Genomic DNA, 54,990 nt, shown 5'->3' on the forward strand with positions numbered 1-54,990 from the left:
TCTGCGGATCGGGCCGAAAAGCCGACCTCGAGCAGGGTCACGGTGGTGATGTGCACGAGCCCGCGGTTGATGCGGTTCGCCCACTCCTCCCGATCGGGAGCAGTGCTCAGGCGCACCAAGGCCGACTTGTCGATCAGCCAGCGCCGGGAGTCGACGGCCGGCGTCATGACCAGGCCTGGTCCATGATGTCAGGGTCGTCCAGATCGCGGGCCAGGTTCGAGAATCGCTCCAGATCGGCAACGGTCACGGCAACCTCCGAGCGCCCGGCCTCCTGGCTGAGCAGTCGGCGCAGATACTCGCTCCTGGACAGCCCCAGGTCGGCGGCTCGGTGGTCGACAACCGCCAGCACTTCGTCGGGGACATCGCGAATGAGAACGTCACTCATGGCGTTACCTCCTACCTGATATCCGATGATATCAGCGCCGGAACTCGGCGGCGTGTTCTTCGGACCACTGGGCGAAGGTTAGGGCGGGGCGGCCGGTGAGTTGGGGGACTGTGGGGGTTACGGGCTCGGGGTTGTTGATGAGGGAGGCCCAGTAGGTGAGGGCGGAGTCCGCGAGGGTTGGGTCGGCGCCTTGGGCGAGCATGGCCTGGCGGGCGTCCGCGGCTGAGAGCTCCTCGACTCGCATTTCCTTGCCGATGGTGCGCGCGATGGTCTGCACCTGCTCGGCCTGGGTGAGGACCTCGGGGCCGGTCACTTCGTAGGTCTGCCCGATGTGGTGGTCGCTCAGCAGACTGAGTACGGCGACCGCGGCGATGTCACGCTCGTGGATCAGGGAACGCCCGGCCTGCGGCGACGGCAGCCGTACGACGTCGCCACTCCGGAACTGGTCCGCCCACGTCTGCGCGTTCACCGCGAACCCGCCCGGCCGGACGCACGTCCAGTCCTTGCCCGCCTTCCGCAACAGCTCCTCGACATCGCCCCACATGCCACCGGACGCCGCGTTCAACGACGACAGGAATGCCACGCGTTGCGGGAGCTCTGCGACGATCGGCTCCGCTCCCTCGGAGCTGTACGACGGCCACAGGAGGAAGGCGGCGTCCGCGCCGGCCGCGGCACGCCGTACTGCTGACGGGTCGTAGATGTCGCCCTGGACGAGTTCGACGTCCGGCGGGAGATTGGCGGCTTCCGGCGTACGGACCAGGGCCCGGACGTGGACTCCGGCGGCTTGCAGCCCGGCGACGACATGACGGCCGACGCGGCCGGTGGCTCCGGTGACGAGAATGTTGGTCATGTCCACAGCCTTTGACCTCAACGTTGGTTGAGGTCAAGCCGAACTCGGTAGGGTGCCGTCATGGTCGAGTTCGTGGTGCGGGTGGTCGGCGTCATCGTCGCCTTCCTGGTGGCGCCCTTGCTGGTCGGTCAGGCCGAGCACAAGGTGATGGCGCACATGCAGTCGCGGCTCGGCCCGATGTACGCCGGCGCCTTCCACGGCTGGGCGCAGCTGGTCGCGGACGGCGTGAAGTTCGTCCAGAAGGAGAGCGTGGTCCCGGCCGCCGCGGACCGGCGGGTGTTCGAGTGGGCCCCGATCGTCGCGATCCTGCCGTACCTGGCTGCGATCGCCGCTATCCCGCTGGCGCCCGGCATCGTCGGCGCGGACCTCGACTCCGGGCTGTTCTTCGTGCTCGCCGTGATGAGCATCGGCGTTCTCGGCTCGCTGATGGCGGGCTGGGGCAGCGGCAACAAGTACAGCCTGCTCGGCGGGCTGCGCGTCGCCGCCCAGCTGATGAGCTACGAGCTGCCGTTCGTGTTGTCCGCGGCGAGCGTCGCGGTCGCGGCGGGTTCGCTGAGCCTGACCGGGATCGCGGAGGCGTGGAACCCGTGGTGGCTGCTCTGGCAGCTGCCCGGCCTGGTCGTGTTCTTCATCGCCGGCCTGGCCGAGCTCCAGCGGCCGCCGTTCGACATGCCGGTCGCCGACTCCGAGGTGATCTTCGGCCCGTACACCGAGTACACCGGCCTGCGGTTCGCGATGTTCCTGCTCGCCGAGTACGCCGGGATCGTCATCCTGGCCGGCCTCACCACGGTGCTGTTCCTCGGCGGCTGGAGCGGGCCGGGCCCGGACTCGATCGGCTGGATCTGGTCGATCCTGAAGATCGCGTTCGTGTCGGTGGTGGTGATCTGGGTGCGGGTCTCGTTCCCGCGGCTGCGCGCCGACCAGCTCCAGAAGCTGGCATGGCAGGGCCTCGTGCCGGTGGCGCTGCTCCAGCTCGCGCTCACCGGCATCGGGGTCACCATCTTCTAAGGGGTTGCCAGCGCCTCGGTCGGCGAGAGGCGGGAAGCGCGGATCGCCGGGTAGAGGCCGGCCAGGCCGCCGATCACCAGCGTTGCCGCGACACCGCCGGCCAGCGCCCACAGTGGGATCACCGTGAGCCAGTTCTGGTACGACGCATAGCCCGCACTGACTGCAGATCCGAGCAGCGCTCCGCCGACGCCGCCGAGTGCGGACAGCAGCAGCGACTCGGTCAGGAACTGGGTCCGGATCTGACTGCGGGTCGCGCCGAGCGACCGCCGCAAGCCGATCTCCGCCCGGCGTTCCAGCACCGAGATCACCATGATGTTCGCGACTCCGACCCCGCCGACGAGCAACGCGACCGCGCCGAGGCCGAGCAGCAGCCCGGTGAACGCCTCACCCGCGGCCTGCTTGGCGGCCAGCGCGTCCGAAGGCCGCGACACCTCGACCTCGTTCGGCGCCTCCGGGTTGGCCGTTGCCCCGAGCACCGACCGGACCGACTCCACCTGCGCGTCGTCCGACCGGGTGTAAATCGTCGTCGGATGCCCGTCGAAGGCGAGCGTGGTGTCCGCGGCCGGCCAGCCCATCAGCGCGGCACTGTCCAGCTCGGGCGCCAGCGCGGCCGGCTCGAGGATGCCGAGCACCGTGAACCACTTGTTGCCGATCAGCACCTGGGTGTCCGGGCTCGCCCTGGTGATGCCGAGCCGCTCGGCGGCGCTCGCCCCGAGCACGGTCGCCGGATAGCGGCCGGTCGCCGCGTCGAGCCACTTGCCACTCCGCACAGTCGCGCCGATCGTGTCGAGCAGGTTGGTGCGGGCGGCGTACGCGATGATCCCGTTGGTCTCGACGTCCGGGATCTTGTCGCTGCGGTACACCGGCACGTCGTCGACCCGGCCGACCGCCGACTGCGCCCGGACCGGGCGGATCCGGCCGACCATCGCCTCCGCGGTCAGCGGCAGCTGCGCCTGTTCGCCGGTCAGTCGGGTGCCCGGTGCGACCGTGAGCAGGTTGGTGCCGAGGGCATCGAGTTGGTTGTCCAGCTCGGCCCGCGACGAGGACGAGATGCCGACCACCGCGACCATCGCGGCGATCCCGATCGCGATGCCCAGCGCGGACAGGAAGACCCGCATCGGCCGGGTGCGCAACCCGACCGCCCCGACCCGGACGACGTCCCGCGGCCAGAGCTTCGCCGGTTTCAGCTCGCTCATGCGTGCACCTCCTCGATGATCCGGCCGTCCCGCATCCGGACCTGGCGGGGGAGTGACGCAGCGATGTCCCGGTCGTGCGTGATGATGACGACCGTCGTACCGCTCGCGTGCAGGTCGCGCAGCAACTGCATCACTCCGGCGCCGGACGCCGAGTCCAGCGCCCCGGTCGGCTCGTCGGCCAGCAGTACCGCGGGTTCGCCGGCGACGGCCCGGGCCACGGCGACCCGTTGCCGTTCGCCACCGGAGAGCTCGTGCGGTTCGTGGTCCATCCGGTGGCCGAGGCCGACCCGCTCCAGAGCTGCCGCTGCGCGCTTCCGCCGTACCGACGGTCGGAGTCCGGAGTAGAGGAGTCCGTCGGCGACGTTGTCGAGGGCGCGTACGCCGGAGGCCAGGTGGAACTGCTGGAAGACAAAGCCGATCCGGGTCGCCCGCAGCGCGGACAGACCCGAGTCGGACAGCCGCGCCACGTCGTACTTGTCGATCCGGACGGTGCCGGAGGTCGGCCGGTCCAGCGTGCCGAGGACGTTGAGCATCGTCGACTTGCCCGAGCCGGACGGCCCGACGATCGCGACCAGCTCGCCGCGGGCAATCCGCAGACTGACCCCGCCGAGGGCAGCGACCCCGCCTGAGTACACCTTGGTCACCTCGGTCAGCTCGATCACTTCGGGATCCCCACCACGGTGCCGGCCTTGATCCCGGCGCCGCTGACCTCGACCTGGCCGTTCGCGAACAGGCCCGTCTTGACCGGCACGTAGCTGGACGCCGTGCCGTCGGTGACCTCGAGCCCGAAGCCGCCTTCGCGCAGCGCGACCAGGGCGGCGACCGGGACGGTCAGCACGTTCTTGCGTTCGGAGGCGGTGAACGTGACGTCGACCGACGCCAGCGCCCAGGCGGCAACCGCCTTCTGGTCGTCGACGGCAACGATGACCTCGACCTTGGTCTCCGGGTCCTTGTCCTGGCTCTCGGCCGGGATGATCACCGTCGAGACCTTCTCTACCCGGCCCGGCACGACCTTGCCGTCGGGCAGGGTGATGTCGACCTTCGACTTCGGCTTCGCCAGCCGCTGGTCCGCGGCGTCGAGCTGAACCGTAACGGCCTTCGTCGTGCCGGTGTAGGTGAGGACGTTCTGGTTCGGGCCGAGCGGCGAGCCCTCCTGGGCCGCGACACTGTCCACCCGGATGTGGCCCGGTGCGAACAGCACACTGCCGAGCTCGACGATCCCGGTCTCGTCCAGCCCGAGGTCTTCCTGCCACTCCTCCACAGCCTCGGCTGTGGCGTCGGTGTACTCGTCGTCGACGGTGAAGCCGGTGTAGCCCATCGCATTGAGATTCTGCTCGAGCTGCAAGACGTCCTGGCCCTCACTGCCGTCCAGCAGTCGCCTGTAGGCCGGCAGAGCGCCGTACAGGAGCGTCGTGGGCTTGTTGTCCACGCTGTAGACGGTCTCGCCGCGCTTCAGCTCCTGCCCACTGTCCGGTACGGCGGTGATCGTGCCGGCGGCGCGGTTGACCGCGGCGGACGTCGTACCGAAGCCGAGCTCGCCGTCGGCTGTCTCGGTGTCCTTCAGCGTCTGCTGGGTGACCTTGGTGGTGTTGACGGGGAGTGCGACGGCGGCCTGGTCTGCTGCCTGGCTGGTGTCGCCCCGGTTCACCAGAAAGGCGCTTGCTGCCCCTCCGGCGGCCAGGACGACCACAGCGGTCAGTGCTCGGCGCATCACTTACCCGCCAGGATGCTCTGGCAGGCGTCCTGCGCCTTCTGGAAGTCGGGGTCGTCGGCCACGCCCGGGCCGATCATGATGCCGCGCTGGCCCGGCTTCGGGTCCGGGAACTTCTCCACGCCGTTCTCCCGCATGCAAACGGCGTACTTGCGGCCGTTCTCCTCCTGCTGCGGGTTCGATCCGGCCTGGCCCTGCGGGTTGAGCTCCTTGCACGCCTCCATCGCCTGCTGGACCTTCTCCTGCGTCACGCCGGAGTTCCGGTCGAACTTCAGCATCGGGCCCTTGCCCGGCTCGGGGTCCGGCACGTTCAGGCCCTGCTCGCGCAGGCACTGGGTGAACTTGATCGCCATCTCGTCCCGGCTCAGGCTCGGCGTGTTGCTCGGCGCGGTCGCCTGCGCCTGGGCCCCGGTGCCGGACGCCACCTGGTTGTCGGGCTCCTCCGAGCCGCAGCCGGTCAGCAGTACGACGGCCGCCAGCGCTGCCGCGGCCAGAGTGGTCTTGCGCATCACACATCTCCTCGGTGTCGGTTCTGGCCGCCCAGCCTTCGCCGCGAGCCGTTTCCCTGCCGTTTCCGAGCCCGATAACACGGAGGAAACACGCGCGTCGGGGATCATGGGAGGCGTGCGTGTGCTGGTGGTCGAGGACGAACCGTTGCTGGCGGCAGCGATCGCGGAGTGGTTGCGCGACGACTCTCATGCCGTCGACGTGGCCGGCGACGGCGGCTCCGCGCTGGAACGGCTGACCGTGAACGAGTACGACGTACTCGTGCTGGACCGCGACATCCCGGTCGTCCACGGCGACGAGGTGTGCCGGCGGCTGGTGGAGTCCGGGTCGGCCACGCGGGTGCTGATGCTGACGGCCGCGGCTGCTGTCACGGACCGGGTCTTCGGGCTCGGGCTGGGTGCGGACGACTACCTGACGAAGCCGTTCGCGTTTGCCGAGCTGGCGGCCCGGGTGCTCGCGTTGGGGCGCCGGAGTCGGCCGGCTGATCCGCCCGTCCTGCGTCGTGCCGGGGTGACGCTGGACCCGGCTCGGCACGAGGTGTTCCGGGACGGTCGGTACGTACCACTGTCGAAGAAGGAGTTCGCCGTACTGGCGGAACTGCTGCGAGCCGACGGCGCGACCGTCTCGGCCGAACAACTGCTGGAGAAGGCATGGGACGAGCACGTGGATCCGTTCACCGGGGCGGTCCGGCTGACCATCCTGAAGCTACGGCGGAAGCTGGGGGAGCCGGGGCTGGTGGAGACAGTCACTGGCGTCGGCTACCGCATCCCATGAAGCGGCTGACGCTGCGGGGACGGCTGACCCTGATCTACGGCGGTCTGTTCCTGGTCGCTGGGGTGCTGCTGCTCGGGGTGACGTATGTGCTCTTCAGCAACAACCTCACCGGCGGCTACCGCGTGCTGGTGCAGGGGACGTACGTCAGCACTCCCGGAGCCACGCCGAAGTCGCCGAACCAGTTGTTCGTGCTGAACAAGAACGGCGACTCGCTGGCGGGTGACGCCGCGGAGAAGGTCATCCAGGAGCAGCGGGAACAGGTCCGGCAGGCGGCGATCAAGTCCTTGCTCACCCAGGGCAGCATCGCGCTGGTCGTGGTCGGCGGACTGGCCGCCGGCTTTGGCTGGCTGGTCGCGGGACGCGTGCTGGCGCCCCTGCACCGAGTCACCGACACCGCACGCCGCATCGCCGCGTCACCAGCGGCCCTGCACGAGCGGATCGCGCTACGCGGGCCTGACGACGAGGTGAAGAACCTGGCCGACGCCTTCGACACCATGGTCGAGCGGCTGGACCACTCCTTCGACGGCCAGCGCCGATTCGTCGCCAACGCCTCCCACGAGCTGCGTACGCCGCTCACCCTCGGGCGGGCCCTGGTCGAGGTGGCGATGCACCGCCGTACCGCGTCCGCGGACGTGCAGGAACTCGGCGAGAGCCTGCTCACGATCAACGCCCGGCACGAGCAACTCATCGACGGCCTGCTGATCCTGGCCGACTCCGAGAAACAACTCACCACCGTCTACCCGGTCAACCTCGGCGACATCGTCACCCACGTCGCCGGCCAACTCTCCGCCGAGGCATCATCCGCCGGCGTCGAGCTGATCCGCGGCCCCGGCGACGCCCCTACCCGCGGCGACGCCCTCCTCCTCGAACGCCTCGTCCACAACCTCGTGGAGAACGGCATCCGCCACAACGCGGACCGCCCTGCCTCAGCGGACCGCCAGGCCTCAGCGGACCGCCCGGCCTCAGCGGACCGGCACGCGACAGCGGACCGCTGGGCCTCAGGGGACCGCCAGGCCACCACAACCGAGCCGCGACCGGACGACCAGGCGGGCGGCGGCGGGACATCATCGAATGTGATGGCGTGGCGGTCCGAGCCGGCGGCCGACCGCTGGGTCCGCGTCGTCAGCAAGACGGTCGGCGACCATGCCGTGATCACTGTCACCAACACTGGCCCCGACATCCCGCCGTACGAAGTCGAATCCCTCTTCAAACCCTTCTACCGCCTGGGCGCCGAACGCCTGGTAGGCGGCAAAGGCGCCGGCCTGGGCCTCTCGATCGTCCGCTCAGTAGCCGAAGCCCACCACGGAACCGTCACCGCCACCCCCCGCCCAGGCGGCGGCCTGGAAATCACCGTGCGCCTACCTGCCGACCCGGCCTAACCACGACACCGCTCCCGTCCGCCTGACACGAGCAAGGACACCGCTACGCGGCGGCTGCCCTTCGGCCGCCTGCGGCGGCGCCGCGAACTGTGATCCCGGCTGCTGTGCTCGGCGAACAACTGTCGACGGTGGGTGCGTCGGTACGCGGGATCTGCCGCGGTGCCTCCTCCAGGATCAAGCGGGGCCGACGCCGCGTAGAGGACATCGGTACGCGGCGGCTGTTGTCGGTGCCATACGCGGGTGCTGCGAAGTGTCGTACCGACCGCTGTAGTCGGCGAACAAGCTGGCGAGGAGGCGCTCGTCAGGCCGACTCGAGCACGGGGCAGCTTGACCGGCGTCAGCTCGGCCGGATCGCGAGCCGGTGGCGGAGTTGATCCCGGCTGGGGATGCGCGGGCTGCTGTCGGGTGGGGGTGGTTGGAAATAGTGTGTTGTTGCCTGTCGATGGGAGGTGTGGGTGTTCGTGTAGGGGGTGGAAGGACTCTCGTCGGAGGTGGGTATGAATCAGTATTTGCTCAGCATTTATCAGCCGGATGGGCCGGCGCCGGAGCCGGAGTTTCTGGAGCCGGTGATGCGGGAGTTGGGGGCGTTGAACGAGGAGATGCGGGCGGCGGGCGTGTGGGTGTTCGCGGCCGGGTTGCATCCGCCGGAGACTGCGACCGTGCTGAAGGCGTCGGGGGACGAGGTGCTGGTGACCGACGGGCCGTTCACCGAGGGGAAGGAGCATCTGGGCGGGTTCACCGTGATCGAGGTGGAGGACCTGGATGCGGCGCTGAGCTGGGGACGGCGGCTGGCGCAGGTGCTGAAGAGCCTGTCCATCGAGGTTCGGCCGTTCGTGACGTGACCGTCGACGTCGCGGGGGTGTTCCGGGCCGAGCACGGGCGGGCGGTCGCCGTACTGACGCGCGTGTTCGGCGACCTGGAGATCGCGGAGGACGCGGTCCAGGACGCGTTCGCGGCGGCGGTGGAGAAGTGGCCGGCGAACGGCGTACCGCCGAGTCCGGCCGGGTGGATCATCACCACCGCCCGCAACCGTGCCATCGACCGGCTGCGGCGTGAGTCGGTGCGGGAGGACAAGCACGCCCAGGCTGCGCTGCTGCATGCCGAGGCCGAACTCGTGGAGGAGGGCGCCGTGCACGACGACCGCCTCCGGCTGATCTTCACCTGCTGCCACCCGGCGCTCGCCCTCAACGTCCGGGTCGCGCTCACCCTGCGGATGCTCGGCGGCCTGACCACGGCCGAGATCGCCCACGCGTTCCTGGTCCCGGAGCCGACGATGGCGCAGCGCCTCGTCCGCGCCAAGGCGAAGATCCGCGCGGCCGGCATCCCGTACCGCGTCCCGTACGAAGCCGACCTCCCCGAACGCGTCCGCGGCGTCCTCGCCGTCGTCTACCTGATCTTCAACGAGGGGTACGCCGCCTCGTCCGGCGAGACCCTCGTCCGCGACGACCTGTGCGCCGAGGCGATCCGCCTTGGCCGACTCCTCGTCGAGCTCATGCCCGACGAGCCGGAGGCCGTCGGCCTCCTCGCCCTGATGCTCCTCCAAGCCTCCCGCCGTCCCGCCCGAGTCGCTGCGGACGGCTCCCTCGTCCGCCTGTCGGACCAGGACCGCCTGCTGTGGGACCGGTCTTTGATCGCTGAAGGCCACGAGTTGGTACGGCGCTGCCTCCGCCGCAACCAGCCCGGTCCGTACCAGCTCCAGGCGGCGATCAACGCCGTACACACCGACGCCCCGACCGCCGCGGCCACCGACTGGCCCCAGATCCTCCAGCTCTACGACCACCTGCTCACCCTCGATCCCACTCCCGTCGTAGCCCTCAACCGAGCCGTGGCCGTCGCCGAAGTCCACGGCCCCGCCGAAGCCCTCACGTTGATCGAAGACCTCGACCTAGGCGCCTACTACCTGTTCCACGCCATCCGAGCCGACCTCCTCGCCCGCCTCAACCGCCCAGCCGAGGCCCGCACCGCGTACGAGACAGCCCTCTCCCTAACCACAAACCAAGCCGAACAGACCTTCCTACGAGCCCGCCTCACCGAGCTGTAGGAACTGCGGCTGACTGTCCAGTGGTTGGTGGCACACCCGTTCACGAAGGAGCACCTGATCGGGTCGGGTCGTGGGTCTGCGGGTGCCCTCTGGCTCAGTCGTTCTTGTGTTGGTTGGAGCGGCGGCGGGCGAGGTGGGCGATGATGGCGCCGAGGTAGGCGCCGATGATGGCTGCGAAGGGGCTCATGAAGACGGCTGGATCGGTCCACTCGTAGTGGCTCGGTGCGGTGGCGAACCAGGCGAAGGCGACGTTGGCGACGACCAGCACCAGGGCGCCGATGCCGGCGCCGATCAGCGGCCAGTACCTACCCATCGTCTGACCGTAGGCGGGCGGACGGTTTGTGGGAACCCGCCGGCCCGGCGATGTTCGGTGCGGGGGCCTCGCGCGCCTACTGGTCGGCTTTGAACAGGAAATAGCCGGTTCTCGCCCACCAGTTCCTGTCCAAGGCCACGGTTCGGAGCCGATCTTGTGGGGCCTGCAGTTGTAGTTCCGGGCCGGTGGAGCGAGGACCTCCTGCTCCTACGGGACGCCGCCGACCACCGAGTAGTCGAGGGCGCGCGTGGGGGAGGCACCCGGCACGCGTGGGTGAGACACCCCGGGGTGTGGGGAAGGGGTTGAGTAGGGTCGGGTGGTGTTTGAGTTGGTTTGTGAGGTGGAGCCGCCGACGCGGCCGGATCTGAAGAAGGTGCGGCATCAGATCGGGGTGATGAGTCCGATCGCGGATGCGTTTCTGATTCCGGACAACCACATCGGGCGGGCGACCGTGTCGAGTGTCGCGGTGGCCAACGAGGTGCAGGCGATGGGGTCGCGGGGGATTGCGTGCCTCAACTCGCGGGACCGGAACCTGCTCGGGTTCCGGCGCGATCTGCTGACGGCGGCGGCGTACGGCGTGGAGCAGTTCCTGTTCGTGCACGGGGACGACCCGGCCGAGGGGGCCCGGACCAGCCAGCTGACCGTCCGGACGATGATCGAGCAGGCGCGGGGGACGTCGTACCCGGGCTGCAACCCGTTCCAGGTCGGCGCGGCGACGCGGCTGCGGCCGGTGCCGCGGTGGAAGGCGGAGGCGGACTTCCTCTACGTGCAGGTCAGCTACGACCTGGACGAGCTGCTGCGCTGGCGGGACAGCGTCGACCTGAACATGCCCGTGTACGCCGGGGTCATGGTGCTCGCGAGCGCCAAGATGGCCCACAACCTGGCGGCGCTGCCGCAGCTCAGCATCCCGGACGCCCTGATCGAGGCGGTCGAGCGGGACCCGGACGCCGGCGTCGACCATGCCTGCGAGCTGATCCTGAAGATCCGTGACTCCGGTGCCTTCAGCGGCGTTCACCTGATACCGGTGAGCCGCTACCGCCAGGTCGCCGCCCGTCTCGAGCGCGAACTCTGACGCGGGTCGCACCGGATCGGGCCGGAACCGACTAGTGTCCTGCTAACAGGGTCCTACTGACGGGAGGAGGAGGCGTGGGTGTACCTGGCAAGGGGTTGATCGAAGGGCTGAAGGTCACTGCCAAGACACTGGCCCGCCGTTCCGTCACCGAGCAGTACCCGGATGTGCAGCCGGAGCTGCCGCCGCGGACCCGGGGTGTGATCGCGCTGCTGGAGGAGAACTGCACCTCCTGCATGCTGTGCGCCCGGGAGTGCCCGAGTTGGTGCATCTACATCGACTCGCACACCGAGACCGCGCCGTCGGTCGGTGAGCAGGCGCGCGAGCGCAGCCGGAACGTGCTGGACCGGTTCGCGATCGACTTCAGCCTGTGCATGTACTGCGGGATCTGCATCGAGGCCTGCCCGTTCGACGCGCTGTTCTGGTCGCCCGAGTTCGAGTACGCCGAGACCGACATCCGGAACCTCACGCACGAGAAGGACCGGCTCCGCGACTGGATGTGGACCGTCCCGGCGCCGCAGCCGATCGATCCCGGCCCGACCGTCACGCCCGCCCCGGAGGGTGAGGCGTGACGACAGCTCTCTTCTGTGTTGCCGGAGCAGTCGCGCTCATCGCCTCCGTCTTCGTCGTCACCTCCCGCCGGATCGTGCACGCCGCGCTCTGGCTGGTCGTTGCCCTCGGCGCGGTCGCCGGCTGCTTCGGAGCGCTGCACGCCGAGTTCGTCGCGCTGGTGCAGATCCTGGTGTACGTCGGCGCGATCGTCGTACTCGTCCTGTTCGCGCTGATGCTCACGAAGGCGCCGACGAACCCGCTGCCCGGCCTGACCACCGGCCGCAGCCCGTTCGCCGCGGTCGTCGCCGGCGTGCTGGCGCTGCTCCTCGGCAGCGGCGTGGTGATTGCCTTTGGCAACGAGAAGATCGACCCGGTGCCGGACGGCTCCGCGGAGGCCGTCGGTACGGCGGTGTTCAAGACCTGGGTGCTTCCGTTCGAGGTGCTGTCGGTCCTGCTGCTGGCCGCGTTGATCGGCGCGATCGCCCTGTCCCAGCGCAAGAAGGAGGACTGACGTGCCGTTGGTTCTCCCGCTGCTGCTGGCGGTCCTGCTGTTCTGCATCGGTGTGTACGGCGTCCTCGCCCGACGGAACGCGATCACCCTGCTGATGTCGTTCGAGCTGATGCTGAACGCGGTGAACCTCAACCTGGTCGCCTTCGACGCGTGGCGGCTCGACGGTCTCGCGACCGGCCAGACGCTGGCGGTCTTCGTGATCACGCTGGCCGCGGCCGAGATCGGGCTCGGCCTGGCGATCGTGCTGCTGCTGTTCCGCGGTCACGGCCACGTCGACGCCGACGCCGCCCGCGACCTGGTCGAGCAAGACGGCCTCGCCGAGCAGGACGACCGCACCGAGCAGGAGGACCTGGTCGAGCAGGAGAAGGGCGCGACCTCATGATCGCGACCGTTTGGCGCGTGGTCGGCGTCGGATTCTCGCTGCTCGTCGTTCTGATGGCCGCCCTGCTGTACGGCGCCGCCCCCGACCAGACCAGCTTCCTGAACTCGTCGATCGGCGATCTCACCATCGGCTTCGCCGTACGCACCGACGACCTGACGGTGCTGCTGCTCGCAGTCGTCGGAGTGATCGCGTCCTGCGTCCAGGTGTACTCGCTCGGCTACCTGCACGAGCGGCCGGCGTCGTACCACGCTCTCGTCACCCTGTTCACCGCGGCGATGGTGACGGTTGTCGTCGCCGACAGCCTGTTCCTGCTGCTGATCGGGTGGGAGGTGATGGGCGCCTGCTCGTACCTGCTGATCGGTCACTACTGGGAGCGCCGCGACGCCCGCTCCGGCGCGGTCAAGGCGTTCCTGATGACCCGGCTCGGCGACGTCGGGTTCCTGTTCGGCATCTTCGTCCTCGGCGTCGGTGCCGGCACGTTCCGGATCTCCGAGCTGGATCCGGCGCAGATCTCGCCGGGTGTGCTGACGACCGGGACGCTGCTGCTCCTGGTCGGCGTGGTCGGCAAGTCGGCCCAGGTCCCGTTGCAGACCTGGCTCCCGGACGCGATGCCCGGCCCGAGCCCGGTCAGCGCGCTGATCCACGCCGCGACGATGGTTGCCGCCGGCGTCTTCGTGATCGCCCGGCTGTACGACCTGTTCTCGGCCTCCGAGACCACGATGACCGTGCTGGCGATCGTCGCCTGCGTGACGATGCTGTTCGCCGCGTTGTGCGCGATGGCCGCGGTCGAGGTGAAGCGGGTCCTCGCCTGGTCGACCGTGAGCCAGCTCGCGATCATGTTCTCCGGACTCTCGCTCGGTACGGCGGACGGCCGGCACGCAGCGCTTTTCCACCTGGTCACGCACGCCGCGTTCAAAGGCCTGCTGTTCCTCTGCGCCGGCGTCCTGCTCCACCAGGTCGGCAGCGCGGCATTCGTCGTACTGCGTCGTTACACGCGGAAGGGGCGGTTGCGGAAGGCGCTGCCGGTCACGTTCGCCACGATGACGGTCGGACTCGCCGCGCTGGCCGCCGTACCCGGGACCGCCGGGTTCTTCTCGAAGGACGCGGTGGTCGAGGCGGCCTGGGAGCACGCGCGGGACGGTTCGGCCGTCGGGTGGGTCGTGCTGGCCTCGGTGTGCCTGACCTCGGCGCTGACCGCGTTCTACTGCGTGCGGTTGTGGCTGTGGGTGTTCTTCCGGACGCCCGCGCTCGCCGGTGCGCTCGGCGCGTTCGAGGACGACGACTCGATGGCCGACCTCGAGGAGCCCGACACCTCCAAGCTCCGCGACGCGCCCTGGATCATGCTCGCGCCACTCGTGCTGCTCGCGGTCGCCTCGGTCGTCCTCGGGTACGTCGACGGCGTCCACCTCAACTGGGTCGTCGGGCTGGTGACGACCGCACTCGTGGTGATCGGTGCGATTCCGGCGTACTCACTGTGGACGCGGGGTGCTGATCCGCGGCCCGTGGTACTGGAGCGTGAGTTCGGCGTCGACCCGTTGTACCACCGGCTGTTCGCCGTGCCGGCGCGCTGGCTGGCGCGGCTGACGGTGGCTGGGGATCGGGACGTGATCGGGGCGTACGTGCGGGCGACCGGACGCACCGGGACGCTGGCTTCGCAAGGATTCCGGCTGCTGCAGACCGGGAACGTGCAGACCTACCTGACGGCCGCAGTCGTCGGTGTCGTCGCGCTGGCTGTGCTTGCCGGGGTGATCGGCTCGTGAACGCGATCTTGCTGGGGATCCTGGCGCTGCCGTTGCTCGCAGCCCTTGCGTTGTGGGCGGTTCCGGCCACGCTCGGCGACCGGTTGGCCGCGCTTTACGGATCGGTGATCTCCGGACTCGTGCTCGTCGGCTCGCTGCTGCTCTGGCCGCGGACCGAAGGGTGGTTCGCGTACACGCCATTGCAGAACGAGATGCTCGGCGACGACGGCAGACCGTTGCATGCGGTCACCAACGTGCCGTGGATTCCGTCGCTCGGGGTACGTTTCCACGTCGGGGTGGACTCGATCTCGATGCCGCTGATCGTGCTGACCGCGCTGCTGACCTTCCTGTGCTGCCTCTACTCGTTGCGGATCACGCCACGGATCGGCCGGACCCGGTCGCTGGTCGCGCTGCTGCTGGTGATCGAGGCCGGTGTGATCGGCACCTTCTCCGCGATGGACCTGGTGCTGTTCTTCGTCTGCTTCGAGATCGTGCTGATCCCGATGTGGCTTGTCATCGACATCTGGGGTGACGAGCACGACCGGGCCGGGCGCAAGCGGGCCGCGACGACGTTCGTGCTGATGACCGTGCTCGGCTCCGCGCTGATGCTGGTCGGCTTCCTGCTCGTCTACCGGCAGGCCGGGACCTTCGACATCGTCCGGCTGACCAACTCGCCGGTGCTCGGCGGCCATGGCGTCCCGCTGGCCGCGGCCGTGCTGATCGCGGTCGGCCTGGCCGTGAAGGTGCCGCTGTGGCCGCTGCACATCTGGCTGCCGGACGCGCACGCGAAGGCGCCGACGGTCGGATCGGTCCTGCTCGCCGGGGTCTTGCTGAAGCTCGGCACGTACGGCCTGATCCGGATCCTGGTCCCGGTGCTACCGGATGCGACCGTCGCGATCGCGCCGTACCTGGCCGGGTTCTCGACCGTGGCGATCGTCGCGGGATCGCTGGCGTGCCTGGCGCAGACCGACGTGAAGCGGCTGATCGCATACTCGAGCGTCGGCCACATGGGTTTCATCGGGCTGGGGATCGCGACGCTGTCGCCGGCCGGCCTGCGCGGGGCGCTGTTCGCGAACATCGCGCACGGCATCATCACCGGCTTGCTGTTCTTCCTGGCCGGCGCGATCAAGGACCGGCACGACACCAGCGACCTGCGGGCGATCGGGCGGGCGCTGTACGCCCGGCTGCCGCGGATCGGTGCGCTGCTGACGTTCGCCTCCCTGGCCTCGCTCGGGCTGCCCGGGCTGGCCGGATTCTGGGGCGAGATGCTGGTCCTGCTCGGCGCCTACGAACCGGCCGACGTGTTGCCGCGGGCAACCTACCTGGTGTTCATGGTGATCGCCGGGCTCGGGACCGTGCTGACCGCGGCGTACTTCCTCCGGTTGGTCCGCAACCTCTGCCAGGGTGATCCCGCCGAGCACCCGGCCACCGCGTTCGCGGTCGACCTGAGCCGGATCGAGCTGGTCACCTGGGCGCCGCTGATCGTCCTGACCGTCCTGCTCGGCGTCTGGCCCGGTCTACTCCTGCACCAATGGAGCAGCCTGTGACTGTGTTGAATGCCGCGCCTCCGGCGCGGGGGCCATGGGGCTTTGACTCCCGTCCTTCCCTCGTCACTCCAGTCGCTTCGCTCCCTCCGCTCCTCAGTCCAGGACGGGAGGCCCCATGACCCTGACCTGGACTGACTGGCAGGCGGTCGCCGTACCGCTGGCGCTGGCGATCGGTGCGGTTGCGGTGCTGCTGATCGACGGGTTCTGGCGGTCTGCGTCGGCGCAGTTGCGGCACACTCTCGTCACGCTGCTCACCAGCGCGGTCATCCTGTTCGGGCTGGTCTTCGTGTGGGCGCAGCGCGACGACTTCAAGCCGGCGTTCTGCCGGTCGGCGGTCGAGGGCGCGGCCGAGTGCAGCCTGGTGTTCGAGCCGATGACCGCGGGGTTGTGGGCGGTGCTGCTGATCGGCGGACTCGGAGTCGTCGGGCTGTCGACGTACCGGCTGCTGGCGGCCGACATCCCGATCGGGGAGTACCACTTCCTGCTGCTCAGCGCGCTCTCCGGCGCCACCGTCCTCGCCGGGGCGCGTGATCTCGCGACCGTCGTGATCGGCCTGGAGGTCGTGTCGCTGCCGAGCTTCGCGATGGTCGCGCTGCGCCGGGACCGGCGCGGGTCCGAGGGCGCGCTGAAGGCGTTCCTGGTGTCGGTGCTGTCGACCGCGGTGATGCTGTTCGGCGTCTCCTACCTGTACGGCGTGACCGGCTCGCTCTACCTGGCCACGATCGCGAACCGGCTGAACGGGCTCGACCCGGACCTGCAGCGGGTCGCGTTCGCGGCCGGGCTGTTCGTGATCGTCGGGTTCGCGTTCAAGATCGCCGCGGTGCCGTTCCACGCCTGGCTTCCGGACACGTACGTCGGTGCGCCGGTCGAGGTGACCGCGTTTCTTGCAGTTGTGTCGAAGTCGGCCGGTGTCGCTGGTCTGCTGGTGCTGGTGACGTCCGGGATCGCGCCGGACGGATCGGATCTGCGGACTGTGGTCGCCGTACTGGCCGCCGTGACGATGACGGTCGGCAACCTGGCCGCGCTGCGCCAGGTCGAGGCGGTGCGGCTGCTGGCGTGGTCGTCGATCGGTCAGGTCGGCTTCCTGCTTGCGCCGCTCGCAGTCGGCGACGCCCAGGCCGTCGTCGGGTACTTGGCGGCGTACGTCGTGGTGACGCTCGGCGCCTTCGGATCGGTCGCCGTGGTCCAGCGGCACCGGCCGGGCGGGCTGTTGTCCGACTACCGCGGCATGGTGCGCTCCGAGCCGGGGCTTGCGGTCGCGCTGATCTTCTTCCTGGTCGTGCTGGCCGGACTGCCGCCGGGCCTGGCCGGGTTGTTCACCAAGTTCGCCGCGTTCCAGGCCGTCATCGACGCGCACCTCGGCTGGCTCGCGATCGTGATGGCGATCAACGTGATGATCGGCCTGGCCGTCTACCTGCGCTGGGTCGCCGAGCTGTTCCGGCTGCCCGCCGAGGACCCGTTCTCGGTCGACATCGAGTCGCCGGCCGTCGCGATGATCTCGCTGTGCGCCGCGACCGCCGCCGTTCTCTCAGTCCTCCCCAGCACCCTGTTCGCCCTGGCCACCTGACTGCTGCGGCTGCTGCTGCGCGGCGAGGAAGTCCTGGTACTGCGCCCAGACCCGACGCCAGAGCTGGTCGCGGCGGCCCGCGTCGTAGTGCGGCAGCGGCAGATAGAACACGTCGGCCAGTACGGCGAAGTAGTCGGCCGGGCTCTCGATGATCGTCGAGTCCACCCGGTCGGCGAACGTCTCGGTCAGGCCGACCGACCGCATCGCGACGGCACTGGTCGGTTTCCGGCGGAACGCAGAAGCCAGCCGGACGAACGGGGAGTCGGGCGCGGCCGACAGCTTGGCGTGCTGAGCAGCGAACGCGTCCAGCCCGACCGTGGCCGACTCGAAGTCCATCCCGATCAGGCCGCTGCGCGGGTCGTGATCCAGCCGCCAGCCGTCGACCTTCTCCGAGGCACGCAACCGCAGCGGGAACGGCTCCTGGTAGGCGCTGCTGCCGACCTCGAGCGGCATCGGTGTCACAAGCCCGGCACCGAGCCCGACGTCGGCCAGCCACGTCCGCTCCGGGTCCTCGGCCAGCCCGGTGACGGTGAGCGCCATGTGACTCGCATCGACGTCACCTGGCCGGTTCGGTGTCTCCGCGCCACCGCGGTGCATCCCCACCCGGTAGCCGAGCTCGGTCAGCAACAACGCAAACGTGCCGTTCAGCTGAAAGCAATAGCCACCCGCCTCACGCGCGATGATCCGCTTCGCGGCGTCCTCCGGCTCCAGCGGTCCGCCCTCGCCGAACTGGTACTGCACTGTTTCGTACGGAACGGTGTCCACGAAGGCCTGGTGCAGCCGCGACAACCCATCCAGCGTGGGTGGTCCGTCGTACTGGCTGATCCCGATCCGTCGTAAGAGCGCCTCCGTGTCCATCCGCCTAGGCTAGGCGGATGGAGGTACTCGACGCAGAGCAGTCATTGCAGGCCGCGCCCGAGCTAGCCGCGGTCTACCTGTCCGCCTTCGGAGCACCCGGGTACGACGAGGAGCCTGCGCGGGCCGAGCAGTTTGCGAGCGAGCAGCTGCCGACGCATGCCGCGCGTGACGGCTTCAAGCTGGTCACGGCGAAGGCGGACGGCCGGATCGTCGGGTTCGCGTACGGGTACACCGGGCAGCGTGGGCAGTGGTGGTCGGACCGGCTGGTGGAGACGGCACCGACGGAGATCGTTGACGAGTGGGTGGGCGGGCACTTCGAGTTCGTCGAGCTGGCGGTCGCGGTCGAGGCCCAGGGACAAGGGGTCGGCTCGGCGCTGCACGACGTACTGATGGCTGATCTGCCGCACGAGAAGGGGCTGCTGTCGACGTACGTCGATGATCGGCCGGCGCCTCGGCTGTACCGGCGGAAGGGGTGGCAGCTGCTGATGCCGGACCTCGGGTGGGGGTCGGCGCTCTACGGCCTCAGGCTGCGCTGAGGTTTTGGACACCGCGGTGCCGCTGGTACCGCGACCTGGCAGGGTAGGGGCCATGACCTCAGAGCGGATCTATGTCGGGAGCTACACGAGTCAGCCAGGCGGCGGCGAGGGTATCGGGCTCGGCCCGCTGGACGGGATCGGGCTGGTGGCGACGACCGCCGATCCGTCCTTCCTGGTCAGGTCCGCGGACGGGCGGTTCCTCTACGTCACGAACGAGACCGAGGACGGCCGGGTCAGCGCGTTCGCGATCCAGCCGGACGGCGCGCTGGAGCTGGTGAACGACCAACCGACCGGCGGCGACCACCCGTGCCACCTGGACATCGACCCGTCCGGCGGGTACCTGCTGTCGGCGAACTACACCTCCGGCTCGGTCGCGATCCACCCGATCGCGGCGGACGGATCGCTCGGCGAGGCCACCCAGGTGCTGCAGCGCGAGGGCACCGGGCCGAACAAGGAGCGCCAGGAGGGACCGCACGCGCACCAGATCGCGTTCGACCCGTCCGGGGCCTACACGTTCGACGTCGACCTCGGGTCGGACACCGTCTACACCTCCACGCTGACCGAGGACGGGCGGCTGGAGGAGGTCGACCGGCTGCACATCCACCCGGGCGCGGGTCCGCGGCACCTCGTGTTCCATCCGACCGCGGGGGCGGCGTACGTGATCAACGAGCTCGACTCGACGCTGACTGTCTGCAGCTACACGGACGGCAAGCTGCAGATCGTCCAGACCGCATCGACCCGGCCGGCCGACTCACCGGGGGAGAACTTCCCGGCCGAGCTGCTGATCTCCGCCGACGGCCGCAATCTCTACGGCTCCAACCGCGGCGACAACACCGTCGCGGTCTTCGCCATCGCCGCCGACGGCCTGTCCGTCGACCTCGTCCAGACCATCGGCTCCGGCGGCAACTGGCCCCGCCACCTTGCCTTCAGCAACGACGGGACCCGTCTGTACGCAGCCAACGAACGCTCCGACACCATCGCCACCTTCGTCATCGACGCCAACGACGGCACCCTGATCGACGACGGCGCCCCGGTCACCTGGCCCAAGCCGGTCTGCATCCTGCCGGCCTGATCCGGTCGGCGCATACTGCTGGTGTGCGGTGCTCGATCAACATCCCCAACTTCGGGGACTTCGCCGATCCGCGGAAGGTCGCCGAGGCAGCACGCCTGGCCGAGGAGGCCGGCTGGGACGGGGCGTTCGTCTGGGACCAGCTGATCGGCTACAACCGCGACCTCATCGGCGAGTTTGCCGCCACCAACCTCCTGCTCGCCGCCGCGGCCCTCACGACCAGCCGCATCCGGCTCGGCACCGCCGTCACCCCGGTGCCGCGCCGCCGGCCCCAGCAGCTCGCCCGCGAGATCGCCACGCTCGACCGGCTGTCCGGCGGACGGATCATCCTCGGCGTCGGTCTGGGCGACCCGATCCCCCACGAGTACGGGCGGTTCGGTGAACCCACCGACCCCAGACTGCTGGCGGCCCTGCTGGACGAAGGGCTGGAGGCGATCACCCGGCTGTGGACGGGGGAGCCGGTCACCTATCAGGGCCGCTACGTCACGATCGACGACGTCGTGATGGTGCCGACGCCGGTGCAGCAGCCGCGGGTCCCGATCTGGATCGGCGGCCACTGGCCGAACAAGCCGCCGGCCCGGCGGGCCGCCCGCTGGGACGGCGCCATCCTCACCGTCGGCGCGTGGGAGGAGCCGCCGCAGCCGGCCGTGGTGGCCGACATGCTCGCCTACATCCGCTCGCACCGTGAACGGGACGAGCCGTTCGACCTGGTGGTCGGAGGCTCGAGCCCGGTCGACCCGGCCAGAGCTCGCGACCTGCTCGCCCCACTCGCCGGGGCCGGCGCGACGTGGTGGGACGAGCGGTTCCCGTTCGAGAAACTCGGTCAGTACGACGCTCTCCGCCGGCGCATCGAGCTAGGACCGCCGGCGTGAGCTGAGCTACGCCTTCGCGGCCAGGTACAACCGCAGGATGGTGTCGTAGTCGATGATCTCGGCGGCCGCGTCGGCGAGCTCGGCGGCGGTGACGGGCTGGTGGGTGCCGGTGATCAGCAGTTTGCGGGGTTCGTCGACCTCGACGCCGTACTTCGTGTGGACGAAGGTGCGGTTCTCCGGGGTCTTGAAGTAGTCGGCGTACTTCGCGAGCTGGGCCGCGCTCTCGCCGACCGTGGCCGAGCGGCGGTGCTTCTTGCCGGGCTCGCGGAGCGGGAGGCCGAGGTCGCCGACGATGTGCGTCCCGTCCGAGCGCTCCAGGATGAAGTCCGGGGTGACGACGCCGTCCGGCCCCTCGAGCGACGGCCGGGGGATCAGGCGGGTCGCGTCGAAGGCGGCAAGCAGGATGTTCTCGTGCTCGGCCAGGAACTCCTCCGCGGTCGCGTTCGGCAGGCCGTGCGCGAGGTAGGTGCTGGTGAACGCCTCGCTCTTCAGGCCCTCGTCGCCCTTCGGCGCGCTCACGGTGCCGACCGGGTCGAGGTGCGCGGCGGCGCCGGCGAAGTTGCGCAGGAAGTCCAGGTACTTGCCGGCCGGCTCGGAGCGGTGGATCGCCAGCGCGAAGAAGGTCCAGTGGGTGCGGGTCGCCGTACCGGCCGAGTGCACGAACAGGACCCGGTCGAAGGTGGAGTAGTTGCCCGGCGCGAACTTCAGCAGCTGGTCGCCGGGGCCGACGTACTCGGTGCCGAGGATCTTCTCCACGCCCGGGAACCAGTCCACCAGCTCGCGGCGGCCGGTCTCGGTGGCGACGGTCGCGTCCTTGACGATGTTCTCGCCGGGGAGGGTGAGGACCGGGGTGCCGTCGGCGACGCCGAAATACTCCTCGACGCTGTTCGCCTTCTGCCGCCGTACCTCCAGGGAGCGGTACTCGCGGCTCACGCCGACCAGCTCGAGGATGTTCCAGTCCGGCGTCTCGGTGAGCAGCATGATGCGCGGGTAGAGCAGCTGGCCCGGCAGCTCGGCGCCGTGGCTGGCCGGGAGGTGGTCACTCACACTCTTGAGGTGTTCCCCCCAGAACTGAGTGTTCACCTTCACGAACTCGGTCGGTTTCAACGCACCTGCTCCTCTCGGCCTACTCGGTCATCAGAGCAAACCACAGCCCGGCCCGCCGGTATTCCGCGGCGGGCCGGGGTTTTGGTCCGTCAGTTGGTGACCAGGGCGTCGAACATGCCGGCCTGGTACGAGCCGCCCGGGTTCTTCACGATGACCTGCATCCGGTTGGCCGCGTTGATCAGGCCGACCAGCGTGACTAGGGCCGCGAGTTGGTCGTCGTCGTAGTGCTTGCGGACCTCGTCCCAGGTCTCGTCGGACACGCCCGGCGCCGCGTCCGCCATCCGGGTGCCCTCCTCGGCCAGCGCCAGCGCCGCCCGCTCGGCGTCGGTGAACACCGTGGACTCGCGCCAGGTGGCGACCAGATTCAGCCGTACGGCGGTCTCGCCCGCGGCCGCCGCGTCCTTGGTGTGCATGTCGGCGCAGAACCCGCAGCCGTTGATCTGGCTGGCCCGCAGGCTGACCAGCTCCTGCGTGGACTTCGGCAGCGTCGACTGCTCGAGCAGCACGCTGAGGCCCGCGAGCCGCTTGCCGAGCTTCATCGCGAACGCGTTCTCCATCATGTTGAATCGCATGGGCGTCGTCCTCGTGGTTGTTGGTTTTGACCACGAGATGCCGCTGGTGTGCACGCTGTGACTGTGACGTGAGCCACCGAAACCCGATGTCACAAACCGGCCCCGGCCGGCGTCTCGTGCGTGACAGAGAGGATGGACTTATGAGCGAGCGGATGGACTCCGCCACGGAGGCCTTCGTCACCCACCGCAACCTGCTGTTCACGGTCGCCTACGAACTGCTCGGCTCGGCCGCCGACGCGGAGGACGTGCTGCAGGAGACCTGGCTGCGCTGGGTGGACGTCGACCTGGACACCGTGCGGAACCAGCGCGCGTACCTGGTCCGGATCACCACCCGCCAGGCGCTGACCCGGCTGCGGACACTCGGCCGCCGCAAGGAGTCGTACGTCGGCCCGTGGCTGCCCGAGCCTCTCCTGACTGCTCCCGACGTGGCCGAGGACGTCGAGCTGGCCGACAGCGTCTCGATGGCGATGCTCCTGGTCCTGGAGACCCTCACCCCGACCGAGCGCGCCGTCTTCGTGCTGCGAGAGGTTTTCGCCCTCGAGTACGACGAGATCGCCGAGGCGGTCGACAAGTCGCAGGACGCCGTACGCCAGATCGCCCACCGGGCCCGCTCGCACGTCGCGGCGCGCCGCCCGCGCGGCTCGGTCACGCAGGCGCAGTCCCGCGACGCCCTCCAAGCGTTCCAGCGGGCGATCGAGACCGGCGACCTCCAGAGCCTCCTCGATCTGCTGGCGCCGGACGTCGTACTCCTGGGTGACGGCGGCGGCGTGAAGCAGGCCGTCCCACGCCCGATCGTCGGCGCCGACAAGGTCGCCCGCCTGCTCTCCGCCGGCCTCCCCAACCTCCCCGCCGACGTGGCCGTCGAGCCCGTCCAGATCAACGGCTACCCCGGCCTCATCGTCCGCATCGACGGCGAGATCGACGACGTAGTGGCCCTCCGCATCGACGAAGGCCTCATCACCGGCCTCTACGTCATCCGAAACCCGGAAAAACTCTCCCGCGTCGAGCAAGAGACCGCTGTCACTCGCTGACCAACGAACAGCCCCTGACCGCTGTGGGTCAGGGGCTGTTCTGTGTGCTCAGGCGGTGAAGGACTCGGGGCCGAAGCGGCCCCAGGCTACGAAGGCGGCGAGGGCCAGGTAGACCAGGTCGGCCGCGACGTACTTGAACTCGCGGCGGCGGAACCGGGTGATCGCAGCACCCGTCATGAGCACCACCAGACCGACCGCGGCGACCGGGACCAGCACAGGCGCAATGTCCAGTACGGCGGGCAGGATCAGCCCGACCGCCGCGAGTATCTCCAGGGCTCCGATCGTCTTAACTCCACCGGCGCTGAAGTCCTCGACCCAGTGGGCGCTCGGCCCGAACGCGAAGATCTTCTCCTTCGGCATGACCACCTTGCCGCCGCCTCCGAACAGGTAGGCGACCGCCAGCAGGCCGGCAACAATCCACAACGCGACATCCATCAATCTTCTCCGTGACATCCACAGGTTCTTGTCGCCCACGAGACGCCGAAGCCGCGCTCCCTGTGACATCGATCGAAGTTGGCTGCCCTGTGGACTTCGACGGCAGGCCGACCGTCGACCTCACGCTCTCCGAGCGACTGGCGGAGGACGAGGTGCCACACGACCAGCGTGGCAGCCGACAAGCGAGCGACGAGCCGAGTGCCTGGACCAAGCCTCGCCAGTCCACGGGCTGGCTGGGGTGCAGGCGCCTTCATCGGTCCGGTCGGGAGTATCGTGTCGGCATGCCGTCACTGCCGTGCTGGCGAGGGTCCGACTCATCCATGCCGGCCACGGATCCGCCACGGATCGACCACGGATCCTGACCGGTGCCATGACCCAGCCCGGGTTCCTCAGTAACGCCGGCGTCTCCGAGCGTGAAGCCGAGGTGCTCGCCCTGGTAAGTCAGCGTCTCAGCAACGCCGAGATCGCCAACCGCCTGTTCATCTCGACCCGGACCGTGGAGAGCCACGTCTCGTCGCTGCTGAGAAAGCTTGGCATGTCCGACCGCCGAGCCCTCGCCGGCGCGGCCGCCACGCTCGCGGAAGCGGACAATCGCCTTGCCACCCGGGCGGCGAGCCCGTCGCTGCCGTCGCCGTTGACGTCGTTCGTGGGAAGGACCGACGAACGGACTGCCGTTGCAGACGCTTTGGCCCGGCACCGGATGGTGACGGCGGTCGGCCCTGCTGGGGTGGGAAAGACACGGCTCGCGCTGGCAGTGGCGGGCGACATCAGCGGCCGCTATCCGGACTGCGCGTGGTACGTCGACCTTGTCCCGGTCACCGACACCACAATGGTCGGCGCCGCGGTGGCGAGCGCTTTCGGGTTCGGGGAACAGCCCGGGCGGACACCGGCCGACACCGTGGTGGCCAAGCTGGCCGATGCCGAGGCGCTTGTGGTGCTGGACAACTGCGAGCACCTCGTGGACGGCGTGACGACCTTCGTCGAGCGGCTGCTGTCGACCTGCCTGAAGGTGACGGTGCTGGCGACGAGCCGGGTCCGGTTGCAGGTGCCGTTCGAATCGGTCTTCCCGGTGCCGGGGCTGTCCCTCGACGAAGCCGGTGGGCGGGGCGACGCGGTGGCATTGTTTGTCGAGCGGGCCGCGATGGCCGGCTGGTCCTCGCCGTACGCCGACGACCGCCGCCGGCTCGCGGCAATCTGCGCCGAGCTGGACGGGATCGCCCTGGCGATCGAGCTGGCGGCCGCGCGGCTGACCACGTTCGGGCTCGACGGCCTGGAGGCGGGTCTGGCCGACCGGCTGGGCCTGCTGGCGGGCGGACCCCGGCTGGACGACCGGCACCGGTCGGTGCGCTCCGCCCTGGACTGGAGTTTCGGTCTGCTCGACGAGAGAGACCAGATCGTCCTGCGCCGAGTGTCGGTGTTCGCGGCAGCGTTCACCTCCACGGCGGCTGCCACGGTGGCCGGGCAAGCTCCGCTGATGCCCGGAGAGGTGGCGGGGGCGCTGGCGCGCCTCGCCGACCACAACCTGCTGGTGGTGGTGCCGGCCCCCGGCGGAACCCGCTACCGGATGTTGGAGACGATCCGGCAGTACGGCGCGGAGCGGATGGCCGAGGTCGGTGAGCGGGCCGAGGTCGGAGGCCGTCATGTGCGCTGGTGCCTGACGACAGCCGCCCGGCTGGAAGCGGCCGAGGGCGACATCAGTGCCGACTTCGACGAGGTCGCCGACGACCTGCGGGCTGCGCTCGGCTGGGCGATCGGCCAACCGCTGCGGCGGGCCGACGCCCATGAGCTGGCCGGGCGGCTGGCCGAGCTCACGTTCGCCCGGGGGATGCCGAGCGAGGCGCAGCGGCGCTTCGAGGAGGCGGCGGCACTCGCGGCCGATCCCGCCGAAGCGGCCCGGGATCTGCATCTCGGCGCGGCCGTGGCCTGGGGCCGGGGGGCGGGCAACGAGGCGGTGCGGCTGTACCGAGCCGCCGCCGACGAGGCTCGCCGGGCTGGTGACCGGCGGCGTGCTGCCGTCGAGCTCGCTACCGCCGCCGAACTCGTCCTCCACGCACCGGGCGTCATGTCCGAGCTGGCCTCGCCCGGCGAACGACAGGCCCTGTTGGACGAGGCATGGACGCTGGCGTTCGGTGATCCCTACGTCGAGGCGGCCATCCTCAACGTCGTCGGTTTTCAAGACGAGCGCGACCCGCAGTCGAGCGAGCTCATCGAACGCGCCGTCGAGCTGGCCCGGCGAGTGGACGACGCCCGTCTGGAGAGCTCCACCCTCGACTCGCTGACCGGCTTACAGCTCGCGCGCGGCGAGTACGAGGGCGCCGCCGCCACCGTCCGACGTCGCCTCGAGCTGCTCACACCCCGGGCCCACGAGGTCGAGATGGCGTGGGAGTACACCGACGCGCTGCACATGGCGTGCGTGGTGTACGTGGCCGCGGGGAACCTCGAGGCCGCTCGCCACTACGCCCAGCAGCGGCGCGAGCTGCCCTTCTTCCGCGAGACGGATCACCTGGCCGTCGCCTGGCTGCTCACGACGGCAGCCGACGCCGGCGAGTTCGACGAGGTGGTCGACCTCGCCCTCCAATTCCGGCGCGGATGGATCGAGGCCGGCCGTCCGCCGATGTCCGGCTTCGCCTTCGCCGCCGCGGCGGCGGCCATGGTGTACGGCATCCGCGGCGACGACGAGGCGCGCCGCGAGTGGCTCGCCATCCTCACCGAGATGCTGCGGGCGGCGGTGCCGGCGGTGTCCGGAACGCCGGCGTACATGCACGTCTTCGGCGGGCTGGTGGCGCTGCACCGGGGTGAGCTCGACGACGCGCTGGCCCTGCTGACGGACGCACCCGAGTCGTTCAATCACTGGCAGTGGCACGACGGCGTCTGGCGGCAGTGGTACACCGCCCTCTGGGCCGAGGTCGCGGTGCTGGCCGAACGGGCCGACCGCCACGAACGCATCGAACGGGCCAGGTTCATCGTCGCCCACAATCCGATCGCGTCGGCGATCGTCGACCGGGCCGAGGCCATCGACGCGCACGACGGTGAAGGGCTCCTGGCAGCCGCCGCCGCTCTCGACGCCGCCGGGTGCCGCTATCAATGCGCCCGCACCCTCGTCCTCACCGGCGGCGAATCGCGGGCCGAAGGCGAGGCGATCATGACTGCGATCGGCGCGACGCCGATGACCACCTGATCGCGCGTCGTTCAGACGAATCGGGCAACCCTCCCTCATCCACATGCGCGAGCACCTCGGCCTCGCGCTCAGAGACACGTGCGCCGCTGAGTGTTCGGGGCATCACCATCGGTCCGCCCCTGATCCGTGGAATCAGTGGCCTATCCGTAGCCGGCACGGATGCGCCTGGCCCGCCGCACGACGACGGTGGCCTTACAAACACATCGCACAGAAGGAGATCCGCGACATGAACACAACCGCCACAGAGTCGCCTATGCACAACGGCGTAGACACGGCCACCCTGTTCGCCACCCTGGACGCCGTCGCAGCTGCCCCGGACCTCGCAAAGTTCCAGTTCCGCGCGACCAACCGCTGGGTCAACGGGACTCACAACCGCTCGACCATCCACGGGTTCTACGGCGCCGGACAGGAGCTCACCCACCGGGAAACCGCGACCATCGACGCCGACCACCCAGAGGTGCTCGTGGGGGCGGACCACGCACCCACCCCGGTCGAGTACCTGCTACACGCCCTGGCCGCCTGCCTCACCTCCGGGCTGGCCAACATCGCAGCTGTGCGCGGCGTCAATCTGACCTCGGTCGAGTCCACCGTCGAAGGCGACATCAACCTGCTCGGCATCCTGGGCCTGTCGGACGGCGTCCGCAACGGCTACCAGGAGATCCGGGTCAGCTTCCGTCTCGAGGGTGACGATCCTGACAAGCTCCGTCAGGTTGTCGAGCAGTCACGGCTGCGCTCGGCTGTCTACGACATCATCACCAACAGCGTGCCGGTGAGCATCGAGGTACGCACGTGACCCGGCGCCCGTACGACGTCGTCGTCGTCGGGGCGCGTCCCGCGGGCGCCGCTACGGCCTTGATCCTGGCCCGTGCCGGACTCGAGGTGCTGGTGGTCGACCGCAGCCGCTACGGAGCCGACACCCTTTCCACCCATGCCCTGTTGCGCGGGGGTGTCCTGCAACTGGCCCGGTTGGGGCTGTTGGACAAGATCGCCGCCGGCACGCCACCCGTGCGGGGCTGCGTGTTCCAGTACGGCGAGGAACGAATCCAGGTGCCGATCAAGCCCCATGCCGGCGTCGAAGCCCTGTACGCCCCGCGCCGGACCGTCCTCGACCCCATCCTGGTCGACGCGGCCCGGGACGCGGGCGCCGAGATCCGCTTTGGCGTAGCCATCACCGAGCTACGTCTGAACCGTGCCGGACGGGTGACGGGGGTTGTTGGTCGAGACAGCACGGGTGCCTCGTTCACCGCCGATGCCGGGATCACCGTCGGTGCGGACGGTGTGGGCTCCACGATCGCTCGCCTGACAGGCGCAACGGTCGAACGGGCCGCCACCGGTGCTGCTGCGTTCATCTACGGCTACTGGGACGGGATGCGTGTCAACGACTACGAGCTGTTCTATCGATCGGGAACCGCCGCGGGCTACTTCCCCACCAACCGTGGCCAGGTGTGCGTCTTCGCCGCGACCTCGCGGCGACGATTCCGATCCGAGTCCAGGACAGGCAAAGCTCGCGTCTACGACCGGCTCCTCGGCGAGGCGGCCCCGGGCGGGGCTCACCGCGCTGCCGGTGCACGACCACCGCAGCAGCTGCACGTGTTCACAGCCAGACCCGGTTTCATCCGGCGCGCCCACGGACCCGGGTGGGCGCTGGTAGGCGATGCCGGCTACTTCAAGGACCCGATCACGTCCCACGGCATCACTGACGCACTCCGCGACGCCGAGCTCCTCGCCCGAGCGATCGTTACAGCGTCAAGTGGAGAAGCTACCGAAGAGGCCGCCCTCGCGACGTACCAGGCCACCAGAGATCGCCTCTCGGAGCGCCTGTTCGACGTCACCGACCAGATCGCATCGTTTGCCTGGAACCTCGACCAGATTCCGACCCTGCTCCTCCATTTGAGCAACGCGATGAACGACGAGGTGAGCTGGCTGCACCAACTGGACGCTCTCGGCGCTGAGCCGACGTCCTGACTCATCTGAGACCGCGAATGGTCATCGACACCGGTGACGACCTCCGCCTCCCGCAGCTCCCCGGCGCCGGGCTGACCAGCTGGCCCGCCCACGACATCGCCTCCACAACTGCATCGAACCCGGCCGCTCGAAGCGGACAGAGGAGTCCCGCGGCCGCTTCCGCGGCCGCGCCTTCACCAGGCCACGGCGTCGCAAGCTCGACAGTTGCTCGCGCCATTCACCGGTCACTGGAGGCCTACTACGGATGTACGTCCAACGCCGCTCCTAGGCCCGCAGAAGCGACCTGCACCGACGGACAGCAGAAAGCGGCCAAGCAACAGAGCGAAGCGAAGGCCCCCCGACAGCGAGCCCCCAGCCCCAGCGGCCGAGCGAAGCGAAGGCGCCCCCCGACAGCGCGCCCGGCCACAGCGGCCGAGCGAAGCGAAGGCCCAGGGGGTGCGGGTGGCGGAGCCCCCGCTCGCGGCAAGCGAAGCGCAGCCGCACAACACGACGAAGGCGACCCGCTCCGCGCTTTCCGCGGACACAGGTCGCCTATCGACTTCGTGGCGAGTGCAGGGTTCGAACCTGCGTAGGCATACGCCGACAGATTACAGCCCAGACCGCAACCTAGGCTCTGACCAGGCGAAACGCCGTTCCCAGACGACGCCAGGGCACAAACAGGGCACGAGGACGCGGAATCACCCCAGACCGGTACCGCAAGGTCCCGGCACCCAGTCTGCGATCTCCGGAGTATGAGTAGCCCGAATGACGGATCCGCGACCGATTTCGCGCTGGCCATGTGGCTCCGTCGCGGTAGGGTCGAGGCAGGACCAGATCGACCGTATCTGGAGCACTGGTGAGGTTTGCCGCCGTCTCCGCGCTCGGCCACGACGGGTTGCTCCGTGACCACAACGAGGACAGTCTCGTCGTCGGCCCGTGGACTCTTTGCGCGTCCATGTCGCAGGTCCCGGAGACGTTCATGTTCCCGATCGGGCGGCCACTGGTGGTCGCCGTCGCCGACGGGCTCGGCGCCCATCCGGCCGGAGCGCTGGCCAGCACTTTGGTTGTCCAGCAACTGGCACGGGTTGGGCCGCATCTGGCCGACGAGCGGTCCGTGCGTTCGGCGATCGACGAATGCAACAAGCGGGTCTACGAGGCGGCCGACCGCGATCCGCGCTGCATCACCATGGGAACGACCGTAGCCGGTGTCGTTCTGACCGCGGACTCGGTGTTTGTCTTCAACGTGGGTGACAGCCGGGTGTACGCCTGCAACGGGTTCGAACTCTCGCGCCTGAGTATCGACGACAGTCCGCCGTTGCAGGCCGGACAGACACATACGACGATCGTCACGCAGACGCTGGGCGGATATCCGTCGTACGAGGAAATCGACACGCATGTCCGCATCCGCCCGCTGAACGACGCGGAACGCTATCTGGTCTGCTCCGACGGCTTGAGCGACGTTGTCGACGACGAGCTGATCAGACGGCTGCTGAGCGATCACCGCGGTGGCAGGGCAGTCTTCGAGTTGTGGAAGGCGGCGATCGCCGGCGGTGGCCCGGACAACATCACGCTGGCCCTGGTCGAGGTCGAACGCTAGCCGGTACGACGCCTGAGGCGATCCACCTACCCGCCGTCAGCTGGTGAGACCGCGATGCGCTCAGACTTCGAGGGTGCCGCTGTAGGTGCTGCTGAGGTGCGCGCCTGCGAGGTGGCGGGTCAGGCCACCAACGCCGGTCATCCCTGCGAACTGACCGGTCGCGTCTTGCACTTCCCAGCTGCCGGTAGCGCGGCGTGGGTTTCCGTAGCCTTTGCCTTTGAAGAAGGTCTTGCCGGCGCCGCACCCCACTCCGGCCTCAGCCAGGGTAAGCGTGCTGCCATCAGCGAGCGTGAATCTGGCCGTCGCCGTGTACTCCCTGCACGGCTCGCCCGTTTGCTGGATCGATGAAGAAGCGGTACTGCGCCGCACCGAACTCCTCGATGATCGCGTCGCCGCACAATTGGGCACCGTCCGGACACCCGAAGGGCAGCTGCTGAGTGCCCTTGATCTCGGCGCTGAAGTCGGTGGTCTGGGCTGCGGCCGGGTGAGCCAGGAGCAAGCTGACGGCCGATGAAACAAGGAGTGCGAAGCAGATCGCGCCGCGGCGGGAAATGATGGGAACTCGGCACCACATACTGCCCCTCCATGGTCCATTCCTGGAACCTGCGCCGTCAGCGCAACTGTAAGAGAGCATCCAGATCGCTGCGTTGTCGCTGCGTTGTCGCCGCGTTCGGCGGTGGCGATTCGATGAACCGCAGCGATCAGTCGCCGATGGCAACCAGTCTGTCAACGAAGGCGAGTGAATGCTGCCGACGAAGACTGGAGTCGCACTCCACGGACCGCCGGCAAAGTCGAGCACGCCTTGCTGTTCATGGAGGCGTTGCCGCGGGATCTCGGTCAGCAGTGCGAGCTGGGCATCGTGAGCCGAGCCCGATGTGGGTCGATCCCCACCACCGGATGGCCCTGCTGGTGCACGGTCCGCACGGCCCGAGCACCCGACGCGGTGGGCGCCGACCGGATGAACGAGGCCACGCCGCCGGCTACCAACCCCCGAATTAGTCACCCCGAAACGCCTCCCGCCGACACAAAGGCGCAGGTCAGCAGCCTGCCCACCCTCCGGAGCCGCATGGGTGGCACGAGTCAGGCCTGAGCATCGCTCAATCCGTCTGATGCTCCCGCCGATCCCGACCCGTCTGCAAAGTCCGTCCTGGGTACGGGTCTGGGTACAGGTGTACGGGGGCGGTCCGCTCCGGTTGTACGAGCGAGTGACGGGGTCATATCGCCGTACTGCGTCCGTGTCGACGGCAACTAAAGCTGCCCAGTGGCCGGCGGGTTAACAGTCCGACTTCGCAAGGGCCAGGATCTGGCGTTTTCAACGCGTCGTTGCCATGGTGACTTTGACGAACTGTTGGGAACGCGGTGCTCACCGGGCGCCGGGTGCGCTCATCTCTGGGAGGGAACGGCCGTGGACGCGATGACGAATGACTTCGGGGAAGTCCTCCTGTGGAGCTTCTGGTTCTTCATCTGGATCGCCGCGCTGATGGTGTGGTTCCGTTGCCTGTGGGACCTGTTCACCGACCGGTCGCTCAGCGGGTGGGCAAAGGCCGGCTGGGCGATCCTGCTCATCTTCGTGCCGTGGCTGGGGGCACTGATCTACCTCATTGTCCGTGGCCGGAGCATGAACGATCGGCAGCAGAAGGCGTTTGCGGACCAGCAGGCCGCGCAGGAGAAGTACATCCAGGAGGTTGCACGCACTTCCAAGAGCCCGGCCGACGAGATTGCAAGCGCCAAAGAATTGCTCGATTCCGGAACGATCACGCAGGCCGAGTACGAATCCCTCAAGGCCAAGGCGCTTGCCTGACCACACCGAACTCACGTGAAGATATTGCTTTGCGAACGGGACAGCGACCGTGGGGGTACGCGATGCCAGCGCTGCACAGAGGGTTGTCAGGGGGTAGGTGTGGGCATTCCTATTCGCCCACGCATTCAGCGTATTGAAGGTCAGAGGCGCGACGATCACAGCGTCGGCCTTCGGAGTCCTCTTGGACTCCAATGTAGAGGGTGCGATCGGTCACGCGAGTACTCCTGCGCGGGCTGGACGGATCTCCGAACTCGGCCGCGACCGACGCCCGGTGGATTAGGACGTTGGTCGGACCGAAGGCGGTCCACCCATGGTTGCCGTCATGTGCCAGGAGGTCCGCGAGCCGGGTGGCGGTAGACAGACGCCGCCATGCGCCCGGCAGAGGCGCGGCACCTGAACAAGGACCGGGCCGAGAACACCACGAGACGAGTACCCGCACCACCGGCTCTCGTGCGGGCGCTGCGCAGCCACGGAGAGCGCTTCGGCCCCGGTCCTGACGGCCACCTCTTCGTCAGCCGCGCGGGCCAATTCGGGCGCCCGTTGCCAGCGGCCTATTGCAAGCCCGTCCACCCGAACACCGTCACCCGCACCTGTGCCAAGGCCGCGCGAAGGTGCTGACCGCGGACCAGCTCGCGAAGCGCCACGCCGCTCGACCGTACGACCTTCGCCGCGTGGCGGATCGCCTCCAACTGCACGCCGGCGTCCCCGCCACTCAGGTAGCCGAGTGGCTGGCAACTCGGTAAAGATGGCCATGGAGGTCTACGCCGGGTGCATCGACGGCCGGACCAGCACAGCCCTGAAGCGGCTGATGGTCGCGACGGACGCGGACGAGGCCGGACCAGCCCCGAAGAGCCAGGGTAGGAATAGGGCAAACAAGACCGTTGCTCGCCGGTCCTGACCGGACACCGCCGGACACCGAACCCCAGATACGACAGTGGCCCCTGACCTGCGTTTCCGCAGGTCAGCGGCCACTTTTGCACCTTCTGCCTTGCTCGTGGCGGGTGCAGGGTTCGACCTGCGTAGGCATACGCCGACAGATTTACAGACCAGCTCGCGGGACCGAGTTACCTGCGCAAACGGGTACCACTGCATCGCCTTCGACATACCGCCGACAAACCGACCGTGAGCGACGAGCTGGACGGTCCATGAACACTTCGCTCGGATGGTCGGCTATCGAGATTTGAACTTGCGACTCCGGGTTCGTGGGCGCACGGTACTGACTCTTTCGTCCGCACGAGGCGTAGCCTGTCTATAGCCTTGGAGGGGGCGGCTTATTGGGGGTCTGGCCGATGGGCACAGGGTTCGCGCGCGCAGGGTGGTTGCGGCGACGGGGTCATTCGGCCTCATGGCCGAGAAGCTTGGAGCTGATCTGATGACTGCGCGCATGCGAAACGACCAAACCTGACCTGTGGGCTAGAGCATGCCGATTCAGCGTGTAGGCCACCTCCGGCGGTTGTTCGACCCTCGATCGTCCCGAAGGTCGCCGACGAACGAACCCCAGGCCCACAACGCTCGGTTAGCGAGCGGGGATGACTCCTGATGAGCTCGGTCCTCATCGAGAGCAAGCTCTGCTCTCCGAGACTTCGATCGGCGATTGTGCCGCGCCCGCGACTGGTCGAGGGTCTGTCCTCCGCGGAAGAGCCGATCATCGCCGTGGTCGCGCCGCCGGGGTTCGGCAAGACCACCCTGCTTGCGCGGTGGCAGTCGGTAGACGAGCGCCCGTTCGCATGGTTGTCCCTCGACGAGGATGACAACGACCCGCTCGCGTTCTGGTCACACCTTGTCGCATCGGTCGCTCGGGTCGTTCCGAACTTCGCAGACTCGGTGTTGCCTGCACTGAGCTCGCTGGGCGGGTTGGCTATCGACACGACGGTGGGGCGGATCCTCAACGAGCTGTACGCCGTGGACGTCGAGATCGTCATCGTCCTGGATGACTACCACCGGATCACGAACCGTCCGTGCCACGAAACCCTGGCGTTGTTCCTTGAACGGCTACCGCCGACCGTACGGCTGGTCATCTCGACGCGGTCGGACCCCCTGCTGCCGATGGCGCGATGGCGGGCGAATGGGCGGCTGTTGGATGTGCGAGCGGCTGAGCTCGCCTTCAACGACACCGAGGCTGCGGATGCGCTCAACCGAGTCTGGGGACTCGATCTGAGCCCCGAGTCGATCTTGGTCCTCAACGAACGCACTGAGGGTTGGCCGGTCGGACTCTACCTAGCCTTCCTCTCGCTCCGCGCCGCCCCTGATCCCGCCGCGCTCCTGTCCGACTTCGATGGGACAACCCGCCTGGTCATCGACTATCTGATGGAGGTCGTGCTCGAGCAGCAGAGCGATCAGCTTGCCGAGTTCCTCCTCGACACCTCAGTCCTCGATGGCATGTGCGGGTCACTGTGTGACGCGGTCACCGGGCGGGACGACTCGGTGAGTCTCCTCGCGCAGCTCGAGCGTGAGAATCTCTTCCTCGTCGCGCTGGACGACCACCGGAACTGGTTCCGCTACCATCACCTGTTCTCCCAGGCGCTGTATGAGGAGCTCGGCCGGAGGGACAGCGACCGGCGGACCATGCTCCACCGGCGGGCAAGGGCCTGGTTCGAGGCGAGGGGTGAGGTGAGCGCGGCGATCCGTCACGCCTTCGCCGGCGGCGATCTCGATGCGGCCGCCACGCTGGTGGCAACACATGGGACCGCATATCTCAATCTCGGGCGGCTGGCGACAGTGCGCGGCTGGCTGGAGACACTTCCGCCACCGGTCGTCGAGACCGATGCGAGGCTCCTCCTGGTCGAGGCATGGGTCTCGGGTCTCCAAGGTGATGCCGACGGCGGCATGGAGGCGCTCGCGACAGCGTCGCGCCTCGGCTACGAAGGGGAGCTCCCCGACGGATCCGGCACGGTCGAGGATGGCGCCTCGCTCGTCCGCGCGACCTTCCCGTGGTCAGACGTGGGCGCGATGCTGGCCGCCGCACGCTTCGCTCACAGCAGTCAGCGCAGGCGGGAGTCCGATTGGCAAGCCCTGGCCGCGCTCGACCTCGGCTGGGCCCTCATTCTCGCAGGCGAGCCAGAGCAGGCGCGTGAGCCGCTCCTGGAGGCCGTCGCACTGGCCTCCCGAAGCGAGCAGTGGATCGCCGGTGGCGATGCCCGGAGCCTTCTGGCCGAGGTCTCCCTCGCATCAGGAGAGCTCGAGCCGGCCGAGGCGTGGATTCGCGATGCCCTTGAGATGGCCACCGTGTTCGGCTTCGCGGACCTGCCCCATGTCGGCTCCTACCACGTGTTGGACGGCACGATCCGCAGCCGGAGGGGCGACCACCAGGAGGCGGACAGCATCATCGGCATCGGTATCGAGCAGATGCGCGGTTCGTGGGAACCCGTTCACGTCGCAGAGGCGCTGCTCGCGCGTGCGTCAGTCCAGCAAGCCCTCGGAGCACGCAGCGAGGCGCGCTCGCTGATCAGCGAGGCACGAGCCCTGATCGACGCCTGCCGCGACCCAGGCATCCTCAGTGAGCGGCTCAGGCAAGCCGCACGTGCCCTGGTGCCCGCGTACCGTCGCGGCGATCAGAACACGAGGCTCACCGAGCGTGAGCTGGACGTGCTCAGGGTGCTCGCGACCGGCGCAACCGAGCGAGAGGCTGCATCGGAGCTCTTCGTCTCGACCAGCACCATCCACTCGCACACCAAGGCGATCTACGCCAAGCTGACATGCTCGTCCCGAGACGAGGCAATCGCTCGCGCACGCGAACTCGGCCTCATCACCGACTCCGGCACACCAACCGGTTCCGCCTAGTCCGCCCGGCGCAGACTCACGAGTTCGGCGCCGTGCTCGTAGAGCCAACCGAGGACGCCTTGAAGCTTGGCCGGGTCGGCATTTTCGACTCGCAGAATCGACTCGTCACCGGCCTGCTCGACGACGACGCCTTCCAGCACCTCGGCGAACCGCTCAGTGATCTCGCCTCGCACCACGATGCGGTAGCAGACCGGGAGGCTGGAGTGGGCAGCGGAGCCTGAGTTCACCTGGAAAGCATCCACCTGGCCGCCGACGGAGTCATCATCCGTGACCTGATCTCCCCTAGGGGAACTCACGCAACGGGTGATGACTGCAGCCAAGGCGAAATCTAACGTCAACGCCGTATGAAAGGCACACACGTCGACAGCGGAAAGCAACACACCAGCGTCGTCCAACCCTCACGCATCGACTCCGCAAGGAGCGCTGCGCGGGAGCGGCGGCCACGTCGGCCGCGTCACCCGATGCGAAAAGGAGGCCAAGCAATGGCCACCCCTACAGGTCAGCCCACAGGCACTGCGGCTGACAGCTATTCCCACGTCGAGCGGATCGGCTTCGCCGTCTTCATGATCGTCGGTTCGCTCGCTGTCCTCGGCGCCACGATCATCCATCCCCCGCATGGCATCCGGGCTACGGACGGCGCGTCGTACTACCACGCCGCGTACGACCACACCACCCGGTTCTTCGTCGCGCACACGCTCTTCTTCTTGTCAGGGGTCACCCTGATTGTCGCAGTGATCGGGCTGACGCGGCTGATCCGACCCACCCACCCCAAGGCAGCCTTCTGGGGGCTGGTGCTCTCGGCCATGGGCTTCGTGGGCTGGGGCGCGTTCGACGGAATGGACTTCATGACCTACGTCGCCGGCGCGAGCAAGAGCCTGGACACGAACACGATGCAGACCTACATCGACGACGCGTTGGCGAACCAAGCGGTCGCGATCCCGACAGGCATCGTCTTCGGGATCCTCGTCGTCGGACTCATCGTGGTCTGCATCGGCGAGCACCGCGCGGGCATCCAGAACATGTTCCTCGCGCTGTTGCTGCCCATCGGCATCGTCGGCGTGCTCAGCTTCCTCCCGTATCCGCCGCTCGAGATCGCCTCCGGCCTGTGCGTGTGCGCCAGCGTCGGAACTGTCGGTGTGCGTCAACTGCGGGCGCCGGACGCGACGCGGCCGAAGCAGCGGGCGTCGGTGTCATGAGGGGCCCGCAGACCGCCTTGCCCGCCAGGGAACCGCCCACGATGGTCGACAGCGTGCCCAAGGACGCGCGGCGAGACTCGGTCGACGCCCGGGGCCTGAGCTTGCCCGGCGGGGTCGTGGTGATCCGATGGTGGGCGGGATTCGCGTCACTCGGCGCCGGGCTCATTCACCTGACTGTCGTCTCGGAGCACGTCGCCGAGTGGTGGCCGTACGGCGCCTTCTTCGTCGTTCTCGCGGTCGCGCAGATCGCCTGGGCCGTGCAGCTCCTGGCAGACGACCTGCACCACCCGCGCCTCGTCGCGGCAGTGAACGCCGCAGTCATCGGCCTCTGGCTCGTCACCCGCACCACCGGGCTGCCCGTGGGACCCGAGCCGTGGGAGGCCGAGGCCCTGGGCACAGCCGACCTGGTCTGCAGCGGCCTAGAGGCAGTCGTCGTGGTGTTACTCATGCTCACGGCGCGGCGACCTAACGTCCAGGAGTCGACGGCTCTCACCAAGGTGCAGCTCCGCATGATCGCCGTCGGCGCGCTCGCGACGGCCGCCGTCACCGTTGCTGCCCTGGCAGCGAACCCGCCCGCCGCCGGACATGCCCCCCACTCACACAGCGCTGACTCTGTGCTGAGGTAGCCGGTCACCCGACTGCACCTCTTGGAGCTAGTGCGGGTGGGCACCGTCAACTCGTACCGGCAGCGGGGCCGTTCGCGAAGATCGGCCGCTGAAGCACCGCACTCAACGAGGAGCACGCGGATCGTGCCGGTCTGCCCCGAGCTGGTCGCACTGCTCAAGCGCCACTTGAAGGAATTCGGCACTGGACCGCGTGGGCGTCTCTTCGTTACTCGAACTGGCCCGTTCGGGCGGGTGTCACTGAAGGCCTACTGCAACCCCGTCCACCCGAACACGTCGACACGGTTCTGGGACGAGGCGCGCGAGAGGGCGCTCAGCGAAGAGCAGTACGCTTCGCCGCTCGGCCGGCATCCGTACGACCTCCGACATGCCTGCGTGAGTCCGGTGACGGCCGCACACTGTCGGACAGCATGAGACAGGCCCTGAGCTGCGTTTCCGCAGGTCAGGGCCTGTTTTCGTGCTGGTGGCGGGTGCAGGGTTCGAACCTGCGTAGGCATACGCCGACAGATTTACAGTCTGCTCCCTTTGGCCGCTCGGGCAACCCGCCAGGGTGCTGCCGGTTCGTGAACCGGCGTGGGAGACGATACAACAGACAGTGCCCCTGACAGCAAATCGGAAAGGAACTGCCCATGGCATCGGAGTCCTCCTTCGACATCGTGAACAAGGTCGACCGTCAGGAGGTGGACAACGCCGTGAACCAGGCGGCGAAGGAGATCAGCCAGCGGTTCGACTTCAAGAACGTGGACGCCGGGATCAAGTGGTCCGGTGAGGCGATCGACATGCAGGCGAACACCGAGGAGCGGGTGAACGCCGTACTGGACGTGTTCAAGGACAAGCTGGTCAAGCGGCAGATCTCGCTCAAGGGCCTGGAGGCGGACGACCCGAAGTTGTCCGGCAAGATCTACAAGATCAACGCCTCGATCAGCGCCGGCATCACCCAGGAGAACGCGAAGAAACTGTCGAAGCTGATCCGCGACGAGGGTCCGAAGGGCGTCAAGGCCCAGATCCAGGGCGAGGAGCTCCGCGTCTCGAGCAAGAGCCGCGACGACCTGCAGGCCGTCCAGGCCCTGATCAAGTCCCAGGACCTCGACTTCGCGGTCCAGTTCGTCAACTACCGCTGACCGCGGCCCGACGCCAGCCGACGCCGGGCGCCGGGGGAGCGGCGGGCCACGCCGGACGCCCAGGCCATCACAATCGCCCGTTCGCGGCGAATCCGCGCCTGCCGAGCCGGCCAGCCCCACATTGTGGTGGCCTGGCGATCCGCAGGCCCGAGTCAGCGCGCGTTGAGGTCGTGCAGCCCGAAGTGGAGTTGCAGGTCGTCGGACTGGTCCGTCCACAGGGCGGTGGCGTCGAGGACGGCGGCTGACACCACGCGGGCTTCCTTTACGAGGTCCGGCTGGTGGTTGAAGGAGGGCCAGGGGAGTACGGGGTAGTTGTGGTGCTCGCCGTATCTGGCGGATCAGGGCGGTGTCGCCGACAGCGGCCGGTGGAAGAGTGTCGTTGGCCCACGACCAGAGCCACGTGGACTCGGTGAGGCTGACCGTTCCGAGCAGGGTGAGCCGGGCGGTGCAGAAGACCTCGCCCTGGCGGGACCACGCGATGGTCGCCTGTTCCAGATCCCAGTGGTACTGCGCGTCCGCGCCGAGGCGGTCGATCAGGTGTTGCTGGCCCGCCGCGGCGCGCGCAGTTGCTTCTCGTACGACGTGTTCCCAGTCGCTGTGATCGTGGTCCACCGGCGGATCGTGTCAGGTCCCGGGGCCAAATCCGTGGTCGGATCGGACTGGAGCGGGCATGCTGGCGGGCGTGCGGGTGACGTTGATGCGGCGGTGGTTGCTCGAGGACTTCGGGCTGGGCGTGATGGAGATCGCACCGGTGGCTCACGGAGCCGATGTCGCGGCTCAGGTGTGGAAGGTGCAGACGGTCGCCAACACGTATGCGGTGAAGTGGAGCGCGGCCGGGACCAACACCGGGCATCAGGTAGCCGCTTTCCTGGCGGACAGTGGGATCGAAGGCGTGCCGGAGCTGGTCCGGACGGTCGACAGCGGGCTCTGGAGCTTCCACGGCAAGAAGCGGCTGACCGTCACGCCGTGGATCGACGGAGCGCGTGCCGCGGAGACCGGGCTCACCGCAGAGCAGTGGACCCAGTACGGCGTACTCCTCAGACGGGTCCACGCCGCAGAGCCGCCCGAACGCCTCCGCAACGCGCTGCCCACGCGCAGCCCGGTAGACGCCCGCATCCCGCAGTTGGCCGAGCAGATCGACACCCGGCTGACCACAGAGCCGCCGGAAGACGAGCTGGAAGAGGAGCTCGCGGCCGTCTGGAAGCAGCACGAGGACACCATCACCAGACTGCTCACCACCCGCCCGCCGGAGCCCACCGGCCGACGAGTCGTGTGCCACGCCGACCCGCACCTGGGCAACGTCCTCGTCAACGACAGCGTCCACCTGATCGACTGGGACGACGTCGTACTCGCACCACCCGAGCAAGACCTCATGTTCATGCTCGGCGGCATGGGCTCCCTCGGGCCCACCACCCCCGAGCACCTGTCAGCCTTCTTCAAGGGGTACGGCGACCTCGAGCCCGACCCGGACGCGGTCACCTACTACCGCCACGCCAGAGCCGTGGAAGACGTCGTGCTGTGGGCCGAGCAGGCCATCACCGGTCCAGACCGCGAGGACTCCCTGAGCATCCTCAGAGGAGTCCTCGGGCCTGGTGGTCTCGCCCACCTCGCGGCTAGCGGAGGCGGTGGCTGACCCAGTTGGCGACGTCGGTCCCCAACGCGTTGCCGTCCTCCATGGCGTGCCGGAAGTGCAGGCCGGACAGGATCCGGGCCTCTGTCACCTCGGCACGGACCGCGGAGAGCCGGCTGTAAGTCCGAGTAGTCCCAGTGACCTGGCTCTCGACCGTCAGCGAGACCTTGTCGGTGTGGAAGTAGGCCTGCAGCGCCCGTGTGGCCGATGCGGTGAAGCAGGCGTGGCCAGACGGGTAGTCCGGGTGGTTGGCGCCGAGCAGCGGCTGCCAGGTCGGGTCGGCCGTCGTACGTGGGTTGCCGTCGGTGTCCGCGCGCTGGATGGCGTGGACCGGCCGCCAGAAGCGGTAGTAGAACTTCGCCTCCCAGCAGGCCGTCAGCGCGTCACCACTGCTGACGTGGACCAGCGCCAGCATCCGGGCTGCCTCGGGCAGCGACAGGTGCCGATCACTCGCCAGCCGCAGGAGCGCGCGGCTCCACTGCTGGGCAGCCTGCTCCGACCAGAACATCGCCGTCTCGGTCCCCCAGGCGCTACGCGTCGTACTGTCCTTGCGGCCGATCGAAGCGACCTCAGCCACGTCCCGCGCGTACCGCTTGCTGGTCAGCGCATCCGGACCGTCCGGCCGGAACTGCGAACGCGACCGCAGCGTCAGCGGCCTGACCTTCGTCAGCACCAGGTCAACCGGTGGCGTCGCCGCAGTCGGTTCCCACACGCCAGGACCCGGCTTGCGCTGCACGTACGGCACCTGGTTGTCCAGACCGTCCCCCGCCCGCCAAGCGAGTACGGCGTCCGCCACCGCACGCCCGAGCGCGATCCCACGCGTCTTGGCCTTCCCGTCCGGCACACCGGCCAGGTAGTCGGCGTACGTCGTCTCCAGCGACACAGCCGGCACCCGAGCCTTCAGTACGTCGTACGTCGCCGTGGCAACCGCGGCCGCGGCCGACGCGTGCCGGTCCGGACGTACGGCGGCCACATACGGCCGGCCGTGTCCCAGTCCGGCGACGGTGTCGGCGATCGCGATGTGCACGATCCCCATCAGCATCTCGGAGCTGGCCGGCGGCCGCCCGGTGACGATCGCCTGCGTCGCCACCCGGCTCCAGTCGAGCACCGGGGCGGCAGACGGCGCCTTGGCGGTGGCAGTGGGCGACAGCCCGACTGCGCTGAGCGCGAAGGTGGCCAGCAACGCCGGCCACCTCCACCTGTGTCGTGCCCTCACCGGGACCCCACGGCCGCGATGCGCGGCACTCGGCGTCCGGCGATCGCCGTGACGACAGTCGCCGCGATGGCTGCGAGCAGCATCAGGCCGACTACCTGCAGCAGCGACAGGCCGGTCTCGACGACGACGGTCGGCTGTGCGGCGACGCCACCGTCGTACGACGGCGGGATCGCCGTGTCCGGGTCCTCCGGTGGCAGCTTCGCGTACGCCGTACCGGACAGTGCGACGATGGTGACAAGCAGCGTGGTCGCCAGTGCGGCCAGGCGAGACAGCGGTTTCATGAGTTTCCTCCCCATTCGTGGAAGTCCCGTCGGCGGAACTTCCTGTCACCAACCGTCGCCGCGACGGGCCGGTCGCAGCCATACGCAGTTCGACGTATTCGCCCACCGCCGTTCCGGGCTTAGCCTGGCTGCAGGGAGGGGTACGTCATGGTGGAGCAGCTGACCGTCACCGAACGCGACCTGCGCAGGATGTTCGACGTGATCGACCGGGGGCGGGAGGCCGGGCCGGACGAGGTGTACCCGCGGGAGTTGATGCGGGCGCTCGGCGAGCTGATCCCGGCCGACGACGTCACGTTCCAGGTGAGTCGTCCACTGGAGCGCGAGTTCGTCGCGCTCGAGGAGGTGACCGAGGAGGATGTCGTCATCGAGGACGGCTGGGAGGAGCTGTTCTGGCAGTCCTACTGGTACGCCGACGTGTGCAGCCGGCCGCAACGCACCGGTGACTACGAGAGCGTCTGGAAGGTCTCCGACTACCTGTCCGCGGCCCAGTTGGGGAGGTCGCCGGTCGGGGAGTGGTTCCGGCTGAACGGCGTCCACAGCGAGATCGCCGTGCCGTTCCCCGCGACCGGCGCCGAGGATCGCCGGCTGCTGCTGTTCCGAGGCACCGGCCCCGACTTCACCGAGCGCGAGCGGCTGCTGCTGCGGATGCTCCGCCCGCACTTCATCGAGGTCCACCGCGCGCTGGAACGCCGGCGGGCCGGCATCCCGGACCTGACCAACCGCCAGCTGGAACTGCTCCGGCTGGTCGCCGCCGGTCACAGCAACACCCAGATCGCCCGTCGGCTCTTCGTTGCCGAAGGCACCGTCCGCAAGCACCTCGAGAACATCTACGAACGCCTCGGAGTCACCAGCCGCACCGCCGCCGTGGCCACCGCGTTCCCGCTGTCGGCCTGATTTAGGCGTGCCGCATCCAGATGTTCGGTTCGCGGTACACGCCGGTGTCAGCCTCCCGGTCGATCTCGAGCAGCGTGAGTCCGTCGGGGATGACGTAGGAGCCGGAGGCCGGGAGAGCCAGGCCGGTCCACTTCTCCCAGTCGGCGACGCTCCCCGTCATGTTCTGTGAGTACGGCGCGGCCGCGAGGATCGTCGCCCCGAGGCGGACATGCGTGCGCACCCACGGGTCGAGCGGCAGGCCGTCCTCGCGCGTCCACGTCATGAAGGTCTCGATCGGCGTCAGCGGGTAGCTGGACTTGAGCGTCGGCCGGACCGGCGCGATCACCTTCGGCAGCCCACCGGCCGCCGCCCGCTCCCGCACCGCCGTGATCACCCGGCCGGCATGCCCGCGCCCCTGCTCGTCGGACCGTACGGCGGCCGCCATCAGCACGAACGTGTCCGGTACGACGCCTTCCTCGTACGACGTCACCGCCCGCACCATCGCGTCCGTGAACCCACCCGGCAGGTCGTCGACCGTCCCGTCCCACGCGATCGGCACACCCCAGCAGCCCGCAACGAGCCGCCGGTCCTCTGTGACCAGGTAGAACTCCCAGCCCTGGAAGTACTCCCGCCGCCGGTCGGCGTACTTCCGCACCTCCAGGTCGTGGAAGATGAACTCCGGCCACTCCTCCGCGAACCGCTCGCTGGCCTCGGCATCCAGTTCGGGCGCATCCGCGACCGGTATCAGCTCGTACATGAGCCGAACGCTAGACCGCCCCCACCGCCCCGGCTACTGCGTTTCGCACTGCGCGCGGCGACCCCCCGAGCTCGCGACGGCAGGTCTTGTTGAAGGCCTGCAGGTCCGGGATGCCGACCGAGGCGGCGACCGCCGGGATCGAGAGCGTCGACGAAACCAGCAGGTGCCGGGCGCGGGCCATCCGGCGGCGGCGGATGTAAGCGATCACGGTCAGGCCGGTCTCCGCGTGGAAGAGCCGGGTCAGGTGGTTGTGCGAGACGCCGGCCATCCGGGCCAGCGCCGGGATCGTGAGCGGCTGGGCGAGGTTCGCCTCGATGTGGGCGATCGCCGCCGACACCGCCGGGTGGGTCGCATCCTGTGCGCTGGCCGACGACCCGAGCTCCGCGATCCGCCACAACGCCGTCCACACCTCGGCCGTCACCCTCGCGGACCCCGACGGCAAGGCCTCCAGGGCCGAGCGCAGCAGCTCGGCCAGCACCGGCGCGGCCGAGCCCGCGTCCTGGACGACAGGCAGGTACGACGGTTCGCCGGCCAACGTCGGCCGGAAGTGCGCGTAGAGGTGCTCGGACCGGCCGCGGTAGTCGAACTGCACCAGCGTCCCGGCCGGCGTGAGGCTGACGTACCCCGGTGCCACCGCGTACGCCGTACCGTCGACGGTCAGCTCGGCGGAGTAGCTGTAGAGGTGCAGCTGCCACAGGTCCGGCAGCCGGAACACGTCGCGCAGGCTGCGGACGCCGTGAATCCCGGCGCCGACGCTGACCACCTCCGGCGGCGCGGCCAAGTGCAACGCGATCATGGGGAGAAATTACCACTAGTGGTGATCACGTCCCACGCGCGACAACGCTGTCTCGCCATAGCCTGGTGGAGTAGTTACCACTACCCCCGAGAGGGAGACTCATGCCCCATCCGCATCGCAAGAACCTGCTCACCTCGGTTCAGATGGCGCATTTCGTGGCCACCGGGTCGCTCCGGATGGACGCCGTCGTTCCGGACGACATGAACCAGCAGGCGATCGAGGTCCTGAAGGCCGGCATCCCCGGCGTCCCGTACGGCACCCCGCTGTCCGAGGCGTTCGAGGACAGCGAGTTCGTGCAGCGACTGGTGCAGCTGCCCGAGGTCGCCGGCGCCATCCACAGCCTGGTCGGGCCGGAGCCGACCGTCGACCACCACGCCGTGCACATCCGCAAGGCGAACGAGGGTGAGGCGCAGAACCTGCACGGGGACGCGATCATCGACGTCCGCCCGGACGCGTTCGACGTCCAGCTCATGTACTACCCGCAGGACGTGACGCTCGAGATGGGCGGCACCCTGAGCGTGCCCGGCAGCCACCTGCGCCGGACCAACGAGTCCGACACCGGCCGGTACCAGAACCTGCTCGGCCAGACCCGGCTGACCTGCCCGGCCGGCACCGTGCAGTTCCTGCACCACGGCATCTGGCACGGCGGCCGCAAGAACGACAGCGCCATCGACCGCTACATGTTCAAGATCCGGTTCAACCCGACCGTCCGCCAGGTCCGGCTGTGGAACACCGAGGACCTGTACGACGACGAGGTCGCGCGCGAGCTCAAGCAGACCTTCCCGTGGTACGAGAACGCCACCGGCCGGCTGGAGATCTACAACCGGGTCAAGTTGTGGCAGGCCATCACCGGTGACGACACCATCGACCCGGACTACTGGGTCACCCGGGTCTCGAACCGCCCACAGCGGGTCGTCGCCCAGCGCAGTCTCAACCCGCACGCGAAGAGGGAGATGGTATGACCGCCACCGCTAGCGAAGCAGCCCAGCAGACCACCGTCCGCCAGCAGGTGCTGGTGCTGTACCTGGCCTCCTCGGCGCTGGACGCCCGGGTCGTCGGATGGTCGACGTACGACGGCACCGGCGCGACGTCGCCGACGACAGGGGACAGCGACGTCCCGCCGTACGCGACCGGTCTGGACGCGCTGAAGGACGGCTGGCGGCTGTTCCAGGCTGCGCAGCTGCTGCCGCCGTTCCCGGGGCACGAGTACGACGTGTCGTTCCTGAAGCACGAGTTCTTCTTCGAGAAGCTCGTCACTGCGTAGTCACTGTGTAAACAGCCCGTGCTGCATCGCGTACAGCGCAGCAGCGGCTCTGGTCGACACACCGATCTTGCCGTAGATGTGCTGGACGTGATGCTCCGCAGTACGGCGTGACACCACCAGCTCGTGCGCTATGCCTGCGTTGGACGTGCCGCGAGCGAGCAAACGCAGTACCTCGATCTCCCGCTCGGTGAGACCGGCGGGACGGCTCATCCGGCGGCCGGGCACCTGTTGCCCGGCCGCCGCGAGCACAGCCTTCACACAACGGTCGTCGAGCCGCCCGGCCGCGACCTGCGCCAGGATGATCTCCGCAGCACCCTCAGCCGAGTGCGCTGCCCGGTGCGGCCGGTCCTGCCTCAGCGCCTGGTAGCAGTCCGCCGCGGCAAGGATCCGTGCGGCTGTCGACAGCTCACCACCCTTGGCCTGGCGCGGATAGCCACTCCCGTCGAGCCGCTCGTGATGGAGAGCCGCCAGTACGCCGACGGGCTCCAGCACTCGCGACCGGGCCAGGATCCGCTCCGACTGGTACGGGTGCAAGCGCACCTTCTCCCAGTCCGCCCGCCGCAGCAGTCCAGGCCGTTCCCACACTGCTGTCGGCACCGCGACCCGTCCGAGGTCGTGCAGCAGGGCCGCACGTCGCAGTGTCGCCCGCTCGGCGTCCTCGAGGTGCAGCAGCCGCGCAGCCTCGTCTGCCAACGTCGCAACGCCAGTGGAGTGGCCGAAGAGGTACGGCGACTTCAGGTCGACGAAGTACGCGAACGTCCGGGCCAGCTCGTCCAGATCGCGGGTAGTGCCCCACGGTCGCGGCTCGGCGTCCAGAACCGCTTGCCACACGTCGATCTCGTCCAGGTCGGCGACCAGGCTGTCGTCGTACTCGGCGACCACGAACGGGTCGAGCCAGGTGCCACGTCGCTTGATCAGGGTCTTCTGTCCGGCGATGACCGCTTGGGTGGCGACCTCGGCGATCCGGGTGGCGACGTGGATCTCCTTGCCTGCCAGGCCTTTCGGCGTTCCCTTGCCGTCCCAGCGCTCCAGGTTCTGGTAGAGCGCCTCGGCAGTGGCGTGGCCCAGGCCGAGGTGCGTGGCCAGCATGCTGCCCACCTCGCAGACGGCCAGCAGGAGGTTGTCCTCACTTGTCGTCATGGTGCGGGCGACGTACTGCAGACGCCGGATGCCGGCGCCTCTACCGACGTGCATGAGGTAGTTGAGGGCCTCGCGGTGGCTGTTGGTGTCGGTGCGCTCGGCCAGCGGGCGCAGCTCGGCGGCGCGGGGTCCGGCGAGGTGGACCTCCTCGTGGGTGGTCGCCGTACAGCCGAGATGACGCAGCAGGGTGGCGTAGTAGACCGTGCGCTTGTCGTGGACACGCAGCCGGTCGGCGAGGCGCATCGCGACCAGGCAGCTGCGGATCGACTTCTCCGGCGGCTGTGCCATCGCGAGGTCGAGCGTCACCGACAGCGCGCAGAGCAGTTCGGCGAGCCGCACCTCCTGCTGTGCCATCGCACCTCCCCGCAGATGGGCAGATCTACCGATGCCCCTACCTCCCCTTACGGCCATTGTGAGCCTCATGAGCACAACGGCAACGTCCAAACCCCGTCTGGTGACCCCGCAGTTCGTGCTGCTGGGTTCGGCCGCACTGGCCTACTTCCTCGCCGACGGGATGCTCGTGCCCGCGGTGCCGCGGTACGTGGCGGGCGAACTTACCGGCGGTAACATCGCGGTCGGGCTGGCGGTGGCCGGGTTCAGCCTGTCCGCGCTGGTCCTGCGCCCGTGGGCCGGCCGGCTGGCGGATCGGCGCGGTCGCTCGATCGCGATGGTTGGCGGCGGCATCATCTTCGCCGCCTCGGTCGCGGGCTACGGCCTGACCGACTCGGTGTGGGAGCTCGCGGCGCTCCGGTTGCTGACCGGTGTGGGCGATGCGTTCTTCTTCGTCGGAGCCCTGACCGCGATGAGCGACCTGGCTCCTACCGAGCGCCGCGGTGAGGCAATCAGCCTGTTCTCGCTGTCCCTGTACGTCGGTCTCGCGCTCGGACCGCCGATCGGCGAGGCGTTGGTCGGCGTCGGCTTCACCACGGTCTGGCTGGCCTCGGCCGGGTGCGCGCTGGTCGCCGTACTGCTTGCTCTGCGGGTGGGGGACACGCGTGAGCCGGTGGCGGCTTCGGTGGAGGCTGTTCCGGGACGATTGCTTCCGCGGGCGGCCGTCGTACCTGCGTTGTTGCTGCTGGCGTTGGTGTGGGGGATGGCGGGGTTCCTTGCCTTCGTGCCGTTGTACGCGCTCGACCTCGGGCTGCAGGGAGCCGGGTTCCTGCTGTTCGGCTTCGCGGGGATCGTCGTGGTGATCCGGAGTGCCGGGGCCCGCCTTCCGGACCGGTTGGGTGCGGCCCGGAGCGTTCGGATGTCGTTGCTGTGCACCACGATCGCGCTGGCGACGATCGGTCTCTGGCGGTCCGTGCCCGGTCTCGTCCTCGGCACCGCCGTACTCGGCATCGGTGTCGCCCTCGGCACGCCCGCGATCATGACGCTCGCCCTGAACCGTGCCCCGGCCGCCGAGCGCGGCGCCGTCATGGGCGTCGTCAGCATGAGCATCGACCTGGCCCAGGGTCTCGGCCCCACCACCTTCGGCCTGGCCGCAGCCGCCACCACCCGCAACGGCGGCTTCCTGGCTGCGGCCCTGGTCGCGGCCGCTGGCCTGGCGTTGGCCTGGCGGTCGGTACGGCGCTGATCACGCCGGCTGCGGGCGCTGCGGGCGGTCGCGGTGGCGGGCAATGGCGAAGGCGGTGCCGAACGCTGCGCCGGCGAGAGCGAACCCGGCCAGCGCGCCGAGGACGGCCGTGCTGGCGTCGCCGGTACCCGGTGCGGCAACCGGGGCGAGCTCGTACTGCGGGTCGTACGCCGGGTAGTTGGGCGGTCCCTGCTCCACGATCGCCGGGGCGTTGGAGCGCTCGGGTACGTCGACCGCCGCGGCCGGGACGGCGGTTGCCGTCAGGGTGAGAAGGGCGGCCGCGCTCGTCATCATCAATCGCTTGGACATAGTTCCTGCTCCTTGGCGTCGCGACCGCCGCTGGTGGCGGTTCGTCGTACCTGTTGTCGGCCCAGGCGGTATCGGCTCGGCTGGAGGTGGTATCGGATCGGTATCGCTCCCGTTGACGGACGGCGGCGGGCGGCCGACAGTCGAGGGGTGGGTATCGCCGTTCTCGGCCCGCTCACGATCGAGGGGGACCAGGGGAGACCGAAGCTGCTGGGACGACGCGATCGCGTCGTCCTTGCAGCCCTGGCCGTGCATCCTGGTCAGGCGGTCAGCGCCGAAGAGTTGGCCGACGTGGTGTGGGGCGAACGGCTGCCGGCGTCCTGGCAGAAAGTGATCCAGGGCTGCGTCGTCCGCCTGCGCAAGGTGCTCGGCGCCGGCGCGATCGAGACCGTGCAGTTCGGCTACCGGCTGGCGCTGTCCATCGAGGAGATCGACGCCCTGCGGTTCGAGCACGCGGTGAGTCGCGCCCGCAGCCTGCTCGCCGCCGACGAGGCGGAACGGTCCGCAGTGGTGCTGGCCGACGCGCTGACACTCTGGCGCGGCAGACCGCACAGCGAGCTGGACGGCTGGGACGTCGCACGCATCGAGGTCGAGCGCTTGAGCGAGCTACGCCAAGCCGCCGAGGAACTGTACGTCGAAGCAGCCTTGCGATCGGGGCAGCACGACAAGGTGCTGGCCAAGGCGCGTGCCCTGGTCAGCGAGGCGCCGCTGCGGGAACGGCGATGGGCTCTGCTCGCAACCTCGCAGTACCAGACCGGGCAGCAGGGCGAGGCATTGCAGACAATCCGACGACTGCGCGCCGTACTGGATCGCGAGCTCGGACTCGACCCGAGTCCCGGCATCGACGCGCTGGAGCAGGCCATCCTGCGGCAGGACCCCGCCCTCGTCGTCGACAGCGCACTACCCGAGCCCGACGCGGTCTGTCCGTACCGCGGCCTCGAGTCGTACGACGTGGAAGACGCAGACGGCTTCTTCGGTCGCAGCGCCGACATCGCCGCCTGTCTGCGCAAGCTGGCAGATACCGGCGTACTGGCGGTTGTCGGACCGTCGGGCTGCGGGAAGTCGTCGCTGGTGCGAGCCGGTGTGGCGGCGTCGTACAAGGCCGATGGCAAGCGGGTCGTCATCCTGACCCCAGGAGCCCATCCGGTCGCCGCCTTGGCTGCTGCAATGCCCAGGACCGGTGCGCCGCCGGTGCTCGTGGTGGATCAGTGCGAGGAGGTCTTCTCGCTGTGCCGGGATGCTGGGGAGCGCGAGACGTTCCTCTCGGCGCTGAGTTCGCACCAAGGCATTCTCATCGTGTCGTTGCGCGCGGACCGGATCGCCGACCTCTCCGCACACCCGGCGTTCGCGCGGACGGTCGAGCGCGGTCTCTACCTCCTGTCCGGGATGACGCGGGACGACCTGCGCTCGGCAATCGAGCGGCCGGCCCGGATGGCTGGGTTGACGGTCGAACCGGGACTCACCGACCTCGTGATCAACGAGGTCGCCGACCAGCCCGGCGCGTTGCCGTTGATGTCGCACGCGCTGGCGGAAACCTGGAAGCGGCGTGAGGGCCGGATGCTCACGGTCGCGGGCTACAACGCCTCCGGCGGGATCCGCGGCGCGGTCGCGCAGTCGGCCGAGCAGATCTACGAGCAGACGGCCGCCGAGCAACGGTCAGTACTGCGGGACCTCCTGCTCAGACTGGTCACGCCAGGACCGGACGGCGAGCCGATCCGCAGCCGGCTACCGCGACGTCTCGTCATCACTGGAGCCGACGACGACGCGATGGTCGACCGACTCGTCGCCTCGCGTCTGGTCACGAGCGACGACGGGGTCGTTGGCCTGGCCCACGAATCGCTCGCCCGCGCCTGGCCGCGGTTGCGCGACTGGCTCGACGACGACCTCGAAGGCCAACGCATCCTGCACCACCTCGCGGTCGCCGCCGATGCCTGGGACGACCTCGGCCGCCCGGACAGCGAGCTCTACCGCGGCAGCCGGCTCGCCAAAGCGACCGATTGGCAGGAGCACACGAGATCGACCCTGACCACGACCGAGCAGGAGTTCCTGGCCGCGAGCCGGCGAGCCTCCCAGGCCGAGCTGCGTGCCGCCGAAGAACAGGCACGCCGCCAACTCAGCATCAACCGCCGCCTCCGCATCGCCCTCGCCACCGGCGCACTCCTCCTCGTCGGAGCACTCATCGCCGGCTACATCGCCGCCGGCCAAGCCAACCGAGCCGACGAAGCCGCCACCAGCGAACTCGCCCGCCGCCTGGGTGCCCGCGCCCAACTCACCGAGGGCATCAGCCACTCCCTCCTCCTGGCCACCCACGGCGCCCGCCTCCAGTCCACCCCCGAAACCCAGGCCAACCTGACCGCCGTCCTCAACAAACGCCCCACCCTCCTCCGCTCCTGGCCGGCTCCCCACGGCCGCATCGAAAACCTCGAAGTCTCCCCAGACGGCCGCCGCATCATCTCCGGCGACGACAAAGCCACCTTCCACCTGTACGACGCCGGCACCGGCCAAGCGCTCGAGTCGTACACCTTCGGCGCAATCCACGTCGACGAACCGAAGCTCACCACGCCCCGCTTCAGCCCGGACGGCAGTCTGGTCGCTGCGATCTCGGCGAGTCGCACCGGGGAACCTCTGGACCCGCAATGGCCGATCCGCCTGTTCCGGGCCGACACGCTGGAGCCCGTCGATCGGCAACCTGTGCTGCAAGAACCAGGTGGGCTGCTCTTCCACAGCCTCGCCTTCAGTGCCGATGGCAACCATCTCGCGGCCGGCGTGACCCAGGGCACCGGGCTGCCCGGTGACGCTGCCTTCGCCCTGGTCTGGAATCTCCGGACGACCGATCCGCCGCGTCAGGTGTCGTTGCCCAGTGGGGGGCAGGAGATCGCGCTCAACCCGAACGGCCAGGTCGTCTACAGTTCGTGGCCGCTCACGGCGTACGACGTACCGAGCGGACGGAAACTGTGGCAACGTCCGGAGGTTCTCGGCGAGGGCGGGATCGAGGTCAGCTCGGGCGGCCGTCTCCTCGCGGCCCAGCAGTTCTCCTCGACCAGCGTGAGCCAGGCCGCAACGGTTCTGTTCGACGCCGCAACCGGCAAGACGGTCAGGGCACTGCACACCGAGGACGACTCGGCCAGGGGTTTCGCCTTCTCTGCCGACGGATCGACGATCGCGGCGGCTGAGCTCAGCGGGCAGGTCGTGGTGTGGGACGTGGCCACCGGCGCGCTGCTCGAACGGATCAAGACCGCGGAGGTGTCCTGGGCCGTCGACTTCAGCCCCGACGGCCGCACGCTGTACACCGGTGGGGACGAAGGGACTGTGCGGGCCTACGACCGCACTGGTCAGCGGCAGTACCTCCGTCGCATGCCGTCAGCGCCTGCACGTTACTACCTGCACGTCATTCCCTCCGACGACGGCCGGCGTACTGCGTACCTCTGGCGAGATGCCCGCGGCTCCTGGGTGAGCATCTCCGACACTGCCACCGGTCGTACGACGCCGCCGGCGAACCTCGGACTCGCCTTGAGTGCAGGTTTCTACCGGGTACCTGCCGCCTGGCAGTCGGACGGGGACCGCCTCGCGGTGTCGGACTCGACCAGAATCACGGTGCTCGACACCAGCACCGGGAAGGTGCTCGAGCGGGCCACGAGCCCGCAGATCACGTCGATGGCGTACGTCGGGGATCAGCTGATGGTCGGTAGTTACCTGGGATACCGGCTGCTGGGCGCGGGACTCGCAGACGACGGGGTCGCCTTCAGCCGGTACGCGGACTGCTGTACGGCGCCGGCGCCCGACGGGCAGACCGCCGTGATCTTCCTGGACACCGTCGACTACGCCAGTGAGCAGTGGTGGCGGATCCGGGTCGCCACCGGCGAGGTCCTGTCCCAGGGCGGCCTTCCGCTCTCCCTCAACCACGCGGCCTACGCGCCGGACCGCAACGTTGTAGCCGTGACCGGCGGAGGCGGCGAGGTGATGACCATCGACCTGGAGCAGGGCGAGGAGAAGATCGCCCCGGCGATCACCCACTCAGCCCGCGGCCTGTTCGTCCGCTTCTCCCCGGACGGTTCCAAGCTGGTCTCCGGCGCCGAGGACGGCACTGTGAGCCTCTGGGACGCCCGAACACTCGAGGTCCTCGGCACGGTCTCGACCGCCGACGGCGTCCACCCACCCGTCGCCGCGATCCCCACCTTCGTCGACGGAAACGATGTCGTACGCATCGCGTCGTACGACGGCAAGGTCTACCACTGGGACACCCGCCTCACCACCGCCATCACCCACGCCTGCACCATGGCCGGCCGCAACCTGACCCCCACCGAATGGACCCGGTCCTTCGGAGACCGCCCCTACGAAGAGACCTGCCCCTGACCGAGCGTTCGTCGTCAGCCGAAGACGTTCAGGAGGGTGGTGGTGAGGGTGCGGCGGGCTGTTGGGGAGAGGGCTGTGGTGAGGGCTTCGATGCGGGTGGTGAAGGCGTTGTGGGCGTCATGGGCCAAGGCCAGGCCGGGGGCGGTGAGCTCGATCTGGCAGGCGCGGCGGTCGGTCGGGTGCGGGATCCGGGCGACCAGGTCGCGGCGTTCGAGGCGGTCGACCATGCTGGTCAGGCTCGAGCGCTCGATGCTCAGGATCCGGCTCAGGTCGGTCATCCCGAGCGGTCCGGCCAGGAGGACGCAGAGCAGGTGCGCCTGCTGCGGGGTGAGGCCGAGCGGCCGGCTCGTCTCGGCGTACAGATCCTGCAGGACGTGCATCGTCTGGACGAGCGCGCCCGCCAGTCCGATGTCGGTCGCCTGCGCTGTCGTGGTCGCCATACCTCCACTGTAGTCCGGAGCACGGACAGTTTGCGTGCCGGATAGTTCGTAGGGCTACTATTTAGGCGTACGAAGCATCTGGGCAAGGGGAGATCAGACCATGAACGTACGTTTCGGCTACGGCTCACCTGACAAGGTCCGCGACGTCGACCGGATCCTCCGGCTGGCCGCGCAGGCCGACCGCGAGGGCCTCGACCACGTCAGCCTCTCGGACCATCCGTACGTCGCCGACCTGCTGGACGGCTACGCCACGATCGCCTTCATCCTCGGCCGGACCGAGCGGCTGTCGGCGTTCGTCAACGTGACCAACCTGCCGCTGCGCCCGGCCCCGGTGCTCGCACGTACGGCGTCCGCGCTGTCGGCACTGTCCGGCGGCCGGTTCATCCTCGGCCTCGGCGCCGGCGGCGCGTGGAACCACATCACCACGATGGGTGTGCCCGAGTTGCGGCCCGCGCAGGCGGTCCAGGCCTTCGAGGAGGCGATGCAGCTCGTCCGCTCGATGTCCGACGGCGGCCGGCCGGCGCCGACGAAGCACTACCCGATCGGCCACCTCAAGCCCGCGACCGTCGCCGCGCCGCTGATCTGGACCGGGTCGAACGGCCCGAAGTCGCTCGCCGCGACCGGCCGCCAGGCGGACGGCTGGATCCCCGGCCACGCGGCGGACTGGCTGAGCGATCGCTACCGCTGGTCCCGCCCGATCATCGACGAGGCTGCCCTCGCGGCCGGCCGCAAACCGTCCGACGTCGCCACCGTCTACAACTTCCCGGGCGCGATCACGGCAACGCCGGTACGCCGTACCCGTGACGACGACGGCCGCTGGATCGGCGGCTCACCGGCGCAATGGATCGAGGAGCTCACCGACGCCGTGCTCAACCACGGCGCCGCCGGCTTCACCCTCTTCCCAACAGGTCCGGACTCCTACGACGTCCAGCTGGCCCGCTGGTCCCAGGAGATCGCCCCGGCCGTCCGCGCCGCGGTCGGTTGATCACTCCTCGATGGCGCCGCGGACTGCGCGGAGGTGCTGGCGGAAGGTGAGCTTGGGGTTGGCCGCCCGGGCCGTGAGGTAGTCGGCGAACTGCACCTGCTCGCGCAAAGACCGCCCGGAGC

Annotated in this window: 54 protein-coding genes, 1 tRNA gene and 2 pseudogenes (2 of these 57 running past the window's edge); 33 read left to right on the forward strand and 24 right to left on the reverse strand. The window is 69.1% G+C overall.

Annotation, left to right across the window (positions count from 1 at the left end; all coding sequences use genetic code 11):
* The 3 genes in view from ACIBGM_RS27315 to ACIBGM_RS27325 are tightly spaced (at most 31 nt apart) and all read right to left on the reverse strand, a layout consistent with a single transcriptional unit that may run on beyond the window.
* Positions 1-167, reverse strand: the beginning of a protein-coding gene (locus ACIBGM_RS27315) for a PIN domain nuclease (protein WP_360525570.1). 259 nt of this gene lie to the left of the window's left edge; 167 of the gene's 426 nt are visible here — the first part of the coding sequence; the start codon lies at positions 165-167; the stop codon falls past the left edge of the window.
* Complete coding sequence (locus tag ACIBGM_RS27320; protein WP_360525567.1) at positions 164-385, reverse strand: ribbon-helix-helix protein, CopG family; 222 nt, start codon at positions 383-385, stop codon at positions 164-166. Before ACIBGM_RS27320 ends, ACIBGM_RS27315 begins: the two co-directional genes overlap by 4 nt.
* A gap of 31 nt (positions 386-416) precedes the next feature.
* Complete coding sequence (locus tag ACIBGM_RS27325; RefSeq protein ID WP_396387133.1) at positions 417-1,235, reverse strand: SDR family oxidoreductase; 819 nt, start codon at positions 1,233-1,235, stop codon at positions 417-419.
* Between the two features lie 60 nt (positions 1,236-1,295).
* Here ACIBGM_RS27325 and ACIBGM_RS27330 point away from each other — a divergent pair, with 60 nt between their 5' ends.
* The gene (locus tag ACIBGM_RS27330) at positions 1,296-2,243 is read left to right on the forward strand and encodes an NADH-quinone oxidoreductase subunit H (RefSeq protein WP_396387134.1); all 948 of its coding nucleotides are present in this window, start codon (positions 1,296-1,298) and stop codon (positions 2,241-2,243) included.
* Here the strand turns inward: ACIBGM_RS27330 and ACIBGM_RS27335 are convergent.
* The 4 genes from ACIBGM_RS27335 to ACIBGM_RS27350 are packed head-to-tail and all read right to left on the reverse strand — an operon-like array spanning position 2,240 to position 5,659.
* Positions 2,240-3,439 (reverse strand): ABC transporter permease, encoded by a 1,200-nt coding sequence (locus tag ACIBGM_RS27335; protein WP_396387135.1) that lies wholly within the window; start codon positions 3,437-3,439, stop codon positions 2,240-2,242. The genes ACIBGM_RS27330 and ACIBGM_RS27335 overlap by 4 nt on opposite strands.
* A complete protein-coding gene (locus ACIBGM_RS27340; RefSeq protein ID WP_360525555.1) occupies positions 3,436-4,101 on the reverse strand; it encodes an ABC transporter ATP-binding protein in 666 nt (221 codons plus the stop codon). Before ACIBGM_RS27340 ends, ACIBGM_RS27335 begins: the two co-directional genes overlap by 4 nt.
* Complete coding sequence (locus tag ACIBGM_RS27345; protein WP_396387136.1) at positions 4,098-5,150, reverse strand: peptidoglycan-binding protein; 1,053 nt, start codon at positions 5,148-5,150, stop codon at positions 4,098-4,100. The genes ACIBGM_RS27340 and ACIBGM_RS27345 overlap by 4 nt, the downstream gene beginning before the upstream one ends.
* Entirely contained in the window at positions 5,150-5,659 is a 510-nt protein-coding gene (locus ACIBGM_RS27350; RefSeq protein ID WP_360525549.1) for a hypothetical protein, read from the reverse strand. Before ACIBGM_RS27350 ends, ACIBGM_RS27345 begins: the two co-directional genes overlap by 1 nt.
* Positions 5,660-5,774: 115 nt before the next feature.
* Here ACIBGM_RS27350 and ACIBGM_RS27355 point away from each other — a divergent pair, with 115 nt between their 5' ends.
* From ACIBGM_RS27355 to ACIBGM_RS27370, 4 genes are all read left to right on the forward strand, one after another.
* A complete protein-coding gene (locus ACIBGM_RS27355) occupies positions 5,775-6,431 on the forward strand; it encodes a response regulator transcription factor (protein ID WP_360525546.1) in 657 nt (218 codons plus the stop codon).
* A complete protein-coding gene (locus ACIBGM_RS27360) occupies positions 6,428-7,810 on the forward strand; it encodes a sensor histidine kinase (protein ID WP_396387137.1) in 1,383 nt (460 codons plus the stop codon). The genes ACIBGM_RS27355 and ACIBGM_RS27360 overlap by 4 nt, the downstream gene beginning before the upstream one ends.
* Before the next feature lie 497 nt (positions 7,811-8,307).
* Complete coding sequence (locus tag ACIBGM_RS27365) at positions 8,308-8,652, forward strand: YciI family protein (protein WP_396387138.1); 345 nt, start codon at positions 8,308-8,310, stop codon at positions 8,650-8,652.
* Positions 8,649-9,851, forward strand: a complete 1,203-nt coding sequence (locus ACIBGM_RS27370) for an RNA polymerase sigma factor (RefSeq protein WP_396387139.1) — start codon at positions 8,649-8,651, stop codon at positions 9,849-9,851. The genes ACIBGM_RS27365 and ACIBGM_RS27370 overlap by 4 nt, the downstream gene beginning before the upstream one ends.
* 94 nt (positions 9,852-9,945) lie before the next feature.
* On the opposite strand, the gene ACIBGM_RS27375 is transcribed toward ACIBGM_RS27370, so the two are convergent.
* On the reverse strand, positions 9,946-10,164 hold the full coding sequence (locus tag ACIBGM_RS27375; RefSeq protein ID WP_360537902.1) for a hypothetical protein: 219 nt from the start codon (positions 10,162-10,164) through the stop codon (positions 9,946-9,948).
* 319 nt (positions 10,165-10,483) lie between these two features.
* Between ACIBGM_RS27375 and ACIBGM_RS27380 the strand changes: the two genes are divergently transcribed.
* The 7 genes and pseudogenes from ACIBGM_RS27380 to ACIBGM_RS27410 all read left to right on the forward strand — a co-directional run bounded on the left by ACIBGM_RS27380 (position 10,484) and on the right by ACIBGM_RS27410 (position 17,531).
* A complete protein-coding gene (locus ACIBGM_RS27380) occupies positions 10,484-11,236 on the forward strand; it encodes a methylenetetrahydrofolate reductase (RefSeq protein WP_396387140.1) in 753 nt (250 codons plus the stop codon).
* Positions 11,237-11,469: 233 nt separating this feature from the next.
* Positions 11,470-11,661: pseudogene (locus ACIBGM_RS27385) on the forward strand (4Fe-4S binding protein); the annotation flags it as partial.
* A 140-nt stretch (positions 11,662-11,801) separates the two neighbouring features.
* Complete coding sequence (locus ACIBGM_RS27390) at positions 11,802-12,296, forward strand: NADH-quinone oxidoreductase subunit J (protein ID WP_396387141.1); 495 nt, start codon at positions 11,802-11,804, stop codon at positions 12,294-12,296.
* Position 12,297: 1 nt separating this feature from the next.
* Positions 12,298-12,678 (forward strand): NADH-quinone oxidoreductase subunit NuoK, encoded by a 381-nt coding sequence (nuoK, locus tag ACIBGM_RS27395; protein ID WP_360537896.1) that lies wholly within the window; start codon positions 12,298-12,300, stop codon positions 12,676-12,678.
* Complete coding sequence (locus tag ACIBGM_RS27400; RefSeq protein WP_396387142.1) at positions 12,675-14,438, forward strand: NADH-quinone oxidoreductase subunit L; 1,764 nt, start codon at positions 12,675-12,677, stop codon at positions 14,436-14,438. Before nuoK ends, ACIBGM_RS27400 begins: the two co-directional genes overlap by 4 nt.
* The gene (locus tag ACIBGM_RS27405; RefSeq protein WP_396387143.1) at positions 14,435-15,964 is read left to right on the forward strand and encodes a NuoM family protein; all 1,530 of its coding nucleotides are present in this window, start codon (positions 14,435-14,437) and stop codon (positions 15,962-15,964) included. The genes ACIBGM_RS27400 and ACIBGM_RS27405 overlap by 4 nt, the downstream gene beginning before the upstream one ends.
* 115 nt (positions 15,965-16,079) lie before the next feature.
* Positions 16,080-17,531: an NADH-quinone oxidoreductase subunit N gene (locus ACIBGM_RS27410; RefSeq protein WP_396387144.1), complete on the forward strand. Its 1,452-nt coding sequence runs from the start codon at positions 16,080-16,082 to the stop codon at positions 17,529-17,531.
* Here the strand turns inward: ACIBGM_RS27410 and ACIBGM_RS27415 are convergent.
* Positions 17,493-18,389 (reverse strand): arylamine N-acetyltransferase, encoded by an 897-nt coding sequence (locus ACIBGM_RS27415; protein WP_360537888.1) that lies wholly within the window; start codon positions 18,387-18,389, stop codon positions 17,493-17,495. The two genes, ACIBGM_RS27410 and ACIBGM_RS27415, sit on opposite strands and share 39 nt — an antisense overlap.
* A gap of 17 nt (positions 18,390-18,406) precedes the next feature.
* Between ACIBGM_RS27415 and ACIBGM_RS27420 the strand changes: the two genes are divergently transcribed.
* Genes ACIBGM_RS27420 through ACIBGM_RS27430 form a run of 3 tightly spaced genes read left to right on the forward strand, consistent with a single transcriptional unit; the run spans position 18,407 to position 20,866 of the window.
* A complete protein-coding gene (locus tag ACIBGM_RS27420; protein WP_360537886.1) occupies positions 18,407-18,925 on the forward strand; it encodes a GNAT family N-acetyltransferase in 519 nt (172 codons plus the stop codon).
* 52 nt (positions 18,926-18,977) lie between these two features.
* Positions 18,978-19,997: a lactonase family protein gene (locus ACIBGM_RS27425; protein WP_396387145.1), complete on the forward strand. Its 1,020-nt coding sequence runs from the start codon at positions 18,978-18,980 to the stop codon at positions 19,995-19,997.
* Positions 19,998-20,020: 23 nt separating this feature from the next.
* Complete coding sequence (locus ACIBGM_RS27430) at positions 20,021-20,866, forward strand: LLM class flavin-dependent oxidoreductase (RefSeq protein ID WP_360537882.1); 846 nt, start codon at positions 20,021-20,023, stop codon at positions 20,864-20,866.
* A 6-nt stretch (positions 20,867-20,872) separates the two neighbouring features.
* Here the strand turns inward: ACIBGM_RS27430 and ACIBGM_RS27435 are convergent, their stop codons facing one another.
* Positions 20,873-21,973 carry a hypothetical protein gene (locus ACIBGM_RS27435; protein WP_360537880.1) on the reverse strand — a complete coding sequence of 367 codons (1,101 nt, stop codon included), beginning with the start codon at positions 21,971-21,973 and terminating at the stop codon, positions 20,873-20,875.
* An 89-nt stretch (positions 21,974-22,062) separates the two neighbouring features.
* On the reverse strand, positions 22,063-22,545 hold the full coding sequence (locus ACIBGM_RS27440; RefSeq protein WP_396387146.1) for a carboxymuconolactone decarboxylase family protein: 483 nt from the start codon (positions 22,543-22,545) through the stop codon (positions 22,063-22,065).
* A 140-nt stretch (positions 22,546-22,685) separates the two neighbouring features.
* Between ACIBGM_RS27440 and ACIBGM_RS27445 the strand changes: the two genes are divergently transcribed.
* A complete protein-coding gene (locus tag ACIBGM_RS27445; RefSeq protein ID WP_360537878.1) occupies positions 22,686-23,576 on the forward strand; it encodes an RNA polymerase sigma-70 factor in 891 nt (296 codons plus the stop codon).
* Positions 23,577-23,624: 48 nt separating this feature from the next.
* On the opposite strand, the gene ACIBGM_RS27450 is transcribed toward ACIBGM_RS27445, so the two are convergent.
* Positions 23,625-24,011, reverse strand: coding sequence for a DoxX family protein (locus ACIBGM_RS27450; RefSeq protein ID WP_360537876.1), 387 nt, complete (start codon positions 24,009-24,011; stop codon positions 23,625-23,627).
* A gap of 370 nt (positions 24,012-24,381) precedes the next feature.
* On the opposite strand from ACIBGM_RS27450, the gene ACIBGM_RS27455 reads away from it, so the two are divergent.
* The 6 genes from ACIBGM_RS27455 (at position 24,382) to ACIBGM_RS27480 (ending at position 32,531) form a co-directional block, all read left to right on the forward strand.
* A complete protein-coding gene (locus ACIBGM_RS27455) occupies positions 24,382-27,189 on the forward strand; it encodes an ATP-binding protein (RefSeq protein ID WP_396387147.1) in 2,808 nt (935 codons plus the stop codon).
* A gap of 226 nt (positions 27,190-27,415) precedes the next feature.
* Entirely contained in the window at positions 27,416-27,982 is a 567-nt protein-coding gene (locus tag ACIBGM_RS27460; protein ID WP_396387148.1) for an OsmC family protein, read from the forward strand.
* Positions 27,979-29,154 carry an NAD(P)/FAD-dependent oxidoreductase gene (locus tag ACIBGM_RS27465; protein ID WP_396387149.1) on the forward strand — a complete coding sequence of 392 codons (1,176 nt, stop codon included), beginning with the start codon at positions 27,979-27,981 and terminating at the stop codon, positions 29,152-29,154. The genes ACIBGM_RS27460 and ACIBGM_RS27465 overlap by 4 nt, the downstream gene beginning before the upstream one ends.
* Positions 29,155-29,989: 835 nt before the next feature.
* Positions 29,990-30,730: a PP2C family protein-serine/threonine phosphatase gene (locus tag ACIBGM_RS27470; protein WP_396387150.1), complete on the forward strand. Its 741-nt coding sequence runs from the start codon at positions 29,990-29,992 to the stop codon at positions 30,728-30,730.
* Positions 30,731-30,947: 217 nt separating this feature from the next.
* A complete protein-coding gene (locus ACIBGM_RS27475) occupies positions 30,948-31,244 on the forward strand; it encodes a hypothetical protein (protein ID WP_360537866.1) in 297 nt (98 codons plus the stop codon).
* A gap of 900 nt (positions 31,245-32,144) precedes the next feature.
* A complete protein-coding gene (locus ACIBGM_RS27480) occupies positions 32,145-32,531 on the forward strand; it encodes an SHOCT domain-containing protein (protein ID WP_360537904.1) in 387 nt (128 codons plus the stop codon).
* A 551-nt stretch (positions 32,532-33,082) separates the two neighbouring features.
* Here ACIBGM_RS27480 and ACIBGM_RS27485 read toward each other — a convergent pair.
* Complete coding sequence (locus tag ACIBGM_RS27485; protein WP_396387151.1) at positions 33,083-33,226, reverse strand: hypothetical protein; 144 nt, start codon at positions 33,224-33,226, stop codon at positions 33,083-33,085.
* Between the two features lie 844 nt (positions 33,227-34,070).
* Between ACIBGM_RS27485 and ACIBGM_RS27490 the strand changes: the two genes are divergently transcribed.
* Positions 34,071-36,311 (forward strand): LuxR C-terminal-related transcriptional regulator, encoded by a 2,241-nt coding sequence (locus tag ACIBGM_RS27490; RefSeq protein ID WP_396387152.1) that lies wholly within the window; start codon positions 34,071-34,073, stop codon positions 36,309-36,311.
* On the opposite strand, the gene ACIBGM_RS27495 is transcribed toward ACIBGM_RS27490, so the two are convergent.
* On the reverse strand, positions 36,308-36,538 hold the full coding sequence (locus tag ACIBGM_RS27495) for a hypothetical protein (protein WP_360537109.1): 231 nt from the start codon (positions 36,536-36,538) through the stop codon (positions 36,308-36,310). The two genes, ACIBGM_RS27490 and ACIBGM_RS27495, sit on opposite strands and share 4 nt — an antisense overlap.
* A 255-nt stretch (positions 36,539-36,793) precedes the next feature.
* Between ACIBGM_RS27495 and ACIBGM_RS27500 the strand changes: the two genes are divergently transcribed.
* Both ACIBGM_RS27500 and ACIBGM_RS27505 read left to right on the forward strand, forming a co-directional pair.
* A complete protein-coding gene (locus tag ACIBGM_RS27500) occupies positions 36,794-37,507 on the forward strand; it encodes a hypothetical protein (protein ID WP_360537111.1) in 714 nt (237 codons plus the stop codon).
* 41 nt (positions 37,508-37,548) lie between these two features.
* Positions 37,549-38,133, forward strand: a complete 585-nt coding sequence (locus ACIBGM_RS27505; RefSeq protein ID WP_396387153.1) for a hypothetical protein — start codon at positions 37,549-37,551, stop codon at positions 38,131-38,133.
* Positions 38,134-38,591: 458 nt separating this feature from the next.
* On the opposite strand, the gene ACIBGM_RS27510 is transcribed toward ACIBGM_RS27505, so the two are convergent.
* A tRNA-Tyr gene (locus ACIBGM_RS27510) sits at positions 38,592-38,677 on the reverse strand.
* A gap of 82 nt (positions 38,678-38,759) precedes the next feature.
* Here ACIBGM_RS27510 and ACIBGM_RS27515 point away from each other — a divergent pair.
* Positions 38,760-39,251 (forward strand): YajQ family cyclic di-GMP-binding protein, encoded by a 492-nt coding sequence (locus ACIBGM_RS27515; RefSeq protein ID WP_360535429.1) that lies wholly within the window; start codon positions 38,760-38,762, stop codon positions 39,249-39,251.
* 318 nt (positions 39,252-39,569) lie between these two features.
* Here the strand turns inward: ACIBGM_RS27515 and ACIBGM_RS27520 are convergent.
* Positions 39,570-39,863, reverse strand: a pseudogene (locus ACIBGM_RS27520) (DUF6882 domain-containing protein); the annotation flags it as partial.
* A 58-nt stretch (positions 39,864-39,921) separates the two neighbouring features.
* On the opposite strand from ACIBGM_RS27520, the gene ACIBGM_RS27525 reads away from it, so the two are divergent.
* The gene (locus ACIBGM_RS27525; protein WP_396387154.1) at positions 39,922-40,884 is read left to right on the forward strand and encodes a phosphotransferase enzyme family protein; all 963 of its coding nucleotides are present in this window, start codon (positions 39,922-39,924) and stop codon (positions 40,882-40,884) included.
* On the opposite strand, the gene ACIBGM_RS27530 is transcribed toward ACIBGM_RS27525, so the two are convergent.
* Both ACIBGM_RS27530 and ACIBGM_RS27535 read right to left on the reverse strand, forming a co-directional pair.
* Positions 40,865-42,064 (reverse strand): vanadium-dependent haloperoxidase, encoded by a 1,200-nt coding sequence (locus ACIBGM_RS27530; protein ID WP_396387155.1) that lies wholly within the window; start codon positions 42,062-42,064, stop codon positions 40,865-40,867. The two genes, ACIBGM_RS27525 and ACIBGM_RS27530, sit on opposite strands and share 20 nt — an antisense overlap.
* Positions 42,065-42,093: 29 nt before the next feature.
* Positions 42,094-42,378, reverse strand: coding sequence for a hypothetical protein (locus tag ACIBGM_RS27535; protein WP_360535421.1), 285 nt, complete (start codon positions 42,376-42,378; stop codon positions 42,094-42,096).
* A gap of 147 nt (positions 42,379-42,525) precedes the next feature.
* Between ACIBGM_RS27535 and ACIBGM_RS27540 the strand changes: the two genes are divergently transcribed.
* On the forward strand, positions 42,526-43,272 hold the full coding sequence (locus tag ACIBGM_RS27540; RefSeq protein WP_396387156.1) for a response regulator transcription factor: 747 nt from the start codon (positions 42,526-42,528) through the stop codon (positions 43,270-43,272).
* A 1-nt stretch (position 43,273) separates the two neighbouring features.
* Here ACIBGM_RS27540 and ACIBGM_RS27545 read toward each other — a convergent pair whose 3' ends face one another.
* Together ACIBGM_RS27545 and ACIBGM_RS27550 are read right to left on the reverse strand one after the other, a co-directional pair.
* On the reverse strand, positions 43,274-44,008 hold the full coding sequence (locus tag ACIBGM_RS27545; RefSeq protein ID WP_396387157.1) for a hypothetical protein: 735 nt from the start codon (positions 44,006-44,008) through the stop codon (positions 43,274-43,276).
* Positions 44,009-44,018: 10 nt separating this feature from the next.
* Positions 44,019-44,804, reverse strand: coding sequence for a helix-turn-helix domain-containing protein (locus ACIBGM_RS27550; RefSeq protein ID WP_396387158.1), 786 nt, complete (start codon positions 44,802-44,804; stop codon positions 44,019-44,021).
* A 101-nt stretch (positions 44,805-44,905) separates the two neighbouring features.
* Between ACIBGM_RS27550 and ACIBGM_RS27555 the strand changes: the two genes are divergently transcribed.
* Positions 44,906-45,766 carry a phytanoyl-CoA dioxygenase family protein gene (locus tag ACIBGM_RS27555; RefSeq protein WP_396387159.1) on the forward strand — a complete coding sequence of 287 codons (861 nt, stop codon included), beginning with the start codon at positions 44,906-44,908 and terminating at the stop codon, positions 45,764-45,766.
* Positions 45,763-46,068, forward strand: a complete 306-nt coding sequence (locus ACIBGM_RS27560) for a hypothetical protein (RefSeq protein ID WP_396387160.1) — start codon at positions 45,763-45,765, stop codon at positions 46,066-46,068. Before ACIBGM_RS27555 ends, ACIBGM_RS27560 begins: the two co-directional genes overlap by 4 nt.
* On the opposite strand, the gene ACIBGM_RS27565 is transcribed toward ACIBGM_RS27560, so the two are convergent.
* A complete protein-coding gene (locus ACIBGM_RS27565; protein ID WP_396387161.1) occupies positions 46,069-47,562 on the reverse strand; it encodes an HD domain-containing phosphohydrolase in 1,494 nt (497 codons plus the stop codon).
* A gap of 67 nt (positions 47,563-47,629) precedes the next feature.
* Between ACIBGM_RS27565 and ACIBGM_RS27570 the strand changes: the two genes are divergently transcribed.
* Positions 47,630-48,784 (forward strand): MFS transporter, encoded by a 1,155-nt coding sequence (locus ACIBGM_RS27570; protein ID WP_396387162.1) that lies wholly within the window; start codon positions 47,630-47,632, stop codon positions 48,782-48,784.
* Here the strand turns inward: ACIBGM_RS27570 and ACIBGM_RS27575 are convergent, their stop codons facing one another.
* Positions 48,785-49,093, reverse strand: a complete 309-nt coding sequence (locus tag ACIBGM_RS27575; RefSeq protein ID WP_396387163.1) for a hypothetical protein — start codon at positions 49,091-49,093, stop codon at positions 48,785-48,787. It abuts the gene before it with no gap.
* Between the two features lie 147 nt (positions 49,094-49,240).
* Between ACIBGM_RS27575 and ACIBGM_RS27580 the strand changes: the two genes are divergently transcribed.
* The gene (locus ACIBGM_RS27580) at positions 49,241-53,443 is read left to right on the forward strand and encodes a BTAD domain-containing putative transcriptional regulator (RefSeq protein ID WP_396387164.1); all 4,203 of its coding nucleotides are present in this window, start codon (positions 49,241-49,243) and stop codon (positions 53,441-53,443) included.
* Positions 53,444-53,457: 14 nt separating this feature from the next.
* On the opposite strand, the gene ACIBGM_RS27585 is transcribed toward ACIBGM_RS27580, so the two are convergent.
* Positions 53,458-53,883 (reverse strand): MarR family winged helix-turn-helix transcriptional regulator, encoded by a 426-nt coding sequence (locus ACIBGM_RS27585; protein ID WP_396387165.1) that lies wholly within the window; start codon positions 53,881-53,883, stop codon positions 53,458-53,460.
* A gap of 100 nt (positions 53,884-53,983) precedes the next feature.
* Between ACIBGM_RS27585 and ACIBGM_RS27590 the strand changes: the two genes are divergently transcribed.
* Positions 53,984-54,868: an LLM class flavin-dependent oxidoreductase gene (locus ACIBGM_RS27590; protein ID WP_396387166.1), complete on the forward strand. Its 885-nt coding sequence runs from the start codon at positions 53,984-53,986 to the stop codon at positions 54,866-54,868.
* Here the strand turns inward: ACIBGM_RS27590 and ACIBGM_RS27595 are convergent, their stop codons facing one another.
* Positions 54,869-54,990: the end of an RraA family protein gene (locus ACIBGM_RS27595; RefSeq protein ID WP_360535397.1), read on the reverse strand. It continues 559 nt past the right edge of the window; 122 of the gene's 681 nt are visible here — the last part of the coding sequence; its start codon lies off the right edge, out of view; the stop codon is at positions 54,869-54,871. It lies immediately after the preceding gene.

Origin of the sequence: Kribbella sp. NPDC050470 (genome assembly GCF_044458365.1) — a bacterium.
Taxonomy (GTDB): domain Bacteria; phylum Actinomycetota; class Actinomycetes; order Propionibacteriales; family Kribbellaceae; genus Kribbella.

Excerpts from the sequence above, each read along its gene's own strand:
- ACIBGM_RS27525 (WP_396387154.1), top strand. The coding sequence starts at position 39,922 with ATGCTGGCGGGCGTGCGGGTGACGTTGATGCGGCGGTGGTTGCTCGAG.
- ACIBGM_RS27375 (WP_360537902.1), bottom strand. The coding sequence starts at position 10,164 with ATGGGTAGGTACTGGCCGCTGATCGGCGCCGGCATCGGCGCCCTGGTG.
- ACIBGM_RS27320 (WP_360525567.1), bottom strand. The coding sequence starts at position 385 with ATGAGTGACGTTCTCATTCGCGATGTCCCCGACGAAGTGCTGGCGGTT.
- ACIBGM_RS27570 (WP_396387162.1), top strand. The coding sequence starts at position 47,630 with ATGAGCACAACGGCAACGTCCAAACCCCGTCTGGTGACCCCGCAGTTC.
- ACIBGM_RS27345 (WP_396387136.1), bottom strand. The coding sequence starts at position 5,150 with ATGCGCCGAGCACTGACCGCTGTGGTCGTCCTGGCCGCCGGAGGGGCA.
- ACIBGM_RS27575 (WP_396387163.1), bottom strand. The coding sequence starts at position 49,093 with ATGTCCAAGCGATTGATGATGACGAGCGCGGCCGCCCTTCTCACCCTG.
- ACIBGM_RS27540 (WP_396387156.1), top strand. The coding sequence starts at position 42,526 with ATGGTGGAGCAGCTGACCGTCACCGAACGCGACCTGCGCAGGATGTTC.
- ACIBGM_RS27585 (WP_396387165.1), bottom strand. The coding sequence starts at position 53,883 with ATGGCGACCACGACAGCGCAGGCGACCGACATCGGACTGGCGGGCGCG.
- ACIBGM_RS27350 (WP_360525549.1), bottom strand. The coding sequence starts at position 5,659 with ATGCGCAAGACCACTCTGGCCGCGGCAGCGCTGGCGGCCGTCGTACTG.
- ACIBGM_RS27415 (WP_360537888.1), bottom strand. The coding sequence starts at position 18,389 with ATGGACACGGAGGCGCTCTTACGACGGATCGGGATCAGCCAGTACGAC.
- ACIBGM_RS27565 (WP_396387161.1), bottom strand. The coding sequence starts at position 47,562 with ATGGCACAGCAGGAGGTGCGGCTCGCCGAACTGCTCTGCGCGCTGTCG.
- ACIBGM_RS27555 (WP_396387159.1), top strand. The coding sequence starts at position 44,906 with ATGCCCCATCCGCATCGCAAGAACCTGCTCACCTCGGTTCAGATGGCG.
- ACIBGM_RS27410 (WP_396387144.1), top strand. The coding sequence starts at position 16,080 with ATGACCCTGACCTGGACTGACTGGCAGGCGGTCGCCGTACCGCTGGCG.
- ACIBGM_RS27360 (WP_396387137.1), top strand. The coding sequence starts at position 6,428 with ATGAAGCGGCTGACGCTGCGGGGACGGCTGACCCTGATCTACGGCGGT.
- ACIBGM_RS27330 (WP_396387134.1), top strand. The coding sequence starts at position 1,296 with ATGGTCGAGTTCGTGGTGCGGGTGGTCGGCGTCATCGTCGCCTTCCTG.
- ACIBGM_RS27455 (WP_396387147.1), top strand. The coding sequence starts at position 24,382 with ATGACCCAGCCCGGGTTCCTCAGTAACGCCGGCGTCTCCGAGCGTGAA.
- ACIBGM_RS27450 (WP_360537876.1), bottom strand. The coding sequence starts at position 24,011 with ATGGATGTCGCGTTGTGGATTGTTGCCGGCCTGCTGGCGGTCGCCTAC.
- ACIBGM_RS27425 (WP_396387145.1), top strand. The coding sequence starts at position 18,978 with ATGACCTCAGAGCGGATCTATGTCGGGAGCTACACGAGTCAGCCAGGC.
- ACIBGM_RS27535 (WP_360535421.1), bottom strand. The coding sequence starts at position 42,378 with ATGAAACCGCTGTCTCGCCTGGCCGCACTGGCGACCACGCTGCTTGTC.
- ACIBGM_RS27505 (WP_396387153.1), top strand. The coding sequence starts at position 37,549 with ATGGTCGACAGCGTGCCCAAGGACGCGCGGCGAGACTCGGTCGACGCC.
- ACIBGM_RS27440 (WP_396387146.1), bottom strand. The coding sequence starts at position 22,545 with ATGCGATTCAACATGATGGAGAACGCGTTCGCGATGAAGCTCGGCAAG.
- ACIBGM_RS27365 (WP_396387138.1), top strand. The coding sequence starts at position 8,308 with ATGAATCAGTATTTGCTCAGCATTTATCAGCCGGATGGGCCGGCGCCG.
- ACIBGM_RS27560 (WP_396387160.1), top strand. The coding sequence starts at position 45,763 with ATGACCGCCACCGCTAGCGAAGCAGCCCAGCAGACCACCGTCCGCCAG.
- ACIBGM_RS27545 (WP_396387157.1), bottom strand. The coding sequence starts at position 44,008 with ATGTACGAGCTGATACCGGTCGCGGATGCGCCCGAACTGGATGCCGAG.
- ACIBGM_RS27445 (WP_360537878.1), top strand. The coding sequence starts at position 22,686 with ATGAGCGAGCGGATGGACTCCGCCACGGAGGCCTTCGTCACCCACCGC.
- ACIBGM_RS27335 (WP_396387135.1), bottom strand. The coding sequence starts at position 3,439 with ATGAGCGAGCTGAAACCGGCGAAGCTCTGGCCGCGGGACGTCGTCCGG.
- ACIBGM_RS27490 (WP_396387152.1), top strand. The coding sequence starts at position 34,071 with ATGAGCTCGGTCCTCATCGAGAGCAAGCTCTGCTCTCCGAGACTTCGA.
- ACIBGM_RS27400 (WP_396387142.1), top strand. The coding sequence starts at position 12,675 with ATGATCGCGACCGTTTGGCGCGTGGTCGGCGTCGGATTCTCGCTGCTC.
- ACIBGM_RS27515 (WP_360535429.1), top strand. The coding sequence starts at position 38,760 with ATGGCATCGGAGTCCTCCTTCGACATCGTGAACAAGGTCGACCGTCAG.
- ACIBGM_RS27460 (WP_396387148.1), top strand. The coding sequence starts at position 27,416 with ATGAACACAACCGCCACAGAGTCGCCTATGCACAACGGCGTAGACACG.
- ACIBGM_RS27550 (WP_396387158.1), bottom strand. The coding sequence starts at position 44,804 with ATGATCGCGTTGCACTTGGCCGCGCCGCCGGAGGTGGTCAGCGTCGGC.
- ACIBGM_RS27480 (WP_360537904.1), top strand. The coding sequence starts at position 32,145 with ATGACGAATGACTTCGGGGAAGTCCTCCTGTGGAGCTTCTGGTTCTTC.
- ACIBGM_RS27500 (WP_360537111.1), top strand. The coding sequence starts at position 36,794 with ATGGCCACCCCTACAGGTCAGCCCACAGGCACTGCGGCTGACAGCTAT.
- ACIBGM_RS27325 (WP_396387133.1), bottom strand. The coding sequence starts at position 1,235 with ATGACCAACATTCTCGTCACCGGAGCCACCGGCCGCGTCGGCCGTCAT.
- ACIBGM_RS27590 (WP_396387166.1), top strand. The coding sequence starts at position 53,984 with ATGAACGTACGTTTCGGCTACGGCTCACCTGACAAGGTCCGCGACGTC.
- ACIBGM_RS27420 (WP_360537886.1), top strand. The coding sequence starts at position 18,407 with ATGGAGGTACTCGACGCAGAGCAGTCATTGCAGGCCGCGCCCGAGCTA.